Source organism: Parapedomonas caeni, assembly GCF_041060555.1.
Taxonomy (GTDB): domain Bacteria; phylum Pseudomonadota; class Alphaproteobacteria; order Sphingomonadales; family Sphingomonadaceae; genus CAUJIW01.
Map to the genome: position 1 here is coordinate 1 of NZ_JBEUDS010000028.1, position 45821 is coordinate 45821.

Sequence of the window (45821 nt, forward strand, 5' to 3'; positions counted from 1 at the left end):
TGCAAACTCCACCATAACGATGAACCCGGTGGCCACCAGCGACGCCGCATTCCGGGGTGGGGCATGCCCCACCCCGGAATACACCATCGCCTACACCGGAAATTACACCACGAGCGCGGACGCTAACGGGATAAATGTCGCTTTCCTGCAATTAGTTGCGTCTGTTGTTTGTAAATTGGACCACTGCAAAACATGTGATAATTGGTAGTCTCAGGCACAGTCAAAATGGTGCGCAGCGTTGGAAGGATCCAAATGGTGGAGCCGGTTCACGGAGGAGAGAACCTCGGCCAACCAGTCGAAACCGCTGGGGAGGAAGTAACCGGGACGGTCAAGTGGTTCGACTCGGTCAAGGGCTATGGCTTCCTGGTGCCGCTCGATGGTGGCGGGGGCGACGTACTCGTCCATTTCTCGGTATTGCGGGAAGTGGGACGACGGACGTTGCCGGAAGGCGCGACACTGACCTGCCTGGCGGCACGACGGGATCGTGGCCGGCAGGCGACCAGGATTCTCAGCCTCGACCTCACGACAGCAGTGGGGCCTGACCCGGAGTCGGCCTTGCAGAAAGCCGCGGACCGCGTCGATCCGTTGTCGCTCATCACCAATGCCGGCGACTTCGAGATCGTGACGGTCAAGTGGTTCAACCGCCTGAAAGGCTATGGCTTCCTGTCACGCGGCGCGGGCACGCAGGACATTTTCGTCCACATGGAAACGCTGCGTCGTGCCAGCATCGGCGAGTTGCTACCGGGGCAGGACTTGCGCGCCCGCATAGCGCCCGGCGAGAAGGGGCCTCTGGCGGTCGTCGTGGAGTGGCCGCCCGAGACCTGAGTGTTCGGAGTTCCTTGTGTTCCGGTTCTGGCGTAATCTTCCACTGGTCCGGCTGGCCGCCTGTATCGGGCTGGCCCTGCCGTTTCCCGGCGGCCTGCCCGGCGGCGCCGGGCCGGTGGCGGCGGCCGACATCGCGGGCACCCCCCAGCGCCTGCGGCAGGCGCCCCTGCGGATCACGCTGGCCGGCGGCAGAACCGCCGTGTTCACCGTGCAGGTCGCGACAACCGAGCAACAGCGCAACACCGGCCTGATGCACCGGCGGGATATGCCCGCCGACGAGGGAATGCTGTTCCTGTTTCCGCGCAGCCGCCCGGTTTCGTTCTGGATGCAGAATACCTTCATCCCGCTGGATCTGCTGTTCATTGACGACAGGGGGCGTATCTCCGGCATTGTCGCCAACGCCCGGCCACACTCGCTCGACATCATCGACTCGCCGGGTCCGGCGGCCGCTGTGCTGGAGATCAACGGCGGCCTGGCGGCGCGACTGGGAATCGCCGTCGGCGATCGGGTTGCCTATCCCGCGACCTTGCGCGACGAGGTCCACTGACTCCTCCCCGTCGCACGCGGACTTGTCGGCCGGCCCGCTGGCCGCTAGAGGAGCCGCAGCAACCGTCGACACCCACCGTGGAGAAAACCATGACCGCCATCATCGACATTCTGGGCCGCGAGATTCTCGACAGCCGCGGCAACCCCACGGTCGAGGTGGATGTGACGCTGGAGGACGGCTCGTTCGGCCGTGCCGCCGTGCCGTCGGGCGCCTCCACCGGCGCCCATGAGGCGGTCGAGAAGCGCGACGGCGACAAGGGCCGCTACCTCGGCAAGGGCGTGCTGGCGGCGGTCGAGGCGGTCAACGGCGAGATCTTTGATGCCCTTTCCGGCCTTGACGCCGAGGATCAGGTGGCCATCGACCAGATCATGCTCGACCTCGACGGCACGGCCAACAAGAGCCGGCTGGGCGCCAACGCCATCCTCGGCGTGTCGATGGCGGTGGCCAAGGCGGCCGCCGACGCGCGCGGCATCGAGCTGTATCGCTATATCGGCGGCGTTTCCGCCCGCACCCTGCCGGTGCCGATGATGAACATCATCAACGGCGGCGCCCATGCCGACAACCCGATCGACATCCAGGAATTCATGATCATGCCGGTCGGCGCCGACAGCCTGGCCGACGCGGTGCGCTGGGGCGCGGAAATCTTCCACACCCTGAAGAAGGAACTGTCGACGGCCGGTCACAACACCGCGGTCGGCGACGAGGGCGGCTTCGCGCCGAAGCTCGCCAGCACGACGGACGCCATCGACTTCATCATGAAGGCGATCGAGAAGGCTGGCTACAAGCCGGGCGAGGATGTCTATCTGGCGCTCGACTGCGCGTCGACCGAGTTCTTCCATGACGGCAAGTATGTGCTGGCCGGCGAGGGCAAGACCCTCGACAGCGGCCAGATGGCGGCCTACCTCGCCGATCTGGTGGCCAAGTATCCGATCATCTCGATCGAGGACGGCATGGCCGAGGACGACTGGGCCGGCTGGAAGGCGCTCACCGACCTCATCGGCGGCAAGTGCCAGCTGGTGGGCGACGACCTGTTCGTCACCAATGCCGTGCGCCTGCGCGAGGGCATCGCCAAGGGCGTCGCCAACTCGATTCTGGTCAAGGTCAACCAGATCGGCTCGCTCACCGAGACGCTGACCGCCGTCGACACCGCGCATCGCGCCGGCTACACCGCCGTGATGTCGCATCGCTCGGGCGAGACCGAGGATGCCACCATCGCCGACCTCGCGGTGGCCACCAACTGCGGCCAGATCAAGACCGGCAGCCTGGCGCGCTCCGACCGGCTGGCCAAGTACAACCAGCTGATCCGTATCGAGCAGGAACTGGCCACGGCAGCCGTCTATGCCGGCCGGAGCATTCTGAAGGCATAAATTCACCAATCAATGCCTTGAACCACAAGGCAGACTCTTGACGGGCGGAGTCGCCCGTGGTGATGTGGCACCATGCTGCCGGACAATGACTTGACTGCATTGCTCAAGCGGGCCCTGGTGCCCGCCGGCTGCGTCGTTGCCATCGCCTATTTCGGCTATCATACGCTGCAAGGGCAGAACGGCCTGCGCGCCTATGGCGCCTATGAGGCACAGATCGCCGATCTGTCGCATGATGCCGCGAAGCTGCGCCAGCAGCGCCAGACGCTGGAACATCGCCTCGCGCTGCTCTCGCCGGACCGGGTTGACCCGGACTATGCCGACGAACTGGTGCGACGCCACCTCGGCCTCGCCGATCCCAATGAAGACATCATTCTGCTGGACCCGCCATCCGAACAGCGGTGACAGCGCGTTGTACGCCGGCCAACGCCGGACTCTGGACGTATCTGAGAATAGCCCTTCGCGTTTCATCCTCCAGGGTATCGCGGCGGCTAATATGCCTTGGCGTCACGGCTTTTGCGCGCTAACAAGCAGAAGAGACAATTTTATAAAACCGAACGTTTGGTTATATTCCTAGGAGGGAGCCCATGGCCAAATCCCCCGCCAAGCCGAGCGGTGGCGCCAAGAACAAGGCCGCCACTGATGCCCACGACCACCTTCGCACCACCCGGATTCCCGCGCCGGCCTATCCGCAGACCTACAAGGCGAGCGTCGATGAGCTGAAGCAGTTCTACCGCGAGATGCTGCTGATCCGCCGCTTCGAGGAGCGGGCCGGCCAGATGTACGGCCTGGGCCTGATCGGCGGCTTCTGCCATCTCTACATCGGCCAGGAAGCGGTGGTGGTGGGTATCCAGTCAGCGCTGCGCAAGGGCGACTCCATCATCACCGGCTACCGCGACCATGGCCACATGCTCGCCTGTGGCATCGATCCCAAGCCGGTGATGGCCGAGCTGACCGGCCGCGCGGGCGGCATCTCCCGCGGCAAGGGCGGCTCGATGCACATGTTCTCGGTCGACCACGGCTTTTACGGCGGCCATGGCATCGTCGGCGCCCAGGTGTCGCTGGGCACCGGGCTGGCGTTTGCCCACAAGTACAAGAAGGACGGTGGTGTCGCCGTCACCTATTTCGGCGACGGCGCCTCCAACCAGGGCCAGGTCTACGAAAGCTTCAACATGGCCGAGCTGTGGAAGCTGCCGGTGATCTACGTCATCGAGAACAACCAGTACGCCATGGGCACCAGCGTCAATCGCGCCTCGGCCGAGGATCAGCTGTTCCGCCGGGGCGAGAGCTTCCGCATTCCCGGCCTGCAGATCAACGGCATGGATGTCTGCGAGGTGCGGGCCGCCGCCGACGAGGCGGTGGCGTGGGTGCGCGCCGGCAAGGGCCCGGTGCTGCTGGAGATGAAGACCTACCGCTATCGCGGCCACTCTATGTCCGATCCGGCCAAGTATCGCTCCAAGGAGGAGGTCGAGCAGGTGCGCGAGCACTCCGACCCCATCGAGGGCTGCAAGAAGCGCCTGCTGGAAAGCGGCCGGGTGACCGAGGAGGAGCTCAAGGCCATCGACAAGGAAATCCGCGCCCTGGTCGCCGAGGCGGCCGATTTCGCGCAGAACTCGCCGGAGCCCGATCCGGCCGAACTCTATACCGACGTGCTGGTGGAGGCCTACTGAGATGGCGACCGAGATTTTCCTGCCCGCCATGTCGCCCACCATGGAGGAGGGCACGCTGGCCAAGTGGCTGGTCAAGGAGGGCGATACCATCAAGGCCGGCCAGGTGATCGCCGAGATCGAGACCGACAAGGCGACCATGGAGCTGGAGGCCGATGACGCCGGCGTCGTCGCCCGCCTGCTGGTGCCGGGCGGCGCCGAAGGGGTCAAGGTCGGCACGCCGATCGCGCTGGTCGCCGAGGAAGGCGAATCCGTCGCGGCGGCCGCTGCTGCCCCGGTCGCCCCGGCGCCTGTGGCGACGGCCGCCCCCGCAGTCAGTGCGCCGGCCCCGGTGGCGGCGTCAGCCCCGGTGGCAGCGCCGGTTCTGGTAGCCAAGGCCGATCCGGCCATTCCCGCCGGCACGCCGATGGTCAAGATGACCGTGCGCGAGGCCCTGCGCGACGCCATGGCGGAGGAAATGCGCCGCGATGACCGCGTCTTCGTCATGGGCGAGGAGGTCGCGCAGTATCAGGGCGCCTACAAGGTGACCCAGGGCCTGCTGGACATGTTCGGGCCCGACCGGGTGATCGACACCCCGATCACCGAGCACGGCTTTGCCGGCATCGGCGCCGGTGCCGCCATGGGCGGGCTGAAGCCGGTCATCGAGTTCATGACCTTCAACTTCGCCATGCAGGCGATCGATCACATCATCAACTCGGCGGCCAAGACCAACTACATGTCCGGCGGCCAGATGCGCTGCCCGATCGTGTTCCGCGGCCCCAATGGTGCCGCCGCCCGGGTCGGCGCCCAACACAGCCAGAACTACGGCGCCTGGTACGCCGCGGTGCCGGGGCTGATCGTGCTGGCGCCCTATGACGCCGCCGACGCCAAGGGCCTGCTGAAAGCCGCCATCCGCTCGCCGGACCCGGTGGTGTTCCTGGAGAACGAGCTGCTGTACGGCCGCACCTTCGAGGTGCCGCAGATGGACGATTATGTGCTGCCGATCGGCAAGGCGCGCATCATGCGGGAAGGCACCGACGTCACCCTGGTCGGTTATTCGATCGCCGTCGGCGTGGCGCTTGAGGCCGCCGACAAGCTGGCCGCCGAGGGCATCAGCGCCGAGGTGATCGACCTGCGCTCGCTGCGGCCGCTCGATCGCGCCACCGTGCTCACCAGTCTGAAAAAGACCAACCGGCTGGTGGTGGTGGAAGAGGGCTGGCCGCAGTGCTCGATCGCCTCGGAAATCGCGGCGATCTGCATGGAGGACGGCTTCGACGACCTCGATGCGCCCGTGCTGCGCGTCACCGACGTCGACGTGCCGCTGCCCTACGCCAACAACCTGGAGAAAATGGCGCTGGTGAAGGTCGATGACGTCGTCGCCGCCGCCAGGCGGGTCTGCTACCGCTGAGCCCTTGTTGCTGTATCGTTGAGGAAGAGAAGCCCGGCCGCGCGCCCCCGTCGCGTCCCGGGCTGTCTGGGGGAAGAACCGATGGCTATTGAAATCCTGATGCCCGCCTTGTCGCCGACCATGGAGAAGGGCACCCTTGCCAAGTGGCTGGTGAAGGAAGGCGACAGCGTCAGCGCCGGTCAGGTGCTGGCGGAGATCGAGACCGACAAGGCGACCATGGAATATGAGTCCGCCGACGAGGGCACGGTGGGCGCGCTGCTGATTGCCGCCGGCACCGAGGATGTCGCGGTCGGCACGCCGATCATGACCCTGCTTGAGGAAGGCGAGAGCGCGGGCGCAGCCCCGGTCGCCAAGCCGACGGCACAAGCCCCGACGCCGACGCCGACCCCGGCACCGACCCCGGCGCCAACCCCGGCACTGACCCCGGCGCCAACACCTGCACCCGTGGTCGCGGCACCCGCCCCGGCGCCTGCCGTGGCGACCCCGGCCGCCATTCACGACGACCGCGTCAAGGCCTCGCCGCTGGCCCGCCGTCTGGCCGAGCAGATGGGGCTCGACCTCAGCGACGTCGAGGGCAGCGGCCCCGGCGGCCGCATCGTCAAGGCCGATCTCGCGCGCGCCCAGGCGGCGCCCGCCGCGCCGCGCGCACCAGCCCCGGCGCCAGCAGCAGCGCCCGTGGTGGCGGCCGTCGCGACACCTGCTGCCGTCGCGCCGACCCTCTATCCGCCGCCGGCCGATGTGCCGTTCGAGGAAATCCGTCTGCCCGGCATGCGCAAGGTGATCGCCAAGCGCATGGCCGAGAGCAAGTCGACGGTGCCGCACTTCTACATCACCGTCGATGTCGAGCTGGACAAGCTGCTGGCCACCCGCAAGTCACTCAACGCGGCGCTGGAGGCCGACGGCGTCAAGCTGTCGGTCAACGACTTCGTCATCCGCGCCTGCGGTCTGGCGCTGAAGAAGGTGCCGGCCGCCAATGCCCAGTTCGCCGGCGACAAGATGTACCAGTTCCACCGCGCCGACATCTCGGTGGCGGTGGCGGTGCCCGGCGGCCTGGTGACGCCGGTCATCAAGGGCGCCTGCGGCAAGGGCGTCGCCGATATTTCCCGCGAGATGGCGTCGCTGGCCAGGAAAGCCCGCGACGGCAAGCTGCTGCCGGAAGACTATCAGGGCGGCACTTTCTCCATCTCCAACCTCGGCATGTTCGGCATCAAGCAGTTCGACGCGGTGATCAATCCGCCCCAGGGCGCCATCCTGGCGGTGGGGGCGGGCGAGCCGCGCCCGGTGGTCAAGGACGGCGCGCTGGCCATCGCCACGGTGATGTCGGTGACGCTGTCGGTCGACCATCGCGTGCTCGATGGCGCCATCGGGGCCGAGTTTCTTGGCGCTTTCAAGAGGTTGATCGAAGAGCCGCTTTTGTTGATGGCTTGAGGGTGAAGCCGGCTCTTGGCGGGGCCGGCCCCTGAATGAACGCGAACCGCGAACGAGAGAGAGCGCAAATGGCTGAGACCTATGATGTTATCGTGCTGGGTGGCGGCCCCGGCGGCTATGTGGCGGCGATCCGGGCCGCCCAGCTGGGCCTCAAGACGGCGCTGGTGGAGCGCGAGCATCTGGGCGGCATCTGCCTCAACTGGGGCTGCATCCCCACCAAGGCGCTGCTGCGTTCATCGGAAATCTACCACTACATGACCCACGCCGCGGCCTATGGCCTGAAGGCGGACAATGTCAGCTTCGACCTGGCCGCCATCGTCAAGCGTTCGCGCGGTGTCGCCGGTCAGCTCAACGCCGGCGTCAAGGGCCTGTTGAAGAAGAACAAGGTCACCGTGGTCGACGGCGAGGGCCAGCTGGTGGGCAAGGGCCGGCTCGCCGTCTCGAAGGGCGGCCAGGCGGTCGCCGAGCTGGAGGGCCGCCATATCATTCTGGCCACCGGCGCCCGCGCCCGCGAACTGCCGCACCTCAAGGCCGACGGCAAGCTGGTGTGGACCTATCGTCATGCGCTGGTGCCCGAGGTCATGCCGAAATCGCTGCTGGTGATCGGCTCGGGCGCCATCGGCATCGAGTTCGCCAGCTTCTTCTCCGACCTCGGCGCCAAGGTGACGGTGGTCGAGGCGCTGGATCGCATCTTGCCGGTGGAGGACGAGGAAGTCTCGGCGTTCATGACCAAGGCGCTGACCAAGCAGGGCATGACCATCAAGACCGCGGCGTCGGTGACCAAGCTCGATCCCAAGGGCGACGGCGTGACCGCCACCATCGAGGCGGCGGGCAAGGCCGAGCAGCTGACGGTGGACCGCGTGATTCTGGCCATCGGCATCACCGGCAATGTCGAGAATATCGGCCTTGAGGCCGTCGGCGTCGCGGTCGAGAAGGGCCATGTCGTCACCGACGGCTATGGCCGCACCAATGTCGAGGGCATCTGGGCGATCGGCGACCTCGCCGGCGCGCCGTGGCTGGCGCACAAGGCCAGCCACGAGGGCGTCACCGCCGCCGAGATGATCGCCAAGGCGCTGGGCAAGGGCGCTGACCTGCATCCCCACCCGCTCGACACCGGCAATATCCCGGGCTGCACCTACTGCCGGCCGCAGGTGGCCAGCGTCGGCCTCACCGAGGCCAAGGCCAAGGCCGCCGGGCATGAGGTGAAGGTCGGTCGCTTCCCGTTCATCGGCAACGGCAAGGCGATCGCGCTGGGCGAGGCGGAAGGCTTCGTCAAGACCGTGCTGGACGCCAAAACCGGCGAGCTGCTGGGTGCCCACATGGTCGGCGCGGAAGTCACCGAACTGATCCAGGGTTACACGGTTGCCCGTACGCTGGAGACCACCGAGGCCGAGCTGATGGCCACCGTGTTCCCGCACCCGACGTTGTCGGAAATGATGCACGAAAGCGTGCTGGACGCTTACGGCCGGGCTATTCACTTCTAGGCTTAGTCCCTTCCGGGGCCTGGTCCGTTCTCGGATCTGGTCCCTGCCGGGGTCCTTGCGGCCCGGACGATCAGCGGCCGCCGCCGGAACCCCGGTCGGCGGCCGTCGCCGTCATGGAACCACGTTGTTGGCCGATCAGTCCTCGGTCCAGCTCATCTGCACCGGCTCGAACCGGTCGGACTGGGTGTCCAGCAGCTTTAGGATGCCATCGGCGATGTCGAAATAGGCGCCATGCAGCCGCAGCACGCCCTCGCGTTCACGCTCGGCGACGAACGGGAAGGTTCGCAGGTTGGCGATGGACTGGCGGATCGCCGCCTGTTCCAGCGCCCGCTGCGGGTCGATGTCCGGCGCGATCTTGTAGGCCATCATCACCTGATCGCGCACCGGCTTGATCAGCGCCATCCATTTGCCGATGAAGCTGGCGTCGGCGGCATCGTCGTCCTCATTGTCGAAGTCGCCGGTCAGCGAGGCCTGGATGCCACCGCAGCGGGCATGGCCGAACACCACCACATGCTCGACCTTGAGCTGGGTGACGGCATATTCGATGGCCGCGCTGGCACCATGACGGCCGCCGCCGGTCTCGAACGGCGGCACCAGGTTGGCGACGTTGCGCAGCACGAACAGCTGGCCCGGCTCGGCGTCGAATACCACGGTGGGGTCCACCCGGCTGTCGCAGCAGGCGATCATCATCACCTTGGGCGACTGGCCCTGGTTGGCCAGCGAGTCGTAACGGGTGCGATGGCGGGTGTAGATGTCGCTGCGAAACCGGCGATAGCCGTCGATCAGGAACTCGAAATCAGACACGCTGGGCGCTTCCTTCTCATTGTCGTCGTGCATAAACGTCCTTCCTGAACCTACGTCAACCCATGCTGCCACCGTCGTCGCGCCGGCCGGAACCACCGTCCGGGCGGGACGTCGCTGGCGGTCCTGACCCACCGCCAGGGCGGGACGCCATTGGCGGCCCTGACATAGTGTGGTCATCCCGCCGGGCAAGGCGTCACAACAGTTGGAATGTGACGGTCGAGGGATTATGTGGGGTCCATGAACAAGCCAGAAATCCTCAGCCCGGACGCCGCCAGCCCCGAGACGCCGCAGCCGCGCGTGCGCAAGCCGGAATGGCTGCGCGTCCGCGCGCCCACCTCGCCCGAGGTGGGGGAGACCCGCAAGCTGATGCGGGACCTCAAGCTGCACACGGTGTGCGAGGAAGCCGCCTGTCCGAACCTCGGCGAATGCTGGAAGCAGAAGCACGCCACGGTGATGATTCTCGGCGACACCTGCACCCGCGCCTGCGCCTTCTGCAACGTCAAGACCGGTATGCCGCGCCCCGTCGACCCGATGGAGCCCGAGCATGTGGCGGATGCCTGCGCGGCCATGGGACTGGAACACATCGTCATCACCTCGGTCGATCGCGACGATCTGGCGGATGGTGGGGCCACCCAGTTCGTCCGGGTGATCGAAGCCCTGCGCCAGCGCGCGCCGGCCACCACCATCGAGATCCTCACCCCCGACTTCCGTAACAAGATGCAGTCGGCGGTGGAGCGCATCGTCGCCGCGCGACCCGACGTCTACAACCACAACCTGGAAACCGTGCCGCGGCTCTACCCGACGGTGCGGCCGGGCGCGCGCTACTATCATTCGCTGCGGCTGCTCGATCTGGTGAAGCGGCTCGATCCGACCATCTTCACCAAGTCCGGCATCATGGCGGGCCTGGGCGAGGAACGGCTGGAGGTCCATCAGGTGATGGACGACATGCGCTCCGCCGACATCGATTTCCTCACCATCGGCCAGTATCTGCAGCCGACGCCCCGGCACATCGCCGTCGATCGCTTCGTCACGCCGGCCGAGTTCAACGCCTACGCCAGCATGGCCAAGGCCAAGGGCTTCCTGCTGGTGTCGTCGAGCCCGCTGACCCGATCGAGCTATCATGCCGGCAGCGATTTCGCGAAGCTGAAGGCGGCGCGGCTGGACAAGCTGGCACGGGAGGCGGCGAGGGGCTGATGCCGCGGCACGCCGATCAGCGCATCCTGCCCTACAGCCCTGAGCAGATGTTCGATCTGGTGGCGGACGTCGGGGCCTATCCGCAGTTCCTGCCGTGGGTGGTAGGCGCCCGGGTCCGCTCATCCTCGCCGATGCTGCTGGTGGCGGACCTGATCGTCGGCTTCAAGGTGTTCCGCGAGACCTTCACCTCGCGGGTGACACTTGAACGGCCGCATCATGTGCATGTCGACTATGTGAACGGGCCATTGAAACACCTGCACAACGACTGGCGGTTCACCCCCGACGGGCAGGGCGGCACCCGCGTTGATTTCCATGTCGATTTCGCGTTCAAGAACCGCCTGCTGGAGGCGATGGTCGGCACCGTGTTTTCCGAGGCGCTCGGCCGGATGGTGGCGGCGTTCGAGGCGCGCGCGGCTGAACTTTACGCGTCCGAGACCCTCGTCACCGACGCCAGCAGTTCCAGCGCCACCCGCACGGCCTGAAGGCGTACCCCGGTCCGGTCCAGTCCCTCGAACACCCGCGTATCCGCGACCACATCCTTCTCGCTCTGGCCACGGCGGGCCAGGGCGAACACCACGGTGCCCACCGGCTTGCGGTCGCTGCCACCACCGGGGCCGGCGATACCGGTGATGCCGACGGCGACATCGGCATCGGAGCGCGCAATGGCGCCCTGGGCCATCGCCCAGGCGACGGCGACGCTGACCGCGCCAAAGGTCTCCAGCACGTCAAGGCTGACACCCAGCGTCTTGATCTTGGCCTCGTTGGAGTAGGTGACGAAGCCGCGATCAAGGACATCGGACGACCCGGCGATTTCCGTCAACGCGCCGGCCAGCAGGCCACCGGTGCAGGACTCGGCGGTGGCGATCTTCAGGCCACGGGCGCGAAAGGCGGTCAGCACAGCCTCGGCTTCGGCCACGATGTCAGCGGGGAACAGCATCAGCGACTCCATTTTCGGCGCCTCTTACACCGGAATGGTTACGGTGGCTATCGCCTGTGCCGCGATGCCCTCCCGGCGGCCGGTGAAGCCCAGGCCCTCGGTGGTGGTGGCCTTGACGCTGACCTGACCGGCCGCCAGCCCGAGCACGCCGGCGATCCGCGCCACCATGGCGTCGCGGTGCGGCCCAACCTTGGGGCGCTCGCAAATGATTGTCACGTCGACATGCTCGATGGCACCACCGGAGTCTGCCACCAGCCGGGCGGCATGGGCCAGGAAACGCACCGAGTCCGCGCCGCGCCACTGCGGATCGGAAGGGGGGAAGTGCTGGCCGATGTCACCGGCACCAATGGCACCAAGCAGGGCGTCGGTCAGCGCGTGCAGCGCCACGTCGGCATCCGAATGGCCAACCAGGGCGTGGTCATGGGGCACCTTGACGCCGCATAGCCAGACGTGATCGCCCGGCCCGAAGCGATGGACGTCATAGCCCATGCCGACCCGGCTCACCCGGCGCGGCGCCAGCAACCGTTCGGCCCGTGCCCAGTCTTCGGGAAGCGTCACCTTCATGTTGTCCTCGTCTCCCGGCACGATCGCCACCGTACCGCCGGCGGCGCGCAACACGCCGCCGTCGTCGGTATGGTCGGCCGTTGCCGCCCGATGGGCCGCCAGAATGTCGGCAAAGCGGAAGCCTTGCGGCGTCTGCACCCGCCACAGGCCGTCGCGGGCGACCGCGTCCGCCACCCGGTCGGTGCCGCGTACCAGCGTGTCGACCACCGGCAGGGCGGGGATGGCGCCGGCATGAACGGCGAGTGCTGCCAGCACCCGCTCCACCAGCGCGGACGACAGCAGCGGTCGGGCAGCATCGTGAATCAGCACGCGGCTGGCGCCGCCCTCGGCGGCAATGCTCTCCAGCCCACGCCGCACCGACTCCTGCCGGCTGGCGCCACCGATGATCGGCGCGCCCAGCGGCAGGCCGGCGATGGCGGCGTCGTAAGCGGGACGGTCATCGGCATGGATCACCACCCGCACGGCATCAATGCCGGGGTGCGCCAGCAGCAGCCCGGCCGACCAGCGCAGCAGCGGCTTGCCGGCCAGCGACTGATACTGCTTGGGCGCGGGCGCGCCACTGCGGCTGCCGCGGCCGGCGGCGACGATGAGGGCGATGGTGTGGCCGGTCTCGGGTATGTGCGACATCCTGCGCTTGTACGGAAGCCCTGCTTGGCAAACAACCGCATCTCGTGTAGAGCCCGTGCCTGTTTTTTGTGCAGCAGTGACGCCATGCTCAACATCGGTCCGGTTTCCATTCCCAACAACGTCATTCTGGCGCCGATGACCGGCGTCAGCGACCTGCCGTTCCGCCGGCTGGTCAAGCGCTATGGCTGCGGCCTGACCGTCTCCGAGATGATCGCCTCCGAGGCGATGGTGCGGGAAACTCGCCAGTCGCTGCTGAAGGCCGCCTGGGCACCGGAGGAAGAACCGGTGTCGTTGCAGCTGGCCGGCTGCGAACCGCAGGTGATGGCCGAGGCCGCCAGGCTCAACGAGGATCGCGGCGCCGCGATCATCGACATCAACATGGGCTGCCCGGTGAAGAAGGTGGTCAACGGCTGGGCGGGCTCGGCGCTGATGCGCGATCTGGAGCTTGCCGGGCGGATCATCGATGCCGTGGTCAAGGCGGTGACGGTGCCGGTGACGCTGAAAATGCGCATGGGCTGGGATCACAGCAGTCTGAACGCCCCGGAACTGGCGCGCATCGCCGAGGATCTGGGCGTGCGGATGATCACCGTACACGGGCGCACCCGCAACCAGATGTACGCCGGCACCGCCGACTGGCGCTTCGTCGCCAGCGTCAAACAGGCGGTCAAGGTGCCGGTGATCGTCAATGGCGACATCTGCACGCTGGATGATGCGGCAACGGCGCGGGAGCAGTCCGGCGCCGATGGCGTGATGGTCGGGCGCGGCGCCTACGGCAAGCCGTGGCTGCCGGGGCAGGTGATCCGCTTTCTGGAAACCGGCGAGCGACGGCCGGAACCGGGCTTCGCCGAGCAATATGCGCTGGTCCGCGAGCACTACGACATGATGCTGGAGCATTACGGCGAACGCACTGGAGTCAACCTGGCGCGCAAGCACATCGGCTGGTACACCAAGGGGCTGCCAGGATCGGCGGAATTCCGCAACAAGATCAACCAGATCGAAAGCTCCGCTGTGGTGAAGCATGAACTGGTGGCCTTCTACGAACCGCTGCTCGAAAAGCGCGCGGCATGAGCCGGACGGCCACACACGCGACCCCCGGCACCCTGGTTCCCGCCGCGGCCCTGCTTCAGGACATCGTCAACGCGCTGCCCGGCCCCGTGCTGTGCCTCGACCCCGATGACGTCATCCGCTTTGCCAATACGGCGGCGGAGTCCTTCTTCAACGCTTCCGCCGCCGTGCTGGAGCAGCGTGGCCTGCCGCACGTGGTGCCGGCCGACAGCCCGTTGCTCGGGTTGATCCGCGAGGCGCGACTGCAGGATGGCTCCTATTCGGAACATGCCGTCGAACTGGCGCTGATCGGCGGCCAGCGACTGGTTGCCGACATTGTCGTCAGCCCGCTGCCCGACCAGCCGGGCTGGCTGCTGCTGATGCTGCAGTCGCGCTCGATCGCCATGATGATCGATCGCCAGCTCACCCATCAGGGCGCCGCGCGCTCGGTGGTCGGTGTCGCCGCCATGCTGGCGCATGAGATCAAGAACCCGCTGTCGGGCATCCGGGGCGCCGCCCAGTTGCTGGAGGATGGCGCCGACGAAGGCGGTCGTGAGCTGACCCAGCTGATCTGCAGCGAGGTCGATCGCATCCGCGCCCTGGTTGACCGCATGGAGACCTTCACCGACACCCGCCCCCTGGAGCGCACGCCGGAGAACATCCACCAGATCCTCGGCCATGTCCGGCGCATCGCCCAGACCGGCTTTGCCCGCACACTCACCATCCGCGAGCGCTACGACCCGTCGCTGCCGCCGGTGCTGGCCAACCGCGACAAGCTGGTGCAGGTGCTGCTCAATCTGGTGAAGAACGCCGCCGAAGCCGCTGGTGATGATGGGGAAATCATACTGACCACCGCCTATCGCCATGGCGTGCGCGTGGCGCTGCGCGGGTCGACCCGGCGCATTTCGCTGCCGCTGGAGATCTGCGTCATCGATTCCGGTCCCGGTGCGCCGCCGGAGCTGGCGGACCATCTGTTCGAGCCGTTCGTCTCCTCGAAGCAGAATGGCAGCGGCCTCGGGCTGGCGCTGGCCGCCAAGATCATCGGCGACCATGGCGGCGTCATCGAATATGCCCGCCAGGCCGACCCGCCGCGCACCGTTTTCCGTATCCTGCTGCCTGTCGCCTCGGAGCTGGCATGACCGACATCGCCACCATTCTCGTCGCCGATGACGATCAGGCGATCCGCACCGTCTTGCGTCAGGCGCTTGCCCGCGCCGGCTATGACGTCAAGGTCACCGGCACCGCCGCCGGCCTGTGGCGGTGGATCGAGGAGGGTGTGGGCGACGTCGTGGTGACCGACGTGGTGATGCCAGACGAGAATGGCCTCGACATGCTGCCGCGCATCCATGCCCGCCGCCCGGACCTGCCGGTCGTGGTCATGAGCGCCCAGAACACCCTGGCAACGGCCGTCAAGGCGACCGAGCGCGGGGCTTACGAATACCTACCAAAACCTTTTGATATCAATGAATTGACCAGAGTTGTTGACAGCGCGATAGAGCGCGTGCGTTCACAACGCCCGGTCCACCGGCAAGACGTCCAGGGCACCGAGGAACTGCCGATGATCGGCCGGTCGCCGGTAATGCAGGAGGTCTATCGCACCATGGCCCGGGTGGTGCCGACCGATCTCACGGTGATGATCCTCGGCGAATCCGGCACCGGCAAGGAACTGGTGGCGCGCGCCCTGCACGATCTCGGCCCGCGCAAGACCGGTCCGTTTGTCGCGCTCAACATGGCGGCGATCCCGCGCGAACTGATCGAGTCGGAGCTGTTCGGTCATGAAAAGGGCGCTTTCACCGGCGCCTCGGCCCGCTCGATCGGCAAGTTCGAGCAGGCCCAGGGCGGCACGCTGTTTCTCGACGAGATCGGCGACATGCCGATCGACGCCCAGACCCGGCTGCTGCGGGTGTTGCAGGAGGGCGAATACACCTCGGTCGGCGGTCAGCGCACCAAGAAGACCGACGTCCGCATCATCTCAGCCACCAACAAGGATTTGCGCAAGCTGATCGAGAGCGGGCGGTTCCGCGAGGATCTGTTCTACCGCCTCAACGTGGTGCCGCTGCGCTTGCCGCCGCTACGGATGCGCGCCGACGACGTGCCGGAACTGGCCCGGCATTTCCTGGAACAGGCGCACCGGCAGGGTCTGCCGCGACGCTCGCTGGATGCCGGCGCCGTCACCTGGCTGCGGCAATATCCGTGGCCCGGCAACGTCCGCGAGCTGGAGAACCTGATGCGCCGGCTGGCGGCGCTAACCCGCGACGACATCATCACCGCCAGCGTGCTGGAACTGGAGATGCGCGAGGGCAGCGAACCGCTGGCCGTCATGCAGGCGACGCCGGGGCAGGGGTTGAGCGAGTCGGTCGAACATCACCTGGCCCGCTATTTTGCCACGTTCGGCAATGACCTGCCGCCCGATGGCCTCTATGACCGAGTGCTTCAGGAGGTCGAGCGGCCACTGCTGGTGATGGCGCTGGCAGCCACGCGCGGCAACCAGATCCGGGCCGCCAAGCTGCTGGGCCTCAATCGCAACACCCTGCGCAAGAAGCTCTCGGACCTCAACGTCAACGCCGCCAACCTCAAGCATGTGCGCTAGGCGGCAATGTCCGCAAGGGCGTTCATCGCAAACAGGTGATGTGCGACGGCCACACTGTATTCCAATAGTCACGTCATCGCGCTAGGGTGTGGCGTGCAGATCATGACAGCGAACTCCAATGCCCCACTGCCTGCCCGGCTGGCACGCCGCTGGCGGGTCGGCCGGCGCCGCTTCAGCCGCTGGGCGGGGCGGATCAATCTGTGGCCGAAGCTGGAAGTGGCACTGGCTGTCGTGGTCATGGTGCTGGGTGCCGGGACCTATTTCGCACTGTCCACCCAGGGTGCGCCGGTCAGCGTCGAGTCGCCGCATCTGGTCACCGCGCTGCTGGTGCTCAACCTCATCCCGCTGATGGGGCTCGCCGTGCTGGTGGTACGGCGGCTGACCATCCTGTTCGCCGACCGGCGGCGCGGCCTTGCCGGTTCCCGGCTGCATATCCGCATGGTCGGCCTGTTCTCGCTGGTCGCCATCCTCCCCACCATCCTGGTGGTGGTGTTTGCCTCGATGCTGTTCCAGTTCGGCCTGCAGTTCTGGTTCTCCGACCGGGTGCGCACCGTGCTCGACAACGCCGACCAGGTGGCGCAGGCCTATGTGCTGGAGAACCGCGACCGCATCCGCGGCGATATTCTCGCCATGGCGTGGGATCTGAGCCGGCAGGCGCCCCAGCTGGGGACCGACAACCGCGCCTTCGCCGATGTGGTGCAGTGGCAGGCGCTGGCCCGCGATCTCTCGGAAGCCATCGTGTTCCGGATCGCCGACGACCGCCAGATGGACGTCGTTGCCCGTGTCCGGCTCGACCCCAATGTCAACACCGCGCGCCTGCCCGAGGCCGAGGTCAACCGCGCCGCCACCGGCGTGGTGGTGGTGCTGGAAGGGCAGGGCGAGGATAACAACCGGGTTCAGGCCCTGATCAAGCTGGAACCCTACCGCAATACCTTTCTCTATGTCAGTCGCAAGGTGGCGCCGCAGGTGCTCGACCAGGTGGCACGCACCCAGTCGGCGTTGTCGGACTACCGTCAGCTGGTGCAGCGCCGCAAGGATCTGGAACTGCGCTTCAACATCTCGCTGGTGGTGGTGTCGGTCATCATCCTGCTGATATCCATCTGGGCGGCCCTGTGGCTCGCCAACCGGCTGGTGGCGCCGATCGGCCGACTGGTGCGCGCGGCCGACAAGGTCGGGCGCGGTGACCTGTCGGCACGGGTGCCGGCCCGCGGCAGCCCGGACGAAATCGGCGTGCTGGCGCGTGCCTTCAACCGCATGACCTCGCAGCTGCAGACGCAGACCAACGCGCTGATCGCCGCCAACGCCCAGGCCGAAAGCCGTCGCCGCTTCACCGAAACCGTCTTGTCCGGTGTTTCCGCCGGTGTGCTGGGCGTGTCGGCCGAGGGTATCATTACGCTGCCCAACCGCTCGGCGGCGGAGCTGCTGGCCAGCGAGGAAAGCGAACTGGTCGGCCAGATGCTGGCGGTGGCGGTGCCGGAACTGCAGGCCCTGGTGGACATCGCCCGCGCGTCGCCGGAACGTCGCTCGCGCGGCGAGGTCACGCTTGACCGCGAGGGCGTCAACCGGACATTCCTGGTGCAGGTCAGCCCCGACTCCGCCGCCACCGGCGCCAGCGGCTGGGTGATCACGTTCGATGACATCACCCAGCAACTGGCGGATCAGCGTCAGGCCGCGTGGTCGGACGTCGCCCGGCGCATCGCCCACGAGATCAAGAACCCGCTCACGCCGATCCAGCTGTCGGCCGAACGGCTGCGGCGCAAGTATCTGAAGGAAATCGTCTCCGACCCGCAGACCTTTGCCGCCTGCACCGACACCATCGTCCGCCAGGTCGGCGATCTGCGCCGCATGGTGGACGAGTTCTCGTCCTTCGCCCGGATGCCCAAGCCGGTGTTTCGCACCGAGTCGATCGCCGAAATCACCCGGCAGGCGATGTTCCTCCAGGAAGTGGCGCATACCGACGTCCGCTTCACGCTCGACGTGCCCAACGGGCTGCCAACCATGATCTGCGATCGTCGCCAGCTCGGCCAGGCGATCACCAATCTGGTCAAGAACGCCATCGAGGCAACACGGGCGCGCGCGCCGGACGCCGGCGGGCCGCCGGCCATCGACGTATCGATCAGTGTGGAGGACGACTGGCTGACGCTGCGGATCGCCGACAATGGCGTCGGTCTGCCGCAAGATCTGCGCAACAGGCTGACCGAGCCCTATGTCACGACGCGGGCGAAGGGAACCGGGCTCGGCCTGGCGATCGTGAAGAAGATCGTGGAGGACCACGGGGGAGAACTGACGCTGACGGACCGGGCGGGAGGCGGCGCCGTCGCGGAACTGCGTTTCAATCTGGCGGCGATCATGCCGCCTGGCGATGAGAGCGAGCCGACGGGTGGTACACCCTCGGACCTGTCGAAGGTGAGTCATGGCGCTTGATATTCTGGTTGTGGACGATGAGGCTGACATCCGGGAGCTGGTCTCCGGCGTGCTGCAGGACGAAGGCTACGAGACCCGCACCGCCGCCGACAGCGATTCCGCGCTGGCCGCGATCGCCGAGCGCCGGCCGTCCCTGCTGATCCTCGATATCTGGCTGCAAGGCAGCCGCCTGGACGGGCTGGAACTGCTGGCGCTGGTGAAGGAGCGTGATCCGTCGCTGCCGGTCATCATGATCTCCGGCCATGGCAACGTCGAGACCGCGGTCGCCGCCATCAAGCGCGGCGCCTATGATTTCATCGAAAAACCGTTTGAGGCGGACCAGCTCATCCTGCTGGTGCAACGCGCCACCGAGACCGAACGACTGAAGCGCGAGAACGAGGAACTGCGCGAACGCGCCGGCATGGATCTCGAACTCACTGGCAATTCCGCCGCCATCACCACGGCGCGCAACACCATCCGCAAGGTGGCGCCCACCGGCAGCCGGGTGCTGATCACGGGGCCCGCCGGTTCCGGCAAGGAGGTCGCGGCCCGCCTGCTGCATCTGTGGTCCCCGCGCAGCGGCGCGCCGTTCGTGGTCATTGGCGCCGCCAGCATGGAGCCGGAGCGGGTGGAGGTGGAACTGTTCGGCCTCGAACGCGACGGCGTGGTGGTCAAGACCGGCCTGTTCGAACAGGCCCACGGCGGCAGCCTGTTCCTCGATGAAGTAGGGGACATGCCGCTGCACACCCAGGCCAAAGTGCTGCGTGTCCTTACCGAACAGGTGTTCCAGCGCGTCGATGGCACCCGCAACGTCAAGGTCGACGTCCGGGTGATCAGCGGCTCGTCCAAGGATCTGCGTCAGGAAATCGCCGCCGGACGCTTCCGCGAGGATCTGTTCTACCGCCTCAACGTGGTGCCGATCCGGATGCCGGCGCTCGCCGAACGGCGGGAGGATATCCCGCCGCTGGTCGAGATGTTCCTCAAACGACTGTCGGTCGCTCGCGCCCGCCGGGCGCCCCGTGTCAACGCCGACGCGCTCGCCGCGCTCCAGACATACGACTGGCCGGGCAACGTCCGGCAGCTGCGCAATGTCGTCGAGCGGACACTGATTCTCGCCCCCAGCGAGGATGTCAGCGAGATTGACCTTTCCATGCTGCCCCCGGAACTGGTGGCGGAACCGGCGCGACTGTTCCCCAGCGAGGCGGCCCAGTCGATCATGGGCACCACGCTGCGGGAAGCGCGAGAGGCTTTCGAGCGGGAGTATCTGCGGGTGCAGATCCGCCGTTTCTCCGGCAATATTTCCCGCACCGCGGCCTTCATCGGCATGGAGCGTTCGGCATTACACCGCAAGCTCAAGGCATTGGGCCTGAGCGACGAGGATCGCCCGCTCGACGAATAGGCCTGCCCGACCTCGCGCTCATAACTGACCGACCGCCGGACATCCGACCAATAGTCAGTGGTCGGGGGGGTTGTATTTCTCCTGGCGCACTGCCATAAATAGAGGGCGAAAGTGTCGCTATAACAAGCTGCTAGCAATCGGACTCATAATAATCTCTCGGCTCAGGCCAAATACCGAGGTCGCAGGTCGGAATTTGCTAGATACAACTGGAGTCAAGCGAGGGCTTGAATGGCTGAAAAATCCAATAATCTTCAAGACGTCTTCCTCAACACCGTCCGCAAGAGCAAGACCCCCGTCACCATGTTTCTTGTGAATGGCGTGAAGCTTCAGGGCGTCATCACCTGGTTTGACAATTTCTCGGTTCTGTTGCGCCGCGATGGTCATTCTCAGCTGGTTTACAAGCATGCGATCTCGACGGTCATGCCAGCGGCCCCGATCTCGCTGTTCGAGGCCGAAACCACGGGCGAGGGGGACTGACCACGCCCTTGCCGACGCCATCGTCCAGCACGGCGAAAGCTCAAACCGGGCCCGCGTCATCGTATGGTGACGCGGGCTCTTTTGGTGCGACCGCCATCGTCGTCCACATCGACCTGAAGTCAACGCAGCGCGCTGACCACGCGCGCTCGGTGCAGGCCGAACTGGAGGAGGCGGTGGGACTCGCCGAGGCCATCGCCCTGAACGTGGTGGCAGCGCAGGTCATCGCCGTGCGCAAGGCGCGCCCCGGCACGCTGCTGGGCACCGGCCAGCTTGACCAGCTGGCGGCGCTGGTCAAGGAGCATGACGCGGCGCTGGTGGTCATTGATGGCGCGGTATCACCGATCCAGCAGCGCAACCTTGAAAAGGCGCTGGAGGCGAAGGTTATCGACCGGACCGGCCTGGTGCTGGAGATTTTCGGCGAACGCGCCCAGACCCGCGAGGGTACGCTGCAGGTGGAACTGGCGCATCTGATGTACCAGCAGAGCCGGCTGGTGCGCTCCTGGACCCACCTTGAGCGCCAGCGCGGCGGCTTCGGCTTCCTCGGCGGCCCCGGCGAGACCCAGATCGAGACCGACCGCCGGCTGATCCGGGAGCGTATCGCCAAGCTGCGGCGCGAGCTTGAGGATGTCCGCCGCACCCGGGCGCTGCACCGTCAGCGCCGCCAGCGCGCACCCTATCCGGTGGTGGCGCTGGTCGGCTACACCAACGCCGGCAAATCGACCCTGTTCAACAAGGTGGCGGGCGCCGAGGTGATGGCCAAGGACTTGCTGTTCGCCACCCTTGACCCCACCATGAGGGCGATCAGGCTCGGCCGGGAGGACAAGGTGATCCTTTCCGACACCGTGGGGTTCATCTCCAACCTGCCGACCCAGCTGGTGGCCGCCTTCCGGGCAACGCTGGAGGAAGTGATCGAGGCCGATATCATCCTGCATGTCCGCGACGTCTCCCACCCCGACAGTGAGGCGCAGAAAGCCGACGTGCTGAGGGTGCTCGAAGAGCTCGGCGTTCTCGACGACGACGGCCCCACTCTGGTCGAGGTGCTGAACAAGGTTGACCTGCTGCCAGTCGAGGAGCGCGACGCGGTCCTGGCCCAGGCGGCCCGCCACAAGGATGTGGTGGCGGTGTCGGCACTGACGGGCGAGGGGCTCGATACCCTTCGGGAACGGCTGGCGGACCAGCTATACGCCCATGCCCGACTGCACGAGATCGAGGTCGACCAGGCCGACGGCCGGCGCATTGCCTGGCTGTACAGCCATGGCGACGTGATTGGTCGCCATGATGGCGAAACCCATGTCCGCCTGCAGGTGCGGCTGAGCCCGGCCGAATTCGGCCGTTACCAGCAGCTGCGCTGAGCCGCCGGCTTCAACCAGCAGCGCCAGCCTTCTTTACCGCCTGCCACAAGGCTTCCATGGCATCGAGATCGAGGTCGGCGAATGCCGGACTGTCCGGCCGGCTGTCCGCCAGTTGCTCCATGGCGCGAAAGCGGCGATCGAACTTGTCCGTCGCGGCCTTCAGCGCCGTCTCGGCGTCGATGTCGAGCTTGCGGGCGAGGTTGACCACCGCGAACAGCAGATCGCCAACTTCCTCCATCTGGTGCGTCACATCGTCCGACGCCATGGCATCGCGGGTTTCCGCCAGTTCCTCGGCGATCTTCGGCAGCACAGCGGCGGCGTCCGGCCAGTCGAAGCCGACACGGGCCGCGCGGGCCTGGACCTTCTGGGCGCGCATCAGCGCGGGCAGGGCGCTCGCCACACCGTCAAGCGCGCTGGGCGACACGGCCGGGGCGGCCTTTGCCGTCCGCTCGGCCGCCTTCATGGCGTCCCAGGCGGCGGTCTGCTCGGCGGCCGTTGCCACCTGTGCCTCACCAAACACATGAGGATGCCGGCGGATCATCTTGGCGGTAATGCCCTCGACCACGTCCGCTACATGGAAAGCACCTTCCTCCTCGGCCATTCGGGCGTGATAGACCACCTGCAGCAGGAGGTCGCCCAGCTCCTCGCGCAGCGCGCCACGGTCGCCACTGGCAATGGCATCGGCAACCTCATAGGCCTCCTCGATGGTATAGGGCGCAATGGTGGCAAAGCTCTGTTCAAGATCCCACGGACAGCCACCATCGGGGTTGCGCAACCGCGCCATCACGTCGACCAGCGCGGCGAAGGCCGTGGCAGCGGAGTCACGTAACTTCTGGTGAAGAGCATCGGACACGTGGTTCATCCCGTATTCAGGGTTAATGCCGGAAATTCGTCCTAGGATATTTCCCGCCCGGCTGAAACCGGCTTTGCCGCTGGCGGCGGGAATGACCGGGCAGAACGAGCAAGACCCAAAGACCAAGGATGACAGATGGATATCGCGGAACATTCAACCATCGGGGACAATGGCATGGCAATCACCTCGACTCGATTGTTCCTGACCGGCGTACTGCTGCTTGGCGCCATCGCCGCCGCGATCTTCGCTGGTCGTGAATGGCACGAACATCAGAGCGCATTGAACGCGTTCAGTGTCGCGCCAGTCATCCAGCCTGCGGTCTGGAACGCTGAAGAAGGTCGGCCGGCGGAACTGATTCGTGGCCAGGCGCGCCTGTCCGTCGCGCCCCCGCACAGCCAGATGACCATCGAGCGGCTGGGACTTGCACCGGGCATGCGGGCCGCCTGAACAACGCCGGAAAGGGCGCCCTCCCTCAGGCCGCAAATGCGCATAATCTATATTATGTTAAATACCGCAATTGTAGCCGATGCAAAAAACACTGGCCCGGCACTCTGCTGGCGCTCCGGTGCTACTTGGCCCGGCTGGTGCACGGCACGCCATCGGGCCCCATCGCGCCGTTGCAGCGCCGTGCAGGCCCCTGGGCCTCGGGAATCTCGATCAGCGTCTTGTGACGGCCTTTGCGAACCAGATCGAAGCCGTCGTACAGCTTCCCCGTGGCGGTGTAGCTCCGGAACAGCAGACGATCGGCCTCGACGCGTGTCACCTGATAAAGCTCGGTGTCCTCGGCGACACGATCGGGTTGCGTCGCCGAGCGATCATTGAGGGCATACATTTTGGATCCGGTCACCGACACCAGATAGACCGGCCCCTGATGGCCACCCGCCGCCCGGGCTCTGGCTGATGCATCCTTGCCGGCCTCGGCGGTCAACCGGCTGTAACAGTGGTCGTGGCCTTGCAGGACGAGATCCACGTTGTACGCGTCGAAAACAGGCTTCCATGCCGCCTTCAGCTTGTTGAAGTCGACCGGACGGGCGCAGGTGTAAATCGGATGATGGAAGGCGACGATGTGCCACTTTGCCTTGCTGGCCGCGAGCGTCGCTTCAAGCCAGCGGGTCTGGCTGTCGATGGTGCCCAGCTCCAGCGCCGAGGTGGCGTCCAGCACGATGAAACGGACGCCCTGGAAATCGACATAATAGGTCGTTTCCCTGGCACCTTCGGCACCGTTGGCCGGCAGGGTGAACTGGCGGCTCCAGTGCGGCCCCAGCTCATAATATTCCTGGCCGTCGGCCCCGATCCTGTCCACATATTCGTGGTTGCCGGTGGCGGGGACCTGCGGGACGATGCTGTAGCTATAGCCCCCGGCCTGGGTCCACTCCCCCCAGTCGTCGTCGTGCACCTTATCGTCGCGCTGCGCGACAAGATCACCGGCATGGACCACCAGGGCCGGCGACTCCGTGGTATGGAAGGCCTGCCGGATCACCCGCGAGGCAATCGACAGGATGTTGTTCTGGGTATCGCCCAGATAGATGAAATTGAACGGCTTGAAGCCATCGGCGGCGGTACGGAACTGGAACCACTCGCTCCAGCCGGCGCTGCCCCGCACCCGATAGACATAGGCGGTATCGGGATCGAGATTGTCGAAACGCGCCTGATGATAGATGGCCGCGCCATTCTCGGTGGTGATCGGCGCGCTGACCCCGATGACCTGACGCGCACGCGCTTCAAGACTGGGACCATCAAGAGCCGGTGCGATCTGCGCCTGCGCCACGCTCTGGCCGACGTCGGTCCGCCAGGCGACGGCCATCTGGCGGGCGGCGCTGGCACCTGGCGTCAGTACGATCCGGTCGGGAAGCGAACGCGCCGCATAGGGCTGCCCCGGCGAATGAGGTCGCGACAGGGCCTCGCCAGCGCCGGCCGGCACCATCACACCTGCGGCCATGACCATGGCCAGCGCTACCAGGCCGCCGCTTGTGACTCCACCCCTGAATGCATGCCTCGTACCCATGGTAACCCTTCCCGTCAGCGCACCATCACTCCAGGCGCAGTTCTCCGCTGCTCGGATGACAGTTTGATGACATCTCGGCCATTGATGACATCTCGGCCATCGATCGCAAACAGTATCGCCATAAAATGAACCGCGCGCCGCCTTTCGGGCGACGCGCGGCAGACATTAAGCTCTATGTGCAGTAAGGCTTATTCGAGCGTCTGCTCAGCGCTTGCGACGCCGCGACAAACCAGCCAGACCAACCAGACCCAAGCCGATCATGGCCCAGGCGGCCGGTTCCGGCACTTCATTGACGACGAAACGCAACGTGAACTGGCTGACATCGCCGAGCTGTGTCGGATCGATGAAATAGGTCAGGTTGAACTTCGCCAGATCCTCGATGCTGTCCACACCAGCCAGACAGGGTGTGCCCGGCGCCGCGGTTGCGCACAGACCGGCCCCCGAAGACAACAGCAGCGCCGCTTCAAGTGCCTCCAGGCTGTCATATTGCGTGCCACCGTTACCATCGGCGATGACGCCGACCACGCCGTCGACCAATGACCGGTTCTGAATCCATTTGCCCGACGAGGCGTCCCAATGGGCGACCAGCACGGCATCGGTGTCGGGATTCCCGTCGCTGTCGTAGAAATAGCCGTTCGGCACCGTCGAATAGGACAACAGGTTTCCGAACAGCGCCTCATAGGCCCCGAACATGCCCAGCGACCGGATATCGTCCTCGCCCACCAGCTCAAGCTGATAACCGGACCGATTGACGTTGTCGAAATAGCCCGGCAGCGGATGCACCTCGTCCACCTCGCCGAACAGGCCGGCCGCGAACAGTGCACTGAGCTGGTTGTTGTGTGGTTGGGCACCAAAATCGACAAACCGCAGGCCATCGCCACTGGCGGACTTCTCGAACCCGGCCCCTACCCCATAGCCAAGCTGGATGGTGAACTTGTCCAGGACGCCGCCCGTGTCGTTGCCATACTTCTGGAACACGCGGTACAAACCGTCGTTGTCGGTCGTCGAAATGATGCTGCCATCATAGTTGAAAACCAGATCGATCGCCTCATGGCCGGTCCGGTTGAGCTTGAAGCGCTTGCCGCTCTGGCGCTCGCTGTTACAGCTGGCGGCGCTCGACGCCATGATGCAGTTGTCAACGTCGCCATTGCTGCCTGACGACGGCGCGCCATTGACCACTTTCAGACCCGGCGAGTCGGTTTCGTCCAGATCGAACACGACAGAGCCACTGGTGACTGCGGCCGCGTCCGGCACCGCCCTGTCATAGATATAGCTCGCGCCATCGGCATCGACGGTCACGACATTGCTCTGGTTCCACCCGGTGATGGCGCCAGCCAAGGCGGTCTGCGCGATGGCAATGGTGATCAGCGACGTCGCGGTCGCCAGACCTAGTGTTTTCAACATGGTCATTACCCCAGTACTGGTTATCGAGCGACGCTCTGACGGGCGCCGTGCTTTGTTACGGAGCAAGAACCATGCCGCGCTGGGCGCGTCCTTTAGATTCAATACGGTAACGACTCAATCGTCATGGGTACATGTGTTCTTATATTAGAATATGTAAAACTTTTCGACAGTCCGACTGCGATATCCGGCTTGTCGAGAACCAGCCGGCTACCATGACCAGGCAGCAGTTCTCCGCGGCAGCGGCTCAGTGGCGGAATCTCGAAGGGAAACGGCAATCTGACGGCAGCGCCAGTGTGCCCGTCAGGCATGATCGCCGGCGATGGCGCCCCGTAGGGGAATCGAACCCCTGTTTCAGCCGTGAGAGGGCCGCGTCCTAGGCCGCTAGACGAACGGGGCGCAGCCAGGAGAGAGGTGCGCGGATACGGCCTTGGGACGATGCTGTCAAGCGTCGGGCAGACTTTCGGCAAACAATTTGACGGCGTTGCCGCCCATCACCTTGCCGAGGTCTGCCTCCGACAGGCCGGCATCCAGCAGTGCCTGGGTCAGCGCCGCCAGATGCGCGGCGTCGAACGGCGCGGCGACGGCGCCGTCCCAGTCCGAGCCCAGCGCCACATGGTCGATGCCGACCCGGTCGCGGACATAGAGGATGGCGCGGGCAATACCCGCCGGCGTGGCGTCACAGACGGCGGTGTCCCAGAAGCCGATAGCGATCAGCCCGCCGGTGGCAGCCACGCCGTCGATCTCGGCATCGGTCAGGTTGCGGTTGTTGTCACAGGTGCCCTTGACACCACCGTGGGAGTAGACCACCGGCCGCGTCGCCATTGCCAGCACCTCGGCGATGGCGGCATGACTGGCGTGGGCGATGTCGATGACGAGCCGCCGGCGTTCCATCTCGGCGACCACCTGGCGGCCGAACGGCGTCAGGCCGTGCTTGGCGATACCATGCACCGAGCCCGCGACTTCGTTGTCGAAGAAATGCGCCAGGCCGAGCATGCGGAACCCAGCCTGGTCGAGGCGGTCGAGATTGTCGAGCCGGCCTTCCAGGTTCTGCAACCCCTCCACCGACAGCAATCCGCCAGTGACCGCCCTTCCCGCCGCCCGGTCGGCCAGCAACGCGGCCAGATCGGCCCGCGTCCGGATGACCCGCAACCGCCCCTGCGAGCGCGCGGCGAAGCGGTCCAGTTTCTCGGCATGATAGAGCGAGCGTTGCAGCAGCGAGTGCCAGGTGCGGACCGGCTGCAACTGCGCCATCACCAGCGGCGTGATGTTGTCGGTGTCGCCGCCGTTATTCTCGTAGTTCTGGTTCCTGGGCGTCTTGGTGACGGAGGAGAATACCTGCAGCGCGATATTACCCCGCTCCAGCCGCGCCAGATCGATATGGCCGTGGTCGTGCCCGATCACCAGGTCGCGCCGCCACAGCAGCGGATCGGCGTGCAGGTCGACGATGACCAGCTGTTTGTGCAACGTCGCACTGTCCGGTCGCAGCGCCGGCAACGGGTGGTCCAGCACGGGGTTCATGCGTGCATCGACCCAGCCCGGCCCGACGCTGACCAGGCCGATAACCCCGATCAACGCCAACGCCCCCAGCGCGATCAGCCCGCGACGAAACCAGACCATGCCATGCCTCCCCGACGACGCCTGTCGCGCAGGCGCCCCTGCCCCTGCCTGCGAGGCTAATGCGGTTCAGTCGAACGAGATAGGGGTCAGAAGCTTTCGGCGGGGAAAATATGGCGAATATCGCCACCCCATCGGCCGTGATAGTCCGTCAGCAGCCGTTCGGCCGGGGTGACGCCACTGTCGGCGATCTCCCGCAATTCGTCCAGGAAGCCCTGCTCGTCGAGGCCGGTGGCGTTCAGTCGCGCACGGTTCTTCAGGCCCTGCGCGGCGATGTCAATCATGCGGCGGGCGACGTCCTGCAGCGTGCCGTCGCGGAACGGCACCTTGAGGCCGAGCCGCGGCACATCGCGGCGCAAGGCGTCGTGTTCGTCGTGGGTCCAGTCCTTCACCAGATCCCAGGCGGCGTCGAGCGCACCTGTGTCGTAGAGCAGGCCCACCCACAGCGCCGGCAGCGCGCAGATACGGCGCTGCGGGCCGGCGTCGGCACCGCGCATTTCCAGGAATGTCTTGAGGCGGACCTCCGGGAAGGCGGTGGACAGATGATCCACCCAGTCCGACAGACGGGGCTTCTCGCCCGGCAGCGCCGGCAGACGACCGGCAAGGAAGTCCCTGAACGACTGGCCGGCGGCATCGATATAGCGGCCGTCGCGATAGACGAAGTACATCGGCACATCGAGCATATAGTCGGCGTAGCGCTCGAAACCGAAACCGTCCTCGAACACGAACGGCAACATCCCGGTGCGATCCGGATCGGTATCGGTCCAGATATGGCTGCGGTAGCTCAGATAGCCGTTGGGCCTGCCTTCGGTGAACGGCGAGTTGGCGAACAGCGCCGTCGCCACCGGCTGCAGCGCCAGACTAACACGGAACTTCTGCACCATGTCGGCTTCGGAGCCGAAGTCCAGGTTTACCTGCACGGTACAGGTGCGGAACATCATGTCGAGGCCGAGCGAGCCCACCTTCGGCATGTAGTTGCGCATGATGGTGTAGCGCCCCTTGGGCATCACCGGCATGTCAGCGCGTCGCTGGTTGGGGATGAAGCCATGGCCAAGGAAGCCAAGACCGAACGCCTTGCCCAGCGTCGCGCACTCGTCGAGGTGGCTGGTGATCTCGGCGCAGGTCTGGTGGACGGTCTCCAGTGGCGCACCAGACAGTTCCAGCTGGCCGCCCGGCTCCAGGCTGACCGAGGCCCCGCCCTTCTTGAGGGCGATCACGTTGTCGCCCTCAAGGATCGGCTGCCAGCCGAAGCGTCCCAGACCGTCAAGAACGTCGCGGATGCCCCCCGGCTCGGCGTAGGTCGGCGGCGCCAGATCGGCACGGCGATAGACGAACTTCTCGTGCTCGGTGCCCAGCCGCCAGCGATCCGCCGGCTTCGAACCGGACGCCAGATAGGCCACCAAGTCGTCGCGCGACTCGATGGTCGGTTCGTCCTGCTGGTCATCCTCCCGAGTACTCATGGCCGCCAGCCCTAGTAGAGAAATATTTCGAACACAAGGCGGTGTTGCCAACGCATTGTCCATCCAATGAGAACGGACAGTCACGCGCCGTCACGTCCGGCAATCACCCGTTCCAGTCGCCGACCAGGGCCTGCCACAGGCTGATGGCGGCCACCGCCGCCGTGTCGGCGCGCAGGACGCGCGGCCCCAGCGACACGCCGGTCGCCCGGTCTAGGCGCCGGATCCGCTCGCGTTCAGCGTCGGTGAACCCGCCCTCCGGTCCGATCAGGATGGCGCTGGGGCGGTCGCGCTGCCAGCCGGCGACGGCATCAGTGAACGCGACACCGCCGGTCTCGTCGCAGAACAGCAACTGGCGATCCCCGGGCCAGGCGGCGAGCAACGCATCGAGCGATTGCGGCTCGGCCAGTTCGGGTACTGCGGTGCGGCCGCATTGCTCGGCGGCCTCCACCATATGGGCGCGCAAGCGGTCTGTCGGCACCCGCTCGACGATGGTGCGCCGGGTGATGACGGGGAACAGTCGGTCGACGCCCAGCTCGCAGGCCTTTTCGGCGATCCAGTCGATCCGGCCCTTCTTGATCGGCGCGAACAGCAGCCACAGATCCGGCACCGACTCGCGCGGCCGCAACAAGCGGGAGACGCCCAGCACCGCCTGCTTGCGATGCGGATCAAGAATGGCCGCCGCCCACTCGCCACTGCGGCCGTCGAACAGTGCCACCTCGTCGCCGGCGGTCCGGCGCATCACCTCGATCAGGTAATGGCTGGCCTCGCGGGACAGGGTGAGTTGCACGCCCGCCGCCAGCGTCTCGGGAACGAACAGACGAATGGAGGGCGAGGCCAGGGAGGGCGAATCCGGGGTAGACGTCATGGCGGTCCGGCACGTTCTGCCGCCGCACACTGAGCGGCCGGCTGCTTGACAAGGAACAGGCCGACGGCGTTGATGCGCCGGCAGCATTGTCCGAGCGTTAGCACGAGCCGGGAGCAGGACGCCAGATGACCGACACCACCACGCCGGACGCCGTCCGCGGCAGCTGGGTCGAGCGGATGCCGGCCGGCTGGCGGCCGTATCTGAGACTGTCGCGTCTTGACCGGCCGATCGGCACCTGGCTGCTGCTGTGGCCGTGCTGGTGGTCGCTGACGCTGGCGGCCCGCGCCAGTGGCGCCATGTGGCCCGACGTGTGGCTGCTCCTGTTGTTCGGCATCGGTGCCATCGCCATGCGCGGCGCCGGCTGCACCTACAACGACATCGTCGATCGCGATATCGACGCCAGGGTGGAGCGTACCCGCAACCGGCCGCTGGCCGCCGGACTCGTGAGCGTGCGCCAGGCCTGGGGCTGGCTGTTCGCCCAGTGCCTCATCGGCTTCCTGGTGTTGCTTTGCCTCGAGCCGATGGCACAACTGGTGGCGCTGACGGCACTGGCCCTGGTGGCTGCCTACCCGTTCATGAAGCGCATCACCTGGTGGCCGCAAGCCTGGCTTGGCCTCACCTTCAACTGGGGCGCGCTGGTGGGCTGGGCCGCCGTTACCGGCACCCTTCCCCTGCCCGCGCTGCTGCTGTACGCCGCCGGCGTGTTCTGGACCCTGGGTTACGACACCGTCTACGCCCTGCAGGACATCGAGGACGACGTACTGGCCGGCGTCAAGTCGAGCGCCCGCCGGCTGGGCGATGCGGCCCGGCCGGGCATCGCCGCCTTTTATCTGATCGCCGGGCTGCTGATGCTGGCATGCCTGATCGCCATGGGCTCGTCCACCTGGTGGCTGGCCTTGCCGGCACTCGCGCATCTGGGCTGGCAGGTCTGGCGGCTTCAACCGGCCGACGGCCCCGCCTGCCTGCGCCTGTTCCGCGCCAACCGCGAGACCGGACTGCTGTTCTGGATCGCCTGCCTGCTGGCCTGAGCCGCGCGCCACGAGGTCATTTCCCGCACGCGCTTCATCCCTGCTGACGGCACAGACAGGCGCCGATTCGCCCTGATTTCGTCTCGACACCGTTCCAACCCGTTGAACCAGTGGTTGAACCGGGCAAGTTTGCGCCGGCTTGGCGGCAACATTATTGCAATTTTAAGCTTAAAACGAAAAAAGATGCTATTAGCAAATTTATTCATTTCCTGTTCAGGGGTTTTCTGCCAAATGGGGTCGCGCGGTTGTTAACGCACGCGGGCCGATCGAGAACAAAACAGTTGTTGCGTATCGAGTACGGTCGGTTTCGTGATACTCACTCTCAACTGCTGCCGGTGTGCACCGGGCTCAAGCGCGACGGGTCGAAATCCCCCTCAACCCCTTCGGGTCGGCGCGCAATTTAGTCCACGCACCCGGCGCTTTGGGAAGCCGGCCGCAGGCGATCAGTACGAGAAGCATCCCCCCTCCTGACTTCTCCATTGATCATCCTGCGGCCGGCATCTCGGCGCCCCGACCGCCAAGGCGCCTTGTCGCCGCCGGGCATCTGACCTTGCAGGGCCTTTGACCTCGTCCCGCCGATCCCCTATCCACGGTTCATGTTGACCATCGATACTGCTCTCGATCGCCTTGGCGATCTCGTCACGCGCGCCCGCGCCGCCGGTGCCACCGCCGCCGATGCCCTGCTCGTCGGTTCCAGTTCCATCAGCGCCCAGGTGCGGCTCGGCAAGCTGGAAGACCTCGATCGCTCGGAGGGCCAGGAAATCGGCCTGCGGGTGTTCATCGGCCAGCAGGTCGCCAGTGTCTCGACGTCCGACTTCTCGACCGCCGGCTTCGACAATCTTGTCGAGCGGGTCATCGCCATGGCGCGCATGGCCCCGGCCGAGCCTTATGCCGGACTCGCGCCGGAAGAGCTGCTGCTGCGCGCGCCCCTGCCCGATCTCGACCTCCATGACCCCACCATGCCGGCGGCGGATCAACTGATCCACGAGGCCCTGGCGACCGAGGACGCCGCACGCGCGGTGCCGGGCGTCACCAACTCCGAGGGTGGCGCTGCCAGCGCCGGCCACTCGCTGGTCGCCATCGCCACCTCGCATGGCGTCCACGCCGGCTACGTCAGTTCCTCGTTCAGCCGCTCGGCGACCGTGGTCGCGGCCGGCAACGACGGTATGGAGCGCGACTATGACTATCATGTCGCGCGCTATCACGCCGACCTCGAGTCGCCCGAGACCATCGGACAGCGCGCCGGCGCGCGAACCGTGCGCCGGCTGAACCCGGTCAAGCTGAAGTCGCAGACCATGCCAGTGGTGTTCGATCCGCGTGTCGCCAGTGGCCTCGTCAGCCACCTGATAGGTGCCATCACCGGGTCGTCGATCGCCCGCAAATCCAGCTTCCTGCTGGACCGCCGGGGGACGGCGGTGTTCGCGCCGGGCATTTTCCTGCGCGAGGAGCCGCACCGCGTCCGTGGCCTGCGCTCCCGCCCGATGGACGCCGAAGGGCTGCCGACCCGCGAGCGCGCGATCATCGAGGACGGCGTACTGACCACCTGGCTGATGGAGACCGCCTCCGCCCGCCAGCTTGGCGAACAACCCACGGGTCATGCCTCGCGCGGCACTTCCGGCCCGCCCGGCGTGTCGGTGAGCAACCTGGTGCTGGCGCCGGGCAAGACCAGCCGCGCCGACATGCTGGCGGCCATTCCCAACGGCGTCTATGTCACCGAGCTGATCGGCATGGGCGTTAACGGCGTCACCGGCGACTACAGCCGGGGTGCCGCCGGCTTCCTGATCGAGAATGGCGAGCTGACGCGACCGGTGGCCGAAGTCACCATCGCGTCCAATCTCAAGGAGATGTTCGCGACCCTGAGCCCTGCCGACGATCTGGAGCGCCGCTACGGCATCGACTCGCCGTCGCTGCTGGTGCCGGCGATGACGGTCGCAGGCAACTGACGACCATGGCATCCGCCCCGCCCGCCGACGACGAGACACTCGACAATGATTACCGGCTGATCCGCGAAGTGACGCGTGAAGCCGGCAAGCTGGCAGCGGACTATTTCCACCGCAGTTTCGAGGCCTGGGAGAAGTCGCCGGGCAACCCGGTGACCGAAGCCGATCTGGCGGTCGACGACCTCATCAAGCGCCGGCTGCTGGGCACCCGCCCCAACTATGGCTGGCTGTCGGAGGAAACCGTCGACGACCCCGCCCGGCTTGATCGCGACCGGGTCTGGCTGGTCGACCCCATCGACGGCACGCGGGCGTTCATGAAGGGGCGCGACGGCTTCGCCGTCTCCATCGCCCTGGTCGAGCATGGGCGCCCGGTGCTCGGCTGTCTCTATGCGCCGATGCGCGACCTGTTCTTCACCGCCCGTGCCGGTCAGGGCGCCCAGCTCAACGGACTGGGCATCCGCGTCGGCCGATCCGACACGCTGGCGGGCTGCCGGATGCTGGCGGACAAGCAGCTGTTCGAGGCCGCCTTCTGGCCGGAACGCTGGCCGGACATGCATATCGAGAAGCCCAACTCCATAGCCCTGCGGCTCGGCCTGGTGGCCGCCGGCATGGCCGACGCCGCCGTGGCGCTGCGCCCCAAGTCGGAATGGGACCTGGCCGCCGCCTGGCTGGTGCTGACCGAGGCCGGCGGTGTCTGTACCGACCACCTGGGCGCCCATCCGCGCTTCAATCGCCCCGATCCGGTCTACCCAACCGTGGTTGCCGCCAGCGCGCCGCTCTATCCGCAGGTACTGGCCCGCGTCGCCGGCGGGGTCGCCTCGTGGCAGGCCAAGACCGGCCAGAAAACCATCCCCTGACGTCTGGATACAGGAAGTTCAGCCTCAGTCGCGCGCGGCCGCCGCGTAAAGGGCGATCGCTGCGGCGTTGGAGACGTTGAGGCTCTCGACCCTCGGGCTGATCGGCAGCTTGGCCAGCTCGTCGCAATGCTCGACCACGTTGGGCCGCAGTCCCTCGCCTTCGGCGCCCATCACCAGGCACGGCCGGCAATTGCCCAGCACCGCCGCCAGCGTGCGCGTCGCCCGGCCGTCAAGGCCGATGCGCCAGAAACCCGCCTCGGCGATCTCCTCCAGCGCCCGGGCAAGATTGACCACCCGCACCCACGGCACCAGTTCCAGACAGCCCGAGGCCGCCTTGGCCAGCGCGCCGGTTTCCGGCGGCGCATGGCGGTCCTGCGTCACCAGCGCGATGGCGCCGAACGCCGCCGCCGAGCGCAGCATGGCGCCGATATTGTGCGGGTCGGTCACCTGATCGAGCACCACGATCGGCCCGCCGCTCTCGCCCGCCGCCGCGAGCACGTCGGTGAGGTGCGGTGAATCCAGGGGCGCGGTCTCCAGCACCATGCCCTGGTGCGGCGCGCCTTCGGGCACCAGCCGCTTGAGATCGTCACTGGAGCCGTAGAGCAGTTCCAGCCGCGGCGGCACCTGCAGGCCCGCCGCCGCTTCGTGGGTGACGTAGAGCCGGATCGGCCGGCGCTCGGGGTTGGCGAGTGCAGCCAGCACGGCATGCCGCCCGTAAAGCCGGACCTGGGACGCGGACGAACGACCGCCGGCAGGCTTGCCGGCATGGGACGGGCGAGCGCCCGGGGATTTTCTGTGCCTCGACATGGTGCCTCTCCTAGCGCAACCGCGCGCCCGTTGACACCCGGCGTCGGCGGGAAATCATCCTGGCTCTGACGCTTTCCCCCGCAGCGGTGTGGCTGATGTCAGAATAATGCAGCAAATCGCCTGTCGACCGTTGACAGCGCGGAGCAAATCGCGCATTTGGCGGCCCTCGCATCGTTGGATGCGCAGGTCATCCGGATGTATTGTGGAGGGGTGGCCGAGCGGTCAATGGCAGCAGACTGTAAATCTGCCGGGTTTTCCCTACGTTGGTTCAAATCCAACCCCCTCCACCACCATCGAGATCAAGCGGCCAGATCAAGCGGTTAGAGCCGGTCGCTGAGACGCCGCCGCAAGAGGCCGCGCCGCCCCCCCCCATCACCCGCCGCGCTTACAGTTCGACCGTCAGGCCGTCGTAGCCGGGCTCGACGCCGGCCGGCAGTCGTGCCGCCAACTCCTCGTAGTCCATGTCCCAGTTCATGTGGGTGAGGATGGCGCGAGCGGGCCGGAAACGCTCGATCCAGCCCAGCGTCATGGCGAGATGCGGGTGGCTGGGGTGCGGATCGTAGCGCAATGCGTCCACCACCCACAGGTCCAGCCCTGCCAGACAGGGCGCCGACGCCTCGGGGATGGCGTTGAGATCGGTCGAATAGGCGAAACCGCCGATGCGATAGCCGATGGACTGGGTCGCGCCATGGATCTGCCGGAACGGCTGCACCGTCAGCGTGCCGATGGTCAGCGGCGCCAGCGCATCGCCGGTGTCGGCCAGCCGGTGCAGGTTGGCCATCGCCGGATAATCCTCGAAGCCATCGAACACATAGTCGAAGCGGCGCTGCAGCGTCGCCGCGGTGGCCGCGTCGGCATAACAGTCGAGCCGCCGCCCCATGGCGTGAAACAGGCCGCGCAGATCGTCGATGCCGTGGGTGTGGTCGGCGTGGTCGTGGGTGAACAGCACGGCGTCCAGCCGCTCGACCCGGGCATCCAGCAGCTGTTCGCGCAGGTCCGGCGAGGTGTCGATGAGGATCTGTGTGCCGGCATGTTCCACCAGCACCGACACACGGCGCCGCCGGTTCTTCGGATTGGCCGGGTCGCACCGTCCCCACAGGTTGCCGACGCGCGGTACGCCGCCGGAGGTGCCGCAGCCGAGGATGGTCACCTTCATGACGGCGGGACCATGACGGGTCAGGCCGCCTTGGTGAACAGGCGGCGGAAATTGGCCGTGGTGGTCGCCGCCAGCTCGGCCTCGCTGACGCCGCGCAATTTGGCCAGGAACGCCGCCGTGTGCGCCACATAGGCCGGCTCGCAGGTCTTGCCGCGCAGCGGCACCGGCGCGAGATAGGGCGCGTCGGTTTCCACCAGAATGCGGTCGGCTGGCAGCCCCTTGGCGGTTTCCTGGATGTCGGCCGCGCTCTTGAAGGTGAGGATGCCGGACAGCGAGATATAGAAGCCCAGTTCCAGCGCCACTTCGGCGAACGCCCGGCTGGCGGTGAAACAGTGGATGACGCCGGTGAAGGCCCCCTGGGCCATTTCCTCGCGCAGGATCGCCGTGGTGTCGGCCTCGGCATCACGGGTGTGGACGACGAGCGGCAGGCCGGTCGCGCGCGCGGCGGCGATGTGGGCGCGGAAGCTGGTCTGCTGCTGGTCGCGCGGGCTGTGATCGTAATAATAGTCGAGCCCGGTCTCGCCGATGCCGATCACCTTGGGATGGGCGGCGGCGGCCACCAGGGCGGCGGTATCGATGTCCGGGTGATGCTCGGCTTCATGCGGGTGAATGCCCACCGTCGCGCCGACATCCGCGTTGGCCTCGGCGGTGGCGATGATGGTCGGCCACTCGGCACGGGTGGTGCCGATGTTGACGAAGTAACCGACCCCGGCGGCACGGGCACGCGCCAGCACGCCGGCGAGATCCTCGTCCAGCCCGCGGAAATTCAGGTGGCAGTGGCTGTCGACCAGCATCAGGAGGCAACCTCCTCCTCGGGCGGCAGCGACAGGCGCGGAAACACCGGCGTCGGCGCGGCCAGCGTGAAGCCCGAGGCCGTCAGTCTGGCGTACCATTCGGTATCGTCGAGCGCCGCGCGGTCGCGCGCGTCGGCCGCCACGCCAAGCTGGTCGAGCACCTTGGCGGCACTGTCCGGCACCACCGGCAGGATCAGGATGGCAAGCTGGCGGATGGCAGCGAGCAACGTCGCCAGCACCGCTTCCATGCGGGCCGGGTCGGTTTTCTTCAGCGCCCACGGCGCCTGATGATCGATATACTGATTGCAGGCGAACACGCCGCGCATCCATGCCTCGATACCGCCCGACAGGTCGCAGTCGAGGAAGCGGCGCTCCAGCTCCGCGCCCTCGGCCCGCACCTCCGCCAGCAGCGCGGCATCGGCGGGCTGGCCGGCCTCGCCTACCTGCGGCAGTCGGCCTTCGAGGTTCTTGACGATGAAACTCAGCGTCCGTTGCGCCAGATTGCCGAAGCTGTTGGCCAGTTCGGCGTTGGCGCGGGTGACGATCGCCTCGTGGCTGTAGCTGCCGTCCTGGCCGAAGCTGACCTCGCGCAGGAAGAAATAGCGCACCGGATCGACGCCATAGAGGTCGGCGAGCCCCATGGGGTCGATGACGTTGCCCACCGACTTCGACATTTTTTCGCCGCGGTTGAACAGGAAGCCGTGGGCGAATACCTGACGCGGCAACGGCACGCCGGCCGAGAGCAGGAACGCCGGCCAGTAGACGGCGTGGAAGCGCACGATGTCCTTGCCGATGACGTGCATGTCGGCCGGCCAGAACTTGCGGAACTGTTCGCTGGCGTCATCCGGGAATCCGGCGCTGGTGATGTAGTTGGTCAGCGCGTCCACCCACACATACATCACATGGCCCGGCGCGTCGGGCACCGGAATCCCCCAGTCGAAGCTGGTGCGGCTCACCGACAGGTCACGCAATCCGCTTTTCACGAAGCTGATCACCTCGTTGCGGCGGCTTTCCGGCCGGATGAACTCCGGATGGGCCTCGTAATAGTCGAGCAGCGGCTGCTGGTACTTCGACAGGCGGAAGAAGAAGCTTTCCTCCACCGTCCATTCCACCGGCGTGCCCTGGGGCGACAGCTTGGTGCCATCATCGGCGGTGCGGATCTCGCTCTCGTCGTAATAGGCCTCGTCGCGCACCGAGTACCAGCCCTCGTAGCGGTCGAGGTAGATGTCTCCGTTGGCGGCCATGCGCCGCCATAGCTCCTGCACCGAGGCATAGTGGCGCGGTTCGCTGGTGCGGATGAAGTCGTCGTAGGAAATGTTGAACCGGTCATCCATGGCGCGGAACAGCGGCGCCATGCGGTCGGCCATCTCGCGCGCGCTGATGCCGTGCTTGCGGCCGGTCTGCTCCATCTTCAGGCCGTGCTCGTCGGTGCCGGTGGTGAACCGCACGTCCTCGCCGAGCCAGCGGTGGAAACGGGCGATGGCATCCGTCGCGATCGCCTCGTAGGCGTGGCCGATGTGCGGCGCGCCGTTGGGATAGGCGATGGCGGTGGTGATGTAGAAGCGGTTGCGCTGAGCCATGGATGGGGAGACCTGACGTCCTGTTCACATGCGGGCGCCGGACGCGACGATCCGGGCCAGCTCATGGACCACCGCCTTGGGGTCGAGCGCCAGAGGAACCGCCGCACCGGCAAGATCGCGGGCCTTCTCCCACAGCTCCACGCGGGGCGCAAGCGCCTGGGGACCGGCTGCACGGGCCTGCGCCGCCAGATCCTCCTGCACCAGTTCGAGAAACGCCTCGTAGCGCGGCTGGGCCGCCGGACTGGCCAGCGCTTCCGCCAGCGCCAACCCGAGCCGGCCGGAAGGATCGCCGGTGCGCCGCAGCTCCGCCAGCGAACGCTCCAGCTTGCCGATATCGAGGCCGGCGAAACGCAGCGCCCGCCCCGGCGCGCCTTCGGCCAGGCGAGCCAGTTCCTCGGCCTCCTCCGGCGCCAGGTCGGGCTTCACCCGCCGCAGCACGGCCGTCACGTCGGCCGTGTCCAGCGGCGCGAAGGCCAGCCGGCGGCAGCGTGAGCGGATGGTCGGCAGCAGCCGGCCCGGCGCATGGCTGATGAGCAGGAACAGCGTCCGCGCCGGCGGCTCCTCCAGCATCTTGAGCAGGGCGTTGGCGGCTGAGCGGTTCATCTCGTCGGCGGCGTCGACCAGCACCACCCGCCAGTCGCCCTCGGCGGGCTTGATGCCGAGGAACGGCGTCAGCTCGCGCACCTGATCGACCGAGATTTCCTTGGCGAGCTTGCCGCGATCATTCTCCCGCCGCGCCAACAGGCGCAGACTGGGGTGACTGCCGGCCTCCAGCATCCGCGACACATGATGGTCGGCCGACACCGCCAGACTGTCGGGGCCGCCACCGAACAGGCCGCCGCCCCCGCCCATACCGCCCTCGCCCACCCCGCCCGACAGCACGAAGCGGGCCACCCGCCAGGCAAACGTCGCCTTGCCGACGCCGCGCGGCCCGGTCAGCAGCCAGGCATGGTGCAGCCGGCCGGTGGTCCATGCCTCAAGGAACGCCTGTTCCGGCTGGTCGTGGCCGATCAGCGCATAGGTGGTGGCCGGCTCGCTCATCGTGGCGTCCTCATGGCGCCAGTCGTCCGGCAACCGCCTGCCAGATGGCGGCGCTAACGGCATCAACGTCGACGATGGCATCGATGACAGCGCAGCGGCCGGCGTAGCGCGCGGCAAGATCGAGGAAGCCGGCGCGCAGCCGTTCGTGGAAAGCCGCGTCGTGGGCCTCGAAGCGGGTCTCGTCGCCGCGCCGGCTGGCGGCACGCGCAAGCCCGATGGCGGCCGGCACATCGAGCACCAGTGTCAAATCCGGCCACAGCGGCCCGGTCGCCTGCTCGTGGAGGCGCACCAGCAGCTCGACGTCGAGCCCCTTGGCGATGCCCTGGTAGACCAGCGTGCTGTCGACATAGCGGTCGCACACCACCCAGGCGCCGCGCGCCAGCGCCGGACGGATGACCCGTTCCACATGGTCATGGCGAGCGGCGTTGAGCAGCAAGGTCTCGCTCAGCGCGTCCCAGCGATCGACCTCGCCCTGCACCAGCAGGGCGCGGATCGCCTCGGCGCCCGGCGTGCCGCCGGGCTCGCGGGTGACGATGACCTCGCGCCCCGTCGACCGCAGCCGCTCCGCCAGCCGGGCGACCTGGGTCGACTTGCCGGTGCCCTCGCCGCCCTCCAGCGTGATGAAGCGGCCGGTCACCGGCCATCCCCCATCACGCACGCGCCGCTCACTTCGCCTCGATGGCGGGCGTGCCAAACAGGGTGTTGCGGAACCCGGCCATGATGCGGCCGAACACGCCGGCCTTCTCGACACCCCTGGCCGCGACCAGCGGAATGGTCAGCGGCTGCTGGCCCGGGGCTGCGACCACCAGGTCCGCCACATGCTGGCCGGCCTTGATCGGCGCCGGAATCGGCCCGGTATAGCGTACCGTCACCTTCATGTTGGAGCGAGCGACACGACTGGTGGTGAAGGCCGCATCGCGGGCGACGGTCAGCGGTACGGTCTTTTCAGCGCCCAGCCACACCGGCGCCGTCTCGACGATCGCGCCCTTGCGGAACAGCTTGACGGTCTGGAAGGTCCGCAGCCCCCACTCCATGAACTTGGCGCTTTCGTCGGCGCGTTCCTGCATCGAGGTCAGGCCGTTGAGCACGATGATCAGCCGCTGGCCATTGCGCAGGGTCGATCCGGTGAGGCCATAGCCGCCGGCCTCGGTATGGCCGGTCTTGAGGCCATCCGAGCCCGGCACCCGGTAGAGCAACGGGTTGCGGTTGCCCTGGACGATCGGCTTGCCGCCCATGGTCTGACCGTGGGAGTAGGAGCTCAGACCGTAGAAATCCCGGTAGAGATCGGGAAAGTCCCGGATCGTGCGGTAGCCGAGGATCGCCATATCGCGGGCGGTGACATACTGCGCCTCATCCGGCCAGCCGGTGGTGTTGGTGAAATGGGAGCCCGTCATGCCCAGCCGCCGGGCGGTCTGGTTCATCACGTCGACGAAAGCCTGTTCGGTGCCGGCCAGCCCTTCGCCCAGCACCACGCAGGCATCGTTGCCCGACAAGGTGACGACACCGTGCAGCAGATCCTCCACGCTCACCGACTGGTTGGGCGACAGGAACATGGTGGAGCCGCGGTTGTTCCAGGCCCGCCACGTCTCCGGGCTGACGGTGATCTGGTCGGTCAGCTTGGCGGTGCCCTTCCTGATCATGTCAAAGACCACATAGGTGGTCATCATCTTGGCCATCGACGACGGCGCCATGGTCTCGGTGCCGTTCTTGTCGTAGAGAACGGCGCCGGTATCCGCCGACATCATGTAGGCGAAGGGGGCCGTGGTCTGGAATGCCGGAACCTGAGCCTGGGCGCCCGCCGCCAGCAACAAACCGGCAAGACCCAGTGCGATACGCTTCATTGTTGTTCGTGTCCCTTTAGCTCAGCGGACGGCTCGTCACGCGCGCGTCCGCATACCCCGCGGCCCGCACCTGCGCCAGGACGACATCCGCCGTCTCGCGGTTCAGGAACGGGCCAATGCGGACCCGATACAGGCCTTGAGCAGCCGGTTCAATGGACGATGGTCCGAAGCGTTTGATGTCGGCGGCCAGCCACGCCGCCCGTCCCTCGTCGGAGAGTGCCGCCACCTGCACGAACACCGCGCCACCGACCCGGTCGTTCCAGCCGGCGCTGGCCGGATCGGCCGGCGCCGGACGCGGATCGGGCGCGACCCTTGCCGTCACCACGTCCGCCGTGGCGACCGGCGGCGGCGCGTCGTCGCCATTGCTGGCCGCCAGCAGCCGTGGCGGCGGCAGGGCGGCGACTTCCGGCTTGTCGGCGGGATAGACCCGGCGCACCCGCGCCTGGGTCACGCCGGCGGCGTCGAACCCCAGCATCTGGGCCGCCCGCCGCGACAGATCGATGATGCGGCCCGGCTTGAACGGCCCGCGATCGTTGACCCGCACCACCATCTGGCGGCCATTGGCGAGGTTGGTGACCTCGACGTAACTCGGCATCGGCAGCGTCTTGTGGGCCGCCGACACCTCGTTCATGTCGAAAATCTCGCCATTGGCGGTCAGCTTGTCATGGAAATCGGCGCCATACCACGAGGCGATGCCGGTTTCGTCGTAATCATGATCGTCGGCCGGATAATACCAGACGCCGGCCACCTGATAGGGGTTGCCGATCTTGATCTGCCCGTTCCAGCCCGACCGGCTCCCCTCCTTGCCCGCGAGCGTCGAAGGCCGGCCCTCGGTGGCCCGCACGCCCTGGGTCGAGCCGCAGGCGGCCGTCAGCGAGCAGAGCGCGAGCAACAGCAGCAGACGCGCGCTAGGGCGTGACGACGGGCGGCTGAGCGGCATCCTCGGGGTTCGGGGCATCAGGCTGTGGCGGGACATCAAGGGCCTCGGCGAGCAGGGCGACGGAGAGGGCATAGAAGTTCGAGCAATTATAGTCCAGCAGCACCCGGTAGTTGCGACTGGTGAGGTAGGCCGGGCCGTCCGGACCGTCGGGCTCCACCAGCGTCAGCTCGGTTTCGGGCGCCGGCCACGTGGTGCCCCCGTTCACCGCCGTCACGCCCAGCTGCTGCCAGACGCCGGCCGCCAGCCAGCTACTGTGCCTGGACAACGCCGGCACGCACTTGGCGGGCCGTTCCGTGGCGCGGACCGCCTCGCGGTCGAAACCGTCGGGCAATCGAACCTCGAAGCCCCAGCGCAGCCCCGGCTCCCAGCCGTTGGTCGCCAGCAGGTTGGCGGTGGACGCAAAGATGTCGGCCGCCGAGCGCCACAGATCGACCCGGCCGTCGCCATCACCATCGACGGCATAGCGCAGGAAGGACGTGGGCATGAACTGGGTCTGACCGAAGGCGCCGGCCCAGGAGCCGCGCAGATCGGCCGGCGAGGCCCGCTGCTGGTCGACAATGCGCATCACGGCCCACAGCTCGCGGCGAAACAGCGCCGAGCGACGGCCGTCATAGGCAAGGCTGGCCAGCGCCCGCACCACCGGCGTACGGCCCGTATAACTGCCGTAATTGGTCTCCATGCCCCAGATCGCCACCAGCACCGGGGCGGGCACCCCGTAAGCCGTCTCGGCGGCGGACAGATGTTCCTCGACCTCGTTACGGGCCGACAGCCCGCGCGCCACCTTGGTCGGCGTGAAGCGCTTTTCCATGTAGGCGGCGTAGGAGGCGCGCACCTCGGGCTGATTGCGATCGAGCGCGACAATGGCGGGCGACAGTGTCAGGTCGTCGAACAGCGTTGCCAGCGTCGCCTCGGCGATGCCATGACGGCGAGCGGCATCGCGCACCGAGCCCAGCCATGCCTCGAAGCTCTGACCGTCAAGCACCGGTGGCAGAACCTCGCCGTCGGCGGCGACGATGGTGGGCATCACCGGCGGCGCCGTCATATCGTCGGCGGCAAGGGACGGGTCCGGCGCCTGGGCGCCCTGCTGTGGCAGCTGGCTGCATGCCGCCAGCAGCACCGGCAGCAGGAGCGGCAGCAGCACCGGCAGCAGGAGCGGCAGCAGAATCGACCGCACGCCGGCCGTCAACGCCATGGGCGTGGCCGACATCAGCAGGGGCCTTGGCAAGGGTTTGAGCGCGAACATGACTGAATTTGTGCCATAATCAGCCATTCGCGCCAAGGGCCACCAGGGCCGACCCGGCCGGATGGACACGCGTGCCGGCCCGACTGTCGCACCAGGGCATCACTGCCGCGCGATCGTTACGGCACCGACGGTCGCCACCCGGTTCTTTTGACGCCGGGACTTGCGCCCGATGGACGGATCGGGAAAAGAGAGCCAACGGATGGGTGGCCGAGCGGTTTAAGGCACCGGTCTTGTAAGCTGCTGGACCTGATGGCCTGGTGCAGAAGAACAGGGGGTATTTGCAAGGGGTTAGCGACAGGTCGCTTTCTGCGGCGAAACGGCTCATAAGCCTATCGTCAGCAGCTAAGCCCCTGAATCGGTATGGAAGCGTGGCCGAGTGGTTGAAGGCACTGGTCTTGAAAACCAGCAACGGGGCAACCCGTTCGTGGGTTCGAATCCCACCGCTTCCGCCACCTGAGGCGTGAACATATGTTGAACACTGGGCCGGACAACCTATCTTGAGCGCTCTTGGTCTTGGGGGACAAGCGCTATGGGGGAGATGGTTCTTCGGATTTGGGATGTCGAGCATGGGGCCTGCGCCATGCTTCACCCGCTGGTGGACGGAATTGCTGGCCGACTGGCAATGATCGACTCGGGGTGTATGGCGCAGTGGAGGCCAAGCACTTTTATTCGGCAGGGCTTGAACCGAGGCACACTCGACTACCTGTTCATCACCAACGCCGATCAAGACCATATGTCGGACCTTGAAGGGCTCGAGCGCGAAGGCATTTTCGTCGACACCTTGTTTCGTAATCCGACCTACACTGGTCCCGAAATGTATGCCATCAAGTCTATCAGCGGCCCCGTATCCGCTGACGCCCAATGGTATGTGCAAGCCTGCGGGGCATATGACACGCCGACTAGCTTGCCCTTCAATGCCAATATGGGCGGCATCACGGCGAATTGCTTCTTCAATCACTACCCTCAATTTACCGATACGAATGACCTCAGTCTGGTCGTATTCATCGAGTTTGCGGGCTTCAAAATTCTGTTCCCCGGCGACTTGGAGAAGCCCGGCTGGCGTTCGTTGCTCCAGCGAGCAGACTTCAGGGCTGCACTAAATGGCACAAATATCCTTGTCGCTTCCCATCACGGGCGCGAAAGCGGCTTCTGCAAGGACGTATTCAATTGGGTCACGCCGGACGCTGTGGTCATTTCTGACAAGCCCATCGCTCATGCTACGCAACTCATGGCTCCGGACTATCGGCGTGTCACCCGCGATGAGGGGGTCATTGTGAGATCGACGATGAAGACCCGTCACGTGCTGACCACGCGCCGCGATGGCTGGATTCAGTTCACCGTAGGCAGCGATGGGAGCTATTTCATCGATACGGAATGCGCCGGATGAGCAGCAAGTCTCTTAAGGCTGACTACCAGAAGTGGCTGTGGATGCTGGCGATAGCCGATATCGTCGTTATCCTGCTGTTTCTCGTGCCCGGCATTTCGTCTGATGCCAGCCTGTCTAGCCTAGCCCACTGGCGGTTGCTCACGACGATCATCGTGCCGGTTGGCGTGCTGTTGCTCGTCAATGCCTTGCCGCACAAGCTCAAGTGCATGTTGGTGTATTGGAAGCCGTACGGCTGGCTTCCGGGTTGCGAGGTCTTTTCCAAGTTCGCATCTGGCGATGTGCGCATCGACATGAAGGCTCTCGCCAAGCATGTCGGAAAACTACCATCGGGTCAGAACGAACAAAACGCCCGCTGGTATCAGCTGTACAAGCTGGTTGAGAACGAACCCGAAATTACCGAGGTCCATCGCAACTTCTTGATGTATCGCGACATGGCAACGCTCAGCCTCCCGTTCATCGTGCTGGCACCACTCTCGCTTTTCTGGGCAGGAGCATCGGTAGAGGCACAATGGGGCGGTGCTGCCATCTTCCTGATCCAGTTTCTTCTCACCGCTATCAGCGCCCGGTGGAGCGGAATCAGGTTCGTATGCAACGTCCTCGCCCTGCATTCGGCTCGCCCGATAGAGGGCGCGAAACTCAGCCGACGTTGAACCTCGACCGCTTATGACCCGCTTATCAGCGTCGGCACGACCAGCCGATTCAATAGATGTATTCGCCACTTCGCGAACACTTCCATACAATTCAGGGTTTGCCGTTCTTGCGCTATAGGTCGCAGGGAAGGAGCGATGATCGGCCCCCACGGACGGGTCCAATTTGATTGTTAGTGCAATGATGGTCGTGGCGCCAGCGCGGGCGGCATCGCTGGTTGGGGTTGCAGGGCCGCCCGCGCGAATGCCGGGATGAAGACCTCCGG

The 45821-nt window shown here is 66.4% G+C and carries 41 protein-coding genes, 3 tRNA genes and 1 pseudogene; 26 read left to right on the forward strand and 19 right to left on the reverse strand.

The features are described 5' to 3' along the window. From ABU113_RS14880 to lpdA, 9 genes are all read left to right on the forward strand, one after another. A partial coding sequence (locus ABU113_RS14880; protein WP_454560290.1) for a hypothetical protein occupies window positions 1-208 on the forward strand: 208 nt, incomplete at its 5' end. A 44-nt stretch (window positions 209-252) separates the two neighbouring features. Beyond that, window positions 253-825, forward strand: coding sequence for a cold-shock protein (locus tag ABU113_RS14885; protein ID WP_454560291.1), 573 nt, complete (start codon window positions 253-255; stop codon window positions 823-825). Window positions 826-841: 16 nt separating this feature from the next. After that, complete coding sequence (locus ABU113_RS14890) at window positions 842-1372, forward strand: DUF192 domain-containing protein (protein ID WP_454560292.1); 531 nt, start codon at window positions 842-844, stop codon at window positions 1370-1372. Window positions 1373-1461: 89 nt separating this feature from the next. Further along, complete coding sequence (gene eno, locus ABU113_RS14895; RefSeq protein WP_454560293.1) at window positions 1462-2739, forward strand: phosphopyruvate hydratase; 1278 nt, start codon at window positions 1462-1464, stop codon at window positions 2737-2739. Between the two features lie 72 nt (window positions 2740-2811). After that, a complete protein-coding gene (locus ABU113_RS14900; RefSeq protein WP_454560294.1) occupies window positions 2812-3141 on the forward strand; it encodes an FtsB family cell division protein in 330 nt (109 codons plus the stop codon). Window positions 3142-3323: 182 nt separating this feature from the next. Next, window positions 3324-4406 (forward strand): pyruvate dehydrogenase (acetyl-transferring) E1 component subunit alpha, encoded by a 1083-nt coding sequence (gene pdhA / locus ABU113_RS14905; protein ID WP_454560295.1) that lies wholly within the window; start codon window positions 3324-3326, stop codon window positions 4404-4406. A gap of 1 nt (window position 4407) precedes the next feature. Beyond that, window positions 4408-5790: a pyruvate dehydrogenase complex E1 component subunit beta gene (locus tag ABU113_RS14910; protein ID WP_454560296.1), complete on the forward strand. Its 1383-nt coding sequence runs from the start codon at window positions 4408-4410 to the stop codon at window positions 5788-5790. A gap of 81 nt (window positions 5791-5871) precedes the next feature. After that, window positions 5872-7218, forward strand: coding sequence for a pyruvate dehydrogenase complex dihydrolipoamide acetyltransferase (locus tag ABU113_RS14915; RefSeq protein WP_454560297.1), 1347 nt, complete (start codon window positions 5872-5874; stop codon window positions 7216-7218). A gap of 68 nt (window positions 7219-7286) precedes the next feature. Then, window positions 7287-8702, forward strand: coding sequence for a dihydrolipoyl dehydrogenase (gene lpdA / locus ABU113_RS14920; RefSeq protein ID WP_454560298.1), 1416 nt, complete (start codon window positions 7287-7289; stop codon window positions 8700-8702). Window positions 8703-8837: 135 nt separating this feature from the next. On the opposite strand, the gene ABU113_RS14925 is transcribed toward lpdA, so the two are convergent. Next, window positions 8838-9539 carry a carbonic anhydrase gene (locus tag ABU113_RS14925; RefSeq protein ID WP_454560299.1) on the reverse strand — a complete coding sequence of 234 codons (702 nt, stop codon included), beginning with the start codon at window positions 9537-9539 and terminating at the stop codon, window positions 8838-8840. A gap of 204 nt (window positions 9540-9743) precedes the next feature. Here ABU113_RS14925 and lipA point away from each other — a divergent pair, with 204 nt between their 5' ends. Beyond that, entirely contained in the window at window positions 9744-10700 is a 957-nt protein-coding gene (lipA, locus tag ABU113_RS14930) for a lipoyl synthase (RefSeq protein ID WP_454560300.1), read from the forward strand. Next, a complete protein-coding gene (locus tag ABU113_RS14935) occupies window positions 10700-11182 on the forward strand; it encodes a type II toxin-antitoxin system RatA family toxin (RefSeq protein WP_454560301.1) in 483 nt (160 codons plus the stop codon). Before lipA ends, ABU113_RS14935 begins: the two co-directional genes overlap by 1 nt. Here the strand turns inward: ABU113_RS14935 and ABU113_RS14940 are convergent. Together ABU113_RS14940 and ABU113_RS14945 are read right to left on the reverse strand one after the other, a co-directional pair. Further along, window positions 11122-11637: a CinA family protein gene (locus tag ABU113_RS14940; protein WP_454560302.1), complete on the reverse strand. Its 516-nt coding sequence runs from the start codon at window positions 11635-11637 to the stop codon at window positions 11122-11124. The two genes, ABU113_RS14935 and ABU113_RS14940, sit on opposite strands and share 61 nt — an antisense overlap. A 24-nt stretch (window positions 11638-11661) precedes the next feature. After that, the gene (locus tag ABU113_RS14945) at window positions 11662-12828 is read right to left on the reverse strand and encodes a bifunctional 2-C-methyl-D-erythritol 4-phosphate cytidylyltransferase/2-C-methyl-D-erythritol 2,4-cyclodiphosphate synthase (protein ID WP_454560303.1); all 1167 of its coding nucleotides are present in this window, start codon (window positions 12826-12828) and stop codon (window positions 11662-11664) included. An 84-nt stretch (window positions 12829-12912) separates the two neighbouring features. Here ABU113_RS14945 and dusB point away from each other — a divergent pair, with 84 nt between their 5' ends. From dusB to hflX, 7 genes and pseudogenes are all read left to right on the forward strand, one after another. Continuing rightward, window positions 12913-13896 carry a tRNA dihydrouridine synthase DusB gene (gene dusB, locus ABU113_RS14950; protein ID WP_454560304.1) on the forward strand — a complete coding sequence of 328 codons (984 nt, stop codon included), beginning with the start codon at window positions 12913-12915 and terminating at the stop codon, window positions 13894-13896. Continuing rightward, complete coding sequence (locus ABU113_RS14955; RefSeq protein ID WP_454560305.1) at window positions 13893-15011, forward strand: two-component system sensor histidine kinase NtrB; 1119 nt, start codon at window positions 13893-13895, stop codon at window positions 15009-15011. The genes dusB and ABU113_RS14955 overlap by 4 nt, the downstream gene beginning before the upstream one ends. After that, entirely contained in the window at window positions 15008-16462 is a 1455-nt protein-coding gene (ntrC, locus tag ABU113_RS14960; RefSeq protein ID WP_454560306.1) for a nitrogen regulation protein NR(I), read from the forward strand. The genes ABU113_RS14955 and ntrC overlap by 4 nt, the downstream gene beginning before the upstream one ends. A gap of 102 nt (window positions 16463-16564) precedes the next feature. Then, window positions 16565-18886, forward strand: coding sequence for an ATP-binding protein (locus ABU113_RS14965; protein WP_454560307.1), 2322 nt, complete (start codon window positions 16565-16567; stop codon window positions 18884-18886). Beyond that, window positions 18876-20264, forward strand: a complete 1389-nt coding sequence (gene ntrX, locus ABU113_RS14970) for a nitrogen assimilation response regulator NtrX (RefSeq protein ID WP_454560308.1) — start codon at window positions 18876-18878, stop codon at window positions 20262-20264. The genes ABU113_RS14965 and ntrX overlap by 11 nt, the downstream gene beginning before the upstream one ends. A gap of 228 nt (window positions 20265-20492) precedes the next feature. Next, window positions 20493-20738, forward strand: a pseudogene (gene hfq / locus ABU113_RS14975) (RNA chaperone Hfq); the annotation flags it as partial. Window positions 20739-20836: 98 nt separating this feature from the next. Then, on the forward strand, window positions 20837-22093 hold the full coding sequence (hflX, locus tag ABU113_RS14980; RefSeq protein ID WP_454560329.1) for a GTPase HflX: 1257 nt from the start codon (window positions 20837-20839) through the stop codon (window positions 22091-22093). Between the two features lie 10 nt (window positions 22094-22103). On the opposite strand, the gene mazG is transcribed toward hflX, so the two are convergent. Continuing rightward, window positions 22104-22946 (reverse strand): nucleoside triphosphate pyrophosphohydrolase, encoded by an 843-nt coding sequence (gene mazG / locus ABU113_RS14985; protein ID WP_454560309.1) that lies wholly within the window; start codon window positions 22944-22946, stop codon window positions 22104-22106. 135 nt (window positions 22947-23081) lie between these two features. Between mazG and ABU113_RS14990 the strand changes: the two genes are divergently transcribed. Next, entirely contained in the window at window positions 23082-23393 is a 312-nt protein-coding gene (locus ABU113_RS14990; RefSeq protein ID WP_454560310.1) for a hypothetical protein, read from the forward strand. A 121-nt stretch (window positions 23394-23514) separates the two neighbouring features. On the opposite strand, the gene ABU113_RS14995 is transcribed toward ABU113_RS14990, so the two are convergent. The 6 genes from ABU113_RS14995 to ABU113_RS15020 form a co-directional block, all read right to left on the reverse strand. Then, window positions 23515-24891 (reverse strand): fibronectin type III domain-containing protein, encoded by a 1377-nt coding sequence (locus tag ABU113_RS14995; RefSeq protein WP_454560311.1) that lies wholly within the window; start codon window positions 24889-24891, stop codon window positions 23515-23517. 264 nt (window positions 24892-25155) lie between these two features. Continuing rightward, entirely contained in the window at window positions 25156-26361 is a 1206-nt protein-coding gene (locus ABU113_RS15000) for a choice-of-anchor F family protein (RefSeq protein ID WP_454560312.1), read from the reverse strand. 314 nt (window positions 26362-26675) lie between these two features. Further along, window positions 26676-26751: transfer RNA gene (locus tag ABU113_RS15005), tRNA-Glu, on the reverse strand. A 45-nt stretch (window positions 26752-26796) separates the two neighbouring features. After that, window positions 26797-27972 carry a dipeptidase gene (locus tag ABU113_RS15010; protein ID WP_454560313.1) on the reverse strand — a complete coding sequence of 392 codons (1176 nt, stop codon included), beginning with the start codon at window positions 27970-27972 and terminating at the stop codon, window positions 26797-26799. An 86-nt stretch (window positions 27973-28058) separates the two neighbouring features. Next, the gene (locus ABU113_RS15015; RefSeq protein ID WP_454560314.1) at window positions 28059-29429 is read right to left on the reverse strand and encodes a glutamate--cysteine ligase; all 1371 of its coding nucleotides are present in this window, start codon (window positions 29427-29429) and stop codon (window positions 28059-28061) included. 103 nt (window positions 29430-29532) lie between these two features. Further along, a complete protein-coding gene (locus ABU113_RS15020; RefSeq protein ID WP_454560315.1) occupies window positions 29533-30294 on the reverse strand; it encodes a 16S rRNA (uracil(1498)-N(3))-methyltransferase in 762 nt (253 codons plus the stop codon). A 125-nt stretch (window positions 30295-30419) separates the two neighbouring features. Here ABU113_RS15020 and ubiA point away from each other — a divergent pair, with 125 nt between their 5' ends. From ubiA to ABU113_RS15035, 3 genes are all read left to right on the forward strand, one after another. After that, on the forward strand, window positions 30420-31322 hold the full coding sequence (gene ubiA / locus ABU113_RS15025; protein ID WP_454560316.1) for a 4-hydroxybenzoate octaprenyltransferase: 903 nt from the start codon (window positions 30420-30422) through the stop codon (window positions 31320-31322). Between the two features lie 596 nt (window positions 31323-31918). After that, window positions 31919-33265, forward strand: a complete 1347-nt coding sequence (locus ABU113_RS15030) for a TldD/PmbA family protein (protein ID WP_454560317.1) — start codon at window positions 31919-31921, stop codon at window positions 33263-33265. A gap of 5 nt (window positions 33266-33270) precedes the next feature. After that, on the forward strand, window positions 33271-34119 hold the full coding sequence (locus tag ABU113_RS15035; RefSeq protein WP_454560318.1) for a 3'(2'),5'-bisphosphate nucleotidase CysQ: 849 nt from the start codon (window positions 33271-33273) through the stop codon (window positions 34117-34119). Between the two features lie 24 nt (window positions 34120-34143). Here ABU113_RS15035 and ABU113_RS15040 read toward each other — a convergent pair whose 3' ends face one another. Further along, window positions 34144-34926 (reverse strand): TrmH family RNA methyltransferase, encoded by a 783-nt coding sequence (locus tag ABU113_RS15040; protein WP_454560319.1) that lies wholly within the window; start codon window positions 34924-34926, stop codon window positions 34144-34146. 204 nt (window positions 34927-35130) lie between these two features. Between ABU113_RS15040 and ABU113_RS15045 the strand changes: the two genes are divergently transcribed. Next, window positions 35131-35216: transfer RNA gene (locus tag ABU113_RS15045), tRNA-Tyr, on the forward strand. Window positions 35217-35311: 95 nt separating this feature from the next. Here the strand turns inward: ABU113_RS15045 and ABU113_RS15050 are convergent. From ABU113_RS15050 to ABU113_RS15085, 8 genes are read right to left on the reverse strand one after another with little or no spacing between them, the layout of a single operon-like run. Further along, window positions 35312-36082, reverse strand: a complete 771-nt coding sequence (locus ABU113_RS15050; protein ID WP_454560320.1) for an MBL fold metallo-hydrolase — start codon at window positions 36080-36082, stop codon at window positions 35312-35314. 20 nt (window positions 36083-36102) lie between these two features. Next, window positions 36103-36876 (reverse strand): TatD family hydrolase, encoded by a 774-nt coding sequence (locus ABU113_RS15055; RefSeq protein WP_454560321.1) that lies wholly within the window; start codon window positions 36874-36876, stop codon window positions 36103-36105. Further along, window positions 36876-38456 carry a methionine--tRNA ligase gene (metG, locus tag ABU113_RS15060; protein ID WP_454560322.1) on the reverse strand — a complete coding sequence of 527 codons (1581 nt, stop codon included), beginning with the start codon at window positions 38454-38456 and terminating at the stop codon, window positions 36876-36878. Before metG ends, ABU113_RS15055 begins: the two co-directional genes overlap by 1 nt. A 24-nt stretch (window positions 38457-38480) precedes the next feature. After that, window positions 38481-39497 (reverse strand): DNA polymerase III subunit delta', encoded by a 1017-nt coding sequence (locus ABU113_RS15065; protein WP_454560323.1) that lies wholly within the window; start codon window positions 39495-39497, stop codon window positions 38481-38483. A 10-nt stretch (window positions 39498-39507) separates the two neighbouring features. After that, a complete protein-coding gene (gene tmk, locus ABU113_RS15070; protein ID WP_454560330.1) occupies window positions 39508-40134 on the reverse strand; it encodes a dTMP kinase in 627 nt (208 codons plus the stop codon). Window positions 40135-40162: 28 nt separating this feature from the next. Then, a complete protein-coding gene (locus tag ABU113_RS15075; RefSeq protein WP_454560324.1) occupies window positions 40163-41338 on the reverse strand; it encodes a D-alanyl-D-alanine carboxypeptidase family protein in 1176 nt (391 codons plus the stop codon). Between the two features lie 16 nt (window positions 41339-41354). Further along, window positions 41355-42278, reverse strand: coding sequence for a septal ring lytic transglycosylase RlpA family protein (locus ABU113_RS15080; RefSeq protein WP_454560325.1), 924 nt, complete (start codon window positions 42276-42278; stop codon window positions 41355-41357). Beyond that, window positions 42247-43470, reverse strand: coding sequence for a lytic murein transglycosylase (locus ABU113_RS15085; protein WP_454560326.1), 1224 nt, complete (start codon window positions 43468-43470; stop codon window positions 42247-42249). Before ABU113_RS15085 ends, ABU113_RS15080 begins: the two co-directional genes overlap by 32 nt. A 413-nt stretch (window positions 43471-43883) precedes the next feature. Between ABU113_RS15085 and ABU113_RS15090 the strand changes: the two genes are divergently transcribed. The 3 genes from ABU113_RS15090 (at window position 43884) to ABU113_RS15100 (ending at window position 45558) form a co-directional block, all read left to right on the forward strand. Continuing rightward, window positions 43884-43973: transfer RNA gene (locus ABU113_RS15090), tRNA-Ser, on the forward strand. A 77-nt stretch (window positions 43974-44050) separates the two neighbouring features. After that, entirely contained in the window at window positions 44051-44908 is an 858-nt protein-coding gene (locus tag ABU113_RS15095; protein ID WP_454560327.1) for a ComEC/Rec2 family competence protein, read from the forward strand. Next, on the forward strand, window positions 44905-45558 hold the full coding sequence (locus ABU113_RS15100) for a hypothetical protein (RefSeq protein ID WP_454560328.1): 654 nt from the start codon (window positions 44905-44907) through the stop codon (window positions 45556-45558). Before ABU113_RS15095 ends, ABU113_RS15100 begins: the two co-directional genes overlap by 4 nt. The last annotated feature ends 263 nt before the right edge of the window (window positions 45559-45821 follow it).

What these genes read in the sequence shown, in the direction of transcription:
- ABU113_RS14885 (WP_454560291.1), top strand. Translation starts at nt 253, where the DNA reads ATGGTGGAGCCGGTTCACGGAGGAGAGAACCTCGGCCAACCAGTCGAA.
- eno (WP_454560293.1), top strand. Translation starts at nt 1,462, where the DNA reads ATGACCGCCATCATCGACATTCTGGGCCGCGAGATTCTCGACAGCCGC.
- ABU113_RS14900 (WP_454560294.1), top strand. Translation starts at nt 2,812, where the DNA reads ATGCTGCCGGACAATGACTTGACTGCATTGCTCAAGCGGGCCCTGGTG.
- pdhA (WP_454560295.1), top strand. Translation starts at nt 3,324, where the DNA reads ATGGCCAAATCCCCCGCCAAGCCGAGCGGTGGCGCCAAGAACAAGGCC.
- ABU113_RS14910 (WP_454560296.1), top strand. Translation starts at nt 4,408, where the DNA reads ATGGCGACCGAGATTTTCCTGCCCGCCATGTCGCCCACCATGGAGGAG.
- ABU113_RS14915 (WP_454560297.1), top strand. Translation starts at nt 5,872, where the DNA reads ATGGCTATTGAAATCCTGATGCCCGCCTTGTCGCCGACCATGGAGAAG.
- lpdA (WP_454560298.1), top strand. Translation starts at nt 7,287, where the DNA reads ATGGCTGAGACCTATGATGTTATCGTGCTGGGTGGCGGCCCCGGCGGC.
- ABU113_RS14925 (WP_454560299.1), bottom strand. Translation starts at nt 9,539, where the DNA reads ATGCACGACGACAATGAGAAGGAAGCGCCCAGCGTGTCTGATTTCGAG.
- lipA (WP_454560300.1), top strand. Translation starts at nt 9,744, where the DNA reads ATGAACAAGCCAGAAATCCTCAGCCCGGACGCCGCCAGCCCCGAGACG.
- ABU113_RS14935 (WP_454560301.1), top strand. Translation starts at nt 10,700, where the DNA reads ATGCCGCGGCACGCCGATCAGCGCATCCTGCCCTACAGCCCTGAGCAG.
- ABU113_RS14940 (WP_454560302.1), bottom strand. Translation starts at nt 11,637, where the DNA reads ATGCTGTTCCCCGCTGACATCGTGGCCGAAGCCGAGGCTGTGCTGACC.
- ABU113_RS14945 (WP_454560303.1), bottom strand. Translation starts at nt 12,828, where the DNA reads ATGTCGCACATACCCGAGACCGGCCACACCATCGCCCTCATCGTCGCC.
- dusB (WP_454560304.1), top strand. Translation starts at nt 12,913, where the DNA reads ATGCTCAACATCGGTCCGGTTTCCATTCCCAACAACGTCATTCTGGCG.
- ABU113_RS14955 (WP_454560305.1), top strand. Translation starts at nt 13,893, where the DNA reads ATGAGCCGGACGGCCACACACGCGACCCCCGGCACCCTGGTTCCCGCC.
- ntrC (WP_454560306.1), top strand. Translation starts at nt 15,008, where the DNA reads ATGACCGACATCGCCACCATTCTCGTCGCCGATGACGATCAGGCGATC.
- ABU113_RS14965 (WP_454560307.1), top strand. Translation starts at nt 16,565, where the DNA reads ATGACAGCGAACTCCAATGCCCCACTGCCTGCCCGGCTGGCACGCCGC.
- ntrX (WP_454560308.1), top strand. Translation starts at nt 18,876, where the DNA reads ATGGCGCTTGATATTCTGGTTGTGGACGATGAGGCTGACATCCGGGAG.
- ABU113_RS14990 (WP_454560310.1), top strand. Translation starts at nt 23,082, where the DNA reads ATGGATATCGCGGAACATTCAACCATCGGGGACAATGGCATGGCAATC.
- ABU113_RS14995 (WP_454560311.1), bottom strand. Translation starts at nt 24,891, where the DNA reads ATGGTCATGGCCGCAGGTGTGATGGTGCCGGCCGGCGCTGGCGAGGCC.
- ABU113_RS15000 (WP_454560312.1), bottom strand. Translation starts at nt 26,361, where the DNA reads ATGACCATGTTGAAAACACTAGGTCTGGCGACCGCGACGTCGCTGATC.
- ABU113_RS15010 (WP_454560313.1), bottom strand. Translation starts at nt 27,972, where the DNA reads ATGGTCTGGTTTCGTCGCGGGCTGATCGCGCTGGGGGCGTTGGCGTTG.
- ABU113_RS15015 (WP_454560314.1), bottom strand. Translation starts at nt 29,429, where the DNA reads ATGAGTACTCGGGAGGATGACCAGCAGGACGAACCGACCATCGAGTCG.
- ABU113_RS15020 (WP_454560315.1), bottom strand. Translation starts at nt 30,294, where the DNA reads ATGACGTCTACCCCGGATTCGCCCTCCCTGGCCTCGCCCTCCATTCGT.
- ubiA (WP_454560316.1), top strand. Translation starts at nt 30,420, where the DNA reads ATGACCGACACCACCACGCCGGACGCCGTCCGCGGCAGCTGGGTCGAG.
- ABU113_RS15030 (WP_454560317.1), top strand. Translation starts at nt 31,919, where the DNA reads ATGTTGACCATCGATACTGCTCTCGATCGCCTTGGCGATCTCGTCACG.
- ABU113_RS15035 (WP_454560318.1), top strand. Translation starts at nt 33,271, where the DNA reads ATGGCATCCGCCCCGCCCGCCGACGACGAGACACTCGACAATGATTAC.
- ABU113_RS15040 (WP_454560319.1), bottom strand. Translation starts at nt 34,926, where the DNA reads ATGTCGAGGCACAGAAAATCCCCGGGCGCTCGCCCGTCCCATGCCGGC.
- ABU113_RS15050 (WP_454560320.1), bottom strand. Translation starts at nt 36,082, where the DNA reads ATGAAGGTGACCATCCTCGGCTGCGGCACCTCCGGCGGCGTACCGCGC.
- ABU113_RS15055 (WP_454560321.1), bottom strand. Translation starts at nt 36,876, where the DNA reads ATGCTGGTCGACAGCCACTGCCACCTGAATTTCCGCGGGCTGGACGAG.
- metG (WP_454560322.1), bottom strand. Translation starts at nt 38,456, where the DNA reads ATGGCTCAGCGCAACCGCTTCTACATCACCACCGCCATCGCCTATCCC.
- ABU113_RS15065 (WP_454560323.1), bottom strand. Translation starts at nt 39,497, where the DNA reads ATGAGCGAGCCGGCCACCACCTATGCGCTGATCGGCCACGACCAGCCG.
- ABU113_RS15075 (WP_454560324.1), bottom strand. Translation starts at nt 41,338, where the DNA reads ATGAAGCGTATCGCACTGGGTCTTGCCGGTTTGTTGCTGGCGGCGGGC.
- ABU113_RS15080 (WP_454560325.1), bottom strand. Translation starts at nt 42,278, where the DNA reads ATGCCGCTCAGCCGCCCGTCGTCACGCCCTAGCGCGCGTCTGCTGCTG.
- ABU113_RS15085 (WP_454560326.1), bottom strand. Translation starts at nt 43,470, where the DNA reads ATGGCGTTGACGGCCGGCGTGCGGTCGATTCTGCTGCCGCTCCTGCTG.
- ABU113_RS15095 (WP_454560327.1), top strand. Translation starts at nt 44,051, where the DNA reads ATGGGGGAGATGGTTCTTCGGATTTGGGATGTCGAGCATGGGGCCTGC.
- ABU113_RS15100 (WP_454560328.1), top strand. Translation starts at nt 44,905, where the DNA reads ATGAGCAGCAAGTCTCTTAAGGCTGACTACCAGAAGTGGCTGTGGATG.